Consider the following 53,470-nt stretch of genomic DNA (forward strand, 5'->3'; position numbering starts at 1 on the left):
CGACTGGTTCCCCGCGCTCACCGGCCACGGCTGGCCGGGCGGCACCACGATCGACGAACCGGCGAACGATCCGGCGCCCTTCAAGCTGGCTGCCGAATGAGCGTCGCCTGCGATCAGGCCGCCGCGAGCGTAGGCAACGGCGTCGCCGCCGCGCTGCAGGCGGTCGACTGCGTCGCCGGCGAGACCACCGCCGCGGCGTTCGGACGGCTGTTCGCGCAGGGCGGCGCCTTGCTGACCGTCCTCACCATCCTGTTGACGCTCTACGTCGCGTTCTTCGCGATAAATCTGCTGCTTGGCAGGGCCAGCCTCGGCGTGCGCTCGCTCACTCCGCGGATGATGACCGTCGGGCTGGTGCTGACTTTCGTCACCAGTTGGGTGGCCTACAGCTCGGTAGTGTGGAATCTCGCGGTCGGCGGACCCGACCAGATTGCCACTGTCATCACCGGTAGCGAAGGTTCGGCGACGCAAGTCTTCGCGCAGAAGATCGACGTCGTGTTCCAGGCGCTCCAGCAGGCGAGCCCCGGACAGGCCGAAGGCAAGGACATCTCCGCCTTCTCGCCCGAAGGCATGATGTGGCTCGGTGCGATGCTGTTCCTGCTCGGGACGGTGGGCGTGCTGGTGACGGCGCGGATCGCGCTCGCGGTGTTGGTCGCGGTGGGTCCGGTGTTCGTCGTCATGGCGCTGTTCCAGGGCACGCGCGGGTTGTTCACCGGCTGGCTCAAGGGCCTCGTCATGCTCGCCCTGGTGCCGCTGTTTGCGGTGCTCGGAGGCAGCGTGATGCTGGAGCTCGCGGTTCCGATCCTCGCCGAACTGGTGAAGACGCCCGGCCAGATCGACCCGCAGGCGGCGATGGCCTTCCTGATGGTCGGCGCGGTGCATGTCGCGCTAATGATCATGGTGCTCAAGGTCGCTGGCACGATGGTTTCCGGCTGGCGCGTGTTCGGTATGGTGCCTGAGAAGGGCGAGCGCGGCGAGGGTGGCTTTTCCACTGCCGGTACCACGGTGGTTCCCGCGACCGGCCCGGCCCCGACCGCCCAAGTCGCCGCTTCGAGCGATCGCCGCATACCCGTCACCGCGTTCGCCACCGCACCCGCAGCAAATGACGGGGGCGCAATAGGCGTGGGCGGGCAGCGCGATACGCGCGTCGTGACCAATACCATTGCTTCAGCACCGGGACAGGCGACCGCTGCCATCGCCGGTGCATCGCGCGCGCGCGGGATCGGCAGCCGCTTCCGCTCCCCGCCGCCGCGCCTATCGGAGAAAGTGAAATGATCCGCGCCGCCGCCCTCACGCTCGCGCTGTTCGCCGCCGTCCCTGCGATTGCGCAGGACGGGCGCATCGTCGAGAAGTTCTACGATGCTGGCAAGATCGTCCGCATCGAAGGCAAGACCAAGGTCCAGGCGACGATTCAGTTTGCCGAAGACGAGCATATCGAGAACGTCGCCATCGGCGACAGCGAGGCGTGGCAAGTCACGCCCAACAAGCGGGCCAACTTGCTGTTCGTGAAGCCATTGGCGCCGACGGCCTCGACCAACATGACGGTGGTGACGGATCGGCGGACCTACTTGTTCGACTTGGTGGCTTCGTCGAGCGCTCGGCCGCTCTACGTGCTCAAGTTCACTTATCCAGAGGAGCCCAAGGCGGAAGTGCCGCAGCTGGCTGCGGGCGCGCCCAGCACAGACGAGCTCACCGCCGCGACCGACCCACAGGCTGTCACGGACCCCGCAGCGCTGAACTTCGCGTGGAACGCCACCGGCGATCGCAAGCTCCTCCCGGCGCGGACTTATGACGACGGGACCGCAACGTTCCTCGCCTGGCCGGCGGGCAGCCCGGTCCCGGCGATCCTGATCAAGGACGCGGCGGGCACCGAGGGACCGGTCAACTTCACCGTGCGCGGCGACGTTATCGTGGTCGAAGGGGTTCCGCGCGAAATCGTGTTGCGTTCCGGCAAGCAGGCCGCGACGCTGGTCAACGGGGGGCCGGTCCGGGCTACTCCGGCGGTGCCGCAGGCCGCCCTCGCCCGCTCCGACATGCAGCTTACCGAAGGGAACCGCTGATGCGCCTCGCCATGCGCCTGCCAGCCAAGAAGGCCGGCAACACGGTCGCCAACGACCTCGACCCGAGAGAGGGGGAGAGCGCCGAGATCATTGATCTCGCCAGCCGCAACGCTTTTCCCGCGGTCACCCAGCGCAAGGGCAAGTCCGATGGGCTCGGCCTTGCCGCGGGCGTGGCGATCATCGGCCTGCTAGGCGCGGTGACGCTGTGGAGCATGAACGCCGCGCGGACCAAGCAACCCGAAGGCGTCGGCAACCCGCAGGTCGCCCAGCAGGCACCCGTCGTTCCAGCGCAGGCGGTGACAACGGTCGGCCAGCCGGCGATACCGCCGCAGCCGGTCGGGGCACCGCGCCTCGACCCGGCTCCCCAGCCGGTCCTGTCGCAGATGCCTGGCATGGCGCCGATGGCGCGCGCCAACCCCTACGCTAACCCGACGGTGGTGTTCGACGCCAGCAATCTGGCCGTTCCAGCAGGCGGGGCCGGGGGTCAGCCTGGCGAGGCGGTGGTCGGTGCCGGCAACGCGAGCGATTTCGCCAGCAAGATCGGCGGGGTGGGCGGCGCGCCGGCGCAAGCCCGTGCAATGGTCAACCCGCAGACCACTGTGACGCAAGGGACGCTAATCCCCGCGGTACTCGAAACCGCGATCAACACCGACGTGCCGGGCTTCGTGCGCGCGGTGGTGAGCCAGGACGTGCGCAGCTTCGACGGCACCCGCGTGCTCGTGCCGCGCTCGAGCCGCCTCATCGGCCAATACCAGTCGGGTCTGCAGGGCGGCCAGAAGCGTGCCTACGTTATCTGGACGCGGCTGATCCGGCCGGACGGCGCCTCGGTCAACCTCGCCTCGCCGGCGATCGGTTTCGACGGCACGACCGGCCTTGCCGGACAGGTCAACAGCCACTTCTTCAAGCGCTTCGGCTCTTCGATCCTGCTGTCGGTGATCGGCGGGCTCGCCACGGGCGGTGCCTCGGTGGTCCTCGGCGGCGGGGCCAACGCAGCCTCAACCGCGCTCCAGCAGGACGGCCAGATCGCGCCGACGGTGCGGGTGCGGGCCGGGGAGCCGATCCGCGTGTTCACCGCGCGCGATCTCGATTTTTCCGCGGTCAAGTAGCGCCGGTGGCCGCGGACGTTCACTCTCTGCCGACCGCCAGCGACCGGAGCGTCTATCTCGACGCCTACCTCGCGCCGTTCCAGCACTGGCTGGAGCGGGACACCATCACCGAGATTCTCGTCAACCGCCCGGGCGAGGTGTGGATCGAGGACGCCGGCCAGCCCGGCATGCAGCGGATCGCCGCGCCCGAGATCGACGACCGCCTGGTCCAGCGGCTGGCCGAGCAGGTCGCGCGGGTGAGCCACCAGGGCATCAACCGCGAGCACCCGCTTCTCGGCGCCACTTTGCCCGACGGCGCCCGCGTGCAGTTCTGCGGGCCGCCGGCTGCGCGCCGCCACTGGGCGATGGCGATCCGCCGCCACCGCCGGCTCGACCTCCCGCTCGACGCCTACGACGCCGGGCCGCTGCGCGGGTCGGCGCACCCCCCGCTGCCCGACCCGCAGGCCGAGCCGATAGCCTATCTCCGGGCGGCGATCGGCCAGCGCAAGACGATCCTCATCTCGGGCGGCACCAGCACGGGCAAGACCACTTTCCTCAATGCGATGCTGGGCGAAATACCCACCGGCGAGCGGGTGATCCTGGTCGAAGACACGCCCGAGCTGCGCTTACCGGGCGACAACGGCGTCGGCCTGGTGGCGGTGAAGGGCGAACTGGGCGAGGCGAAAGTCACCGCCAACGAACTGCTTCAGGCCGCGCTGCGGTTGCGGCCCGACCGCATCGTGCTCGGCGAGCTGCGCGGCGCGGAGAGCGTTAGTTTCCTGCGGGCGATCAACACCGGGCATCCGGGCAGCTTTTCGACCATTCACGCCAACTCCCTGCGCGGGGCGCTGGAGCAGCTCGCGCTGATGGTCATGCAAACCGGCATCGGCCTCTCCCGCTCCGATACCATTGCCTATGCGGCAGGCGTGATCGACGTCATCGTCCAGCTTGGGCGAGACGGCGAAGGGCGGCGCGGCATCACCGCGATCGCCGAAAGCGCCGCGCTCCTTTAAAAAAAATGTACCCCGCCCGCTCGGCGATGTTGCACATGGGCAACAGGCAGCAATCGCGGCTTTCCGTAGCGTAATCAGCGCGAGCGGAGCCTGCTGGATGCTGCGCAACAATCTAACTCATTGTGCAACCCGCGCTTGTGTGGACGCGCGCTATTGCCAGCATACCGGAAATTGCATTAGCTTCCTTTCTGAACGAGGCCGCGCCTAGACGGCCCATTCACAAGGAGAGGACCTATGAGGGTAAAGGCCGCCCTGCTTTCGAGCATTTGCGCATCCGTGATCGCGTTCCCCGCGTACGCACAGGACACCTCCCCCGATGACAACGACGGCGCCGTCGAAACCGGTAACGTCATCGTCGTCACCGCCCAGCGCCGCGCGGAGTCGCTGCAAAGCGTGCCGATTGCGGTCAGCGCCTTCACCGAAGAGGCGCTCGAAGCGCAGCAGATCGAAAATGCCAGCGACCTTCAACTGACGCTGCCCAACGTAACTTTCTCAAAGGGCAACTTTACTGGGTCGAGCTTCACCATCCGCGGCATCGGCGACTTGTGTGTCGGCGTCAGCTGCGACAGCGCGACCGCCATTCACACCAACGGTTCGCCGCTGTTCGGCACCCGGCTGTTCGAAACCGAATACTTCGATCTCGAGCGGATCGAGGTGCTTCGCGGGCCCCAGGGCACTCTGTTCGGCCGCAACGCTACCTCCGGCGTGGTCAACATCATCACCGCCAAGCCCGACCTGTCGGGCTTCCATGTCAAGGCTGAGGGTGAATACGGCAACTTTAACAGCATCAAGGGCAAGGCGATGGTCAACCTGCCCATCGGCGAGACCATGGGCGTTCGGGTTGCCGGATTCTATCTCAACCGCGACGGCTACACGAACAATCTATACGACGGTTCGCAGATCGATGGCCGTGACATGTATGCGGTGCGCGGCTCCTTCCGCTGGGAACCGAGCGCCGACACCACCATCGACCTGATGGGCTATTATTTCCGCGAGAACGACAACCGCCTGCGCATCCAGAAGCAGCTCTGCCAGCGCGACCCGACAGGTGTACTCGGGTGCCTCAATGCAACCCGCGGGTTCGAAAAGACCAACACCAACTCGACCTTCACCGGCACTTTGGGCTCACGTGAGTTTCTCACGATCGCCTTGGCAAACCCCGTTTTGGGCACTGCATTTGGTCTCAACAGTCTCTACGGCCCGGATGGTTTTGCCGGGGTGGTGGAACCGAACGATGTTCGCACAGTGAACACTCCGTTCCAGCCCGAATACTTTGCAGACGAACTGCAGGTGCAAGGTAGCATCGATCACAGCTTCGGAGCGATCAACGTCGCACTTACGGGCATCTACCAGAAGACCCGCGTCGATTCGCGGCAGGATTATAATCTCGGCGTGGCAAGCAGAAGTGGCGTCGCCTTCCAGACCGCTCTAGGCACGCTCGCGGCAGCTGCCGCCGGCGGTGTACCGGGGCTGCCTGCGTCGTATTTTCAGCCGATCGCATCCGCCATCATTCCCAACGGCCCGGGGGGCCAGCTATGTACTTCCGACACCCGCCTCGATAACCAAGGGGCGTTCGAAGGTTTCTCAATCTGCTCCGACGTGCCTTTGGCATTTGACCGGTCGAATTCGGACAACGATGGGTGGTCGGCCGAAGCGATAGTCAGCTCGGATTTCGATGGACCGTTCAACTTCCTATTGGGCGGCATCTACGCCAATGCACACCTGACTGAGAACAGCTATTTCGTGAATGCGTTCGCGATCGATTACGTTACGGGCGTCCTCGGCACCTTCACCGCACTTGGCCGGGGGGCTCCACCATCTTACCTGGGCACCTCCTTCTTCCGCAACAACACGGACGACTTCAGGCTCAAGAGCTACGGGTTGTTCGGCGAGGTTTATTTCGACATCAGCGACCGGCTCAAGTTCACCGGCGGCCTGCGCTACAACAACGACAAGAAGTCCGTGCGCGCCCGTTCCACGCTGGCCAGCTTCGGCAACCCGTTCTCCAATAATGACCCGTTCGCATCGCAATTCGCCGCCGGCTTCGATGCTGATCCGGCCACTCCATGCGTGAACAACACCCCGGCGGGCGCGGCCAACACCTTTGCGCCTGGCGGCATTGGCACCGCGGCGGGTTGCGAGGCCTTCCAGGAACGCGACATCGGGTTTAGCGAAGTCACAGGGCGCGCGGTGATCGATTACCAGATCACCCCGCAGAACCTCGTCTATGCTTCATATTCGCGCGGCTATAAGTCGGGCGGCATTAACCCGCCGCTCCAGCCGATCTTCGCAGTTTCCGATAGCTTCGATTCGGAATCGATCGACGCGTTCGAGGTTGGCACCAAGAACACCTTCCTCAACGGCGCGCTGCAGATGAACCTGACCGGGTTCTACTACAAGTACTCGAGCCTCCAACTCAGCCGCATCATCGCCCGGACATCGGTCAATGACACGATCGACGCGAATATCTGGGGTATCGAGTTCGAGACCGTTGTCCGCCCGAGCGACAATTGGCTCGTGAACATGGGGCTCAGCTACCTCAACGCGAAGGTGGCGGGCGACCAGTTCTTCTCGAACCCGCGCGATCCGGGCGGCGGTAACCCCAATGCGGTGATCATCAAGGACATCACCAACGGTGCCCACTGCGCCGTGGTGGCATCGAGCGCGGCAGTGGCAAACGGCTTCGTCACGGCGGTCAACACCAACCTCGGCTTGAGAGCACCCACCGCATTCCCTGCTAACAGCGGCATTGCCTCCACCGGCGCGTTCAGCATTTGCAGCGCCCTGCAAGGGGCTGCTCCGGCCGGCGTTTCGGTCCTGAGTCCCGGCGTGGAGGTGAACCTCAAGGGCAATCGTCTGCCGCAGGCGCCCGAGTTCAAAGCTTCGATGGGTGTGCAATACATCTACGAATTCCCGAGCGGGATGACGCTGGTGCCGCGCGGCGATGTTTCAATGACCGGCACGCAGTACGGCAACATCTTCAATGGGTCAGTGAATCGGATCGAGCCGTTCGTGCAGGCGAACGCCTCGCTCCAGCTCAACGGGCCGGAGGAGCGGTGGTTCGTGCGCGGGTTCGTGCAGAACATCTTCAACAGCGATTCGGTGACTGGCCTTTACGTCACCGACGCCTCGTCGGGTCTGTATTCGAACATCTTTACCCTTGATCCGCGGCGCTACGGCATCGCGGCAGGAATCAGCTTCTAGGCTTTACGGCCTAAAGGGGGAGGAAGGGCCGGGCGGCGACGCCCGGCCCTTTTCCTATGAGGTCGCTTGACCCCGACGCGATCGGCCGAAGGGGGAGAAGTCGGTCCCTCGATCGAAAACTTCGACCCCTTCGCGCCGCTTGAGGCCGCCGACTACCGCATACGTCACCGGCGTCAGCAGGGCCTCCCACGCCGTCTTGATCAGCCACTGCGACACCACGACCTGCATCAGCTGCTCGGGCGGCCAGCCGGCGAGACCGTAGAATGCCAACGGGTAGAATATCAGGCTGTCGAGCCCCTGCCCGACGAAGGTCGAACCGATCGTGCGCACCCACAGGTGCCGCCCTTCGGTCCATACCTTGAGCTTGGCGAGCACGAAGCTGTTTGCGAATTCGCCCACCCAGAACGCCGTCATCGAAGCGAGCACGATGCGCCACGAGTTGCCGAACACGAATTCGTAGGCCTCTTGCCCCGGCCAGCCCTTGGCCGGCGGGAGCTGCACGACGACCCAGGCCATGAAGGCCATGAATGCCAGCGCCGCGAACCCGGTCCAGATCACCCGCCGGGCTCGGGCGTAGCCGTAAACCTCGGTCAGCACGTCGCCGATGACGTAGCTGATGGGGAAGAACAGCACGCCGGCGCCGAACGACCATTCGGTGCCGCCCGGCAACGTGACATAACTCGGCTTCGCGGCACCGATGATGTTCGACAGCAGCAGGATGGCGACGAACGCCGCCATGATGAGGTCGTAATAGCGGAAGTGCCGCGGCGCGGCCGCGTCCCCCTCGATGCGCGCGACTGGCTCGTTCATGCGCAGGGACTATCGCGATTTGTGCGCGGCGCAAAGCGCGCTATGCGCGTGCCCGAGCGCGCCCGTAGTTCAACTGGATAGAGCACGAGCCTTCTAAGCTTGGAGTTGCAGGTTCGAGTCCTGCCGGGCGCGCCAAGTCTTCACGCGCGGTGTGCCGAGGAGAGCGGCTCGCCATGTGTCGGGTAGCCGGCGTCATGGGGTATCATGAGCCAGCGCTCCCCCTCGCGCTCCTCGATCCACGGCGTGATCACCTGCACAGGAATGGCTTCAGCCTGCGCGCGTGCCTCATCGAACGACGCGAACTCCGCGAGCCGCTCGAGGTTGCGGCGGGTGGGGAAAATCAACGACAGGTCCCCCCGCTCGGCCGCACCGAGCGCCTCAGCGGCGCCGGTCCAGAACAGGTGCGTGTTCTCGGTCGCGTCGATCTCGAGATCGACCGCGCCGGTGCCGAGATCGGCGAGATAGAAGCGGGTGTCGAAAATGCGTGGCAGGCGCTCGTTCTTGGGATGCCAGCGGGCGAAAGGCACGATTGCGTCCAAGTCGAGCGTCCAGCCCATCGCCTCGAGCACGGGAGCGAGCTCGCCGCGCTCGGCCAGCAGAGTGCGCGCTTCCTGGGCATCCGCGCCGGTCACCGGCTCGCGCACGCCGATCGCGAGGCCAGTTTCTTCGAGTGTCTCGCGCATGGCCGCGATGCGGTGCGCGGCCTCGTCGGCATCGATGTCGCCGGCGAGCTCGGCCCCCAGCGCGTAGTCCGCCGGATCCACCCGGCCGCCCGGAAATACCGCCATGCCCCCCGCGAACGACATCGCCCGGTGACGGGTGATCATCAGGATCTCGGGCGGTCCGCCGTTCGCCGAGTTGCGGAACACGACGACCGTCGCGGCGGGGATCGATGGCGGCGGTGTGTCGTCGGTCATCCCGGGACAGTGGCGCTGGACAGGTTGCTTGCCAAGGCCGAATTCGGCGCCCCGGCTGTCGGTAAAGCTTACACTCGGACGTTTCGACACCGGCCCGTTAACCATCGTCAGACGCGGAACTGGGCGACCTTGGTAACTTGGCACGGCTCATGCAGATAAACCGATACCCAACGGTCTTCCCAGAGACGGGCCCCTGGTCTCCCGGCCCTGTCTCCCCGACCACCCAGAACCCCAAAAGAAAAACCCGTCCGGCCTACCCAGCCGGACGGGATTTCTTTCCGCCCGAAGGGTCGGATCAGCTTTCGGCGCCGACGCCCTTGTCGGTGAGCATCGCCTGCAGTTCGCCCGCTTCGTACATCTCCATCATGATGTCGCTGCCGCCGACAAACTCGCCCTTCACGTAAAGCTGGGGAATCGTCGGCCAGTCGCTGAAGGACTTGATGCCCTGGCGGATTTCCATGTCCTGCAGCACGTCTACACTTTCGTACTGCGCGCCGCAGTGCTCGAGTATGGTCACGGCTCGGCTGGAAAAGCCGCACTGCGGAAACAGGGGAGTGCCCTTCATGAACAGGACGACGTCATTACTTTGGACGATGTCGGAGAGGCGCTGGTTGACGTCGGACATGGCCGAGCCTTTCGATTGGGAATTGATATGCCGATTCAGTTGGGAAGGGCGGTGGTGAGTTGCAAGGCGTGGAGTTCGCCCCCCATCCGCCCGCCCAGTGCATCGTAGACCAGCTTGTGCTGCTGGACCCGGCTCCTTCCCGCAAAGGCACCGCTTACGACATGCGCTGCGTAGTGATCGCCGTCTCCGGCGAGATCGCGGATTTCGACCGTGGCATCGGGTAGCGCAGCGCGGATCAGCGATTCAATGTCGGCCGCAAGCATGGCCATGGGATCAGCTCTCGCTCATCAGCTGGCGGCGCGCCTCGATCGACTTATCCTCGAGCGCTGCACGGACTTCTGCCTCGTCAACCTCGCAGCCGGCGCCGGTGAGATCGCCGAGTACCTTGCGGATCACGTCTTCATCGCCAGCTTCCTCGAAATCGGCCTGGACCACCGCCTTCGCATAGGAGTCCGTCTCCTCGGGCGTGAGGCCCATCTTTTCCGCGGCCCAGTGGCCGAGCAGGCGGTTGCGGCGGGCGGCGACGCGGAAGGTCGTCTCTTCGTCCATCGCGAACTTGCGTTCCTCGCCGCGCTCGCGATCCCTGAAGTCGGTCATATCGGTCCTCTCAAAGTGTCGGTCGGCCGGGAAATAGGCGCGCGATGCGTCCTAGTCCATGGTCACCACGAGCTTGCCGACCGCCTCGCGGCTTTCGAGCTTGGCGATCGCTTCACCGCCGCGCTCGAGCGGATAAGTCTCGGAGATTAGCGGATCGATCTTGCCCGCCTTAAGCAGGTCGAACAGCTCCTGCGCCTGGGCGCGAAACTTCTCCGGCTCACGCGCCGTAAACGCGCCCCAGAACACGCCCGCGATGTCGCAGCTCTTGAGCAGCGTGAGATTGAGCGGCATCCTGGCGATGCCGGCGGGGAAGCCGACGACGAGGAATTTGCCTTCCCACGCGATCGCTCGCAGCGCCGGCTCGGAATATTGCCCGCCGACGATATCATATACGATGTTCGCGCCCTCCGGCCCGCAGGCCGCTTTGAACTTGCCCGCGAGTTCCTTGCTGGCGTCTTTGTCCATTGCCTCGCGGGGATAGATCACCACGTCGTCCGCTCCGGCGCGGCGGGCGACCTCGCCCTTTTCCGCGCTCGAAACCGCAGCGATAACCTTCGCACCGAACGCCTTGCCGAGTTCGACCGCCGAGAGCCCGACGCCTCCGGCCGCGCCCAGCACAAGCATCACGTCGCCTGCCTTGATATGCCCGCGGTCCTTCAGGCCGTGAATGGTAGTGCCGTAAGTCATCATCAGAGAGGCGGCCTTCTCGAGGCTCACGCCTTCGGGCACCGCGAACAGCCGCTTGGCGTCGACCGCGATCTTCTCGACGAGGCCACCGTTGCCGATGCCGCCGAACACCCGGTCGCCGGGCTTGAACGCGGTCACGCCTTCGCCGACCGCTTCGACCACGCCCGCGATCTCCCCGCCCGGCGCGAAGGGGCGTTCGGGCTTGAACTGGTACATATCGCGGATGATCAGCGCGTCAGGATAGTTGATGGCGCAGGCCTTTACCGCCACGACAACCTGACCAGGTCCCGCGACCGGATCGTCGACTTCATCGAGAGTCAGCGTCTCGGGTCCGCCGGTCGCGTGGGTCCGCAAGGCTCTCATGCAGCTTTCTCCGTGCCGTGGGCCAGCCAGGGCATGTCGCGCGCCTGCCGTGCCTCGTAATCTGAAATTTCCGCATCGCGCGCGAGTGTGAGACCCACCTCGTCGAGCCCGTCCATCAGGCAGGACTTCCGAAACGGGTCGATCTCGAACGCAAAGCGATCCTGGAAGGGGGTGGTGACGACCTGATGCTCGAGATCGATCGCTACCGGGTCAGTCTTGGCGACTTCGAGCAACCGGTCGACCTGCTCCTGCGGCAAGACAACGGCCAGAACGCCGTTCTTGAACGCATTGCCGGCGAAGATGTCGGAAAAGCTCGGCGCGATGACCGCCTTGATGCCGAGGTCCAGCAGCGCCCATGCGGCGTGCTCGCGGCTGGAACCGCAGCCGAAGTTGTCGCCCGCGATCAGGATGGGGGCACCGGCATAGGCCGGGTCGTCGAACACGTTGCCCGGCTGGGCGCGCAAGGTCTCGAATGCCCCCTTGCCCAAGCCTTCGCGGCCGATGGTCTTGAGCCAGTGCGCGGGGATGATGACATCCGTATCGATGTTCTTGAGGCCTAGCGGAATTGCCCGGCCCTCGACCTCGCGCAGCGGCGCCATCAATCCGTTTCCGGCGGCTCGCCGGAGGGAGCCTGCGGTGGCGGCTTGGCCTTCTTATCTTCCTTGCGCTTGTTCGCGTAGAGCAGCGCGGCGGCGATGGCGGCCGAGCCGATCGCGGCGCCCGCGGCGATGGCTTTGCCGGAGATTTTGCTGGTCATGCCTTTTCCATGCGGAAGGCGCGGAGCCCGCGCAAGAGGGTGTTAGAGGAAATCGGCTAGCCGCGCCCAAAGCCGCTCTTTGTCGGCCAGCGGCAACGCGGCGTAGGCGGGCGAAGAGGAAGGCAGGTCGATCAACTCCAGCTTCATGCCTTCTAGTTGCGAGCGACCGATGGCGCTTGCCTTGCGGCCGTTGAACGCCACCGCCCGCAAGGCGGGCAGGGTATCGACCATTCGCCGAAGTCCTGCTGGCTCGGCCACGCGGATGGCGGTGTCGAGGCTGCCCGTGCGCTCAGCGGAAGCGACCGTATCCCACAACGCGATACCGCGCGCCTGCAGCGAGGTGAGCCGTTCCTCGTATTCCAGCGCTACGAGGTCCTCGCCAATGGACCTGCCCACGAGGTGCCAGAACAGGTTTCGCGGGTTGGCGTAATACCTGCCTGCCGCCAGCGACGCCTCGCCGGGCAGGCTGCCCAGGATCAGGACGCGCGCATCGGGGGCGGCCACCGGCGCAAAGGCGGACTTGCGCGCGGTCAGCCGACCAACTCGCGCACGTCGGTAAGCCTCCCGGTCAAGGCAGCAGCCGCGGCCATGGCGGGGCTGACAAGATGCGTCCGCGCGCCGGGTCCCTGCCGGCCGACGAAGTTGCGGTTGCTGGTCGATGCGCAGCGCTCGCCGGCGGGGACCTTGTCGGGGTTCATCGCCAGGCACGCCGAGCATCCCGGCTCGCGCCACTCGAGACCGGCGTCGATGAACACCTTGTCGAGGCCCTCCGCCTCGGCCTGCGCCTTTACGAGGCCCGAACCGGGGACGACGATCGCCCACTTCACGCCAGGCGCCTTGCGCTTGCCGCGAAGTACCTCGGCGGCGGCGCGCAAATCCTCGATACGGCTGTTGGTGCAGCTGCCGATGAAAACGTTCTCGACCGCGACTTCGCTGAGCTTCTGGCCGGCCTCGAGGCCCATGTAGGCCAAGCTCTTGCGCACGGCATCCTGCTTGGCGGGATCCGCGAAACTTTCGGGAGCGGGCACTGTCCCGCCGATCGGCGCCACGTCCTCCGGGCTGGTGCCCCAGGTCACGGTGGGCTCGATCGCAGCGGCGTCGACGACCACGGACTTGTCGAAGCGGGCGCCGGGGTCGGTCCTGAGGGTCCGCCACCAGGAGACCGCGCGGTCCCAGTCCTCGCCGCCAGGTGCGTAGGGGCGGCCTTTCAGATATTCGAAGACCGTGTCGTCGGGCGCGATGAGGCCTGCGCGGGCGCCCGCCTCGATGCTCATGTTGCAAACTGTCAGCCGCCCTTCGACGCTCATGTTTTCGAATACGGCGCCGCGGTACTCGATGACGTGGCCTGTTCCGCCTGCCGTACCGACCACGCCGATAATGTGGAGCACGAGGTCCTTGGCGGTGACGCCGGATCCGAGTTCTCCTTCCACCCGCACTTCCATCGCCTTGGAGCGGCGCAGGAGAAGCGTTTGCGTCGCGAGCACATGTTCGACCTCGCTGGTGCCGATGCCGAATGCCAGCGCGCCCACGCCGCCGTGCGAGGAGGTGTGGCTGTCTCCGCAAACGATCGTCGCACCGGGAAGCGAGAAGCCCTGTTCCGGCCCGATGACGTGGACAATGCCCTGGGCGGCATCGGTCGCGCCGATATACTCAATGCCGAACTCTGGGGCGTTGCGCTCGAGCGCCGCAAGCTGCGCGGCGCTTTCCACGTCTGCGATAGGGAGGCGGTTTCCGGCAGCGTCCCGCCGCGGGGTAGTCGGCAGGTTGTGATCGGGCACGGCGAGTGTGAGATCGGGGCGACGGACCCTTCTGCCGTTCATCCGCAGCGCTTCGAACGCCTGCGGGCTCGTTACCTCGTGGACGAGGTGCCGATCGATGTAGATGAGCGCTGTCCCGTCGTCGCGCGTTTCGACAACGTGCGCATCCCAGATCTTTTCGTACAAGGTGCGGGGGCGGCTGGCCATGCGCTGGGCTTGGCCCGCCGCCCCCGGAGCGACAAGATGGGAAATCTTGGCCCTTCTTAGCGCCGGCGTTTAGCGCCGGTAGCCGCGGTCATAGCGATCGTAGCGGCCTTCGTCGGCGCGGCGATCGAGATCGCGGCGTTCGGCGCGGAGCTGGCTCTTCACCCGGTCGATCCCGTTGTTGAGGCTCGCCAACTCGTAGCGAGTGAAACCGCCGCGGGCATAGCTGCGGAAGGCGTCCTCGAGCCGGTCGACCTGGTTGTCCAGGTGGCGCGCTTCGCGCTGCGAGATTGTCCGGCGCGCCTCGGCGCGGTCGATACGGTGATCGAGCTGGGCGATTTCCTGACGCAGCTGGCCGGGGTTCCACACCGCGGCGGCGGCCGGAGCGGCGATGCCCAACGCCAGCGAAGCGGCGAGGGCCGAGGCGACGATCTTCTTGGGATTGGTCATCTTCGGTTCCTTTTGTTCTGCGGACTTGTTCCGCACGTTCAGAAATAGAGCCCGAAAAATGAACAGCGGGAATACGATCAGTCGCGAATGGCCGCGTCGGTGTAACGAAATGTCGCAATTAAACCGCAGGCTGGTCATGGAAATGCAACCGCTGCATCGCTAACTTACAGATATGTCAGCAGTGCCCTTCGCCTTCCCGATTCGCATCATTCCAAGCGACATCGATTTCATGGGGCACGTGAACAATGCCCGCTACCTCGGCTGGGTGCAGGATGCGGTCTTGGCGCACTGGAACAAGCTTGCTCCGCCCGACGCGGTTGCCGATCGCCTGTGGGTCGCGCTGAAGCACGAGATCACCTACCGCCGACCCGCCTTCCTCGATGACGACGTGATCGCCAACACCGTGCTGGAAAAAATTCATGGCGCTCGGGCGTTTTATCACACGGTTATCGAACGCGGCGGTGAAGTACTGGCGGAAGTTCGCTCGAGCTGGTGCTGCGTCGACGCAGGGACCTTGCGCCCGGCGCGCATCGGCGAAGAAATCTCGCGGTTCTTTTTCCCGGAAGACTGACAAGACGAAGGCGCCCCGTGCTTCCACGGGACGCCTCCGGATGGCCTAGGCCGTCGAGTTACCAGCGGCGGCCGTCGTTATCCCGGCGCTCGTAGCTCAGACGCTGGCGAAGCTGCTGAATGCGGCTCTGCAGGACCTGGGCTTCGCGCTGGGTCAGGCCGTTGTTGCGGAAGGCCCGGTATTGCTGGCGCAAGTTGTAAACCGCGCGGCGAAGCTGGGCTGCCTCCCGCTCCGAAATCCGGTCGCGCCCGTCGTTTCGCTGAATGCGCTGTTCGAGCTGTTCGATCTGTCGACGGATGGCGTGCGCCTGACCCCGGTCGTCATAGCGATGGCGATCCTCCCAGCGCTCCTCGTGCCGATCGTCGCGATCGTCATAACGTTCGTCACGATCTTCGTAGCGATCGTCGCGGTCTTCATAACGATCCCGCGATTGGGGGTAGCTTTGGGCTTGCGCGGGGATCGCAATTGCAAGCGACGCGCCACCGGCCATGGCTGCGATGAAAAGCTTGGTGCTGATTCGCATGGTTCAAATCCTTGGTTCGACCGGAAGTTCGGTCTGCCGTTCAGATTTGGGCCCCTGAATATGAACGGCGTGAGAACCAGAGTTAGGGCTTGGTGAAAGAATGGGTCGCGCAACCGGAGGCGTGGGCCTATATTTCAGATCGATGCAATGGCTTATCCCACCCGCGATTGTTCTTGCCACGGTCCTGTCGATGGAACTCGTTGCCTGGAGCAGCCACAAATACGTGATGCACGGATTCGGCTGGGGCTGGCACCGCGATCATCACGAGCCGCACCACAAAAAGGTCGAGAAGAACGACCTTTACGCTTTGGTCGGCGCTGGGCTCAGTATTGCAATGTTCGCTGTGGGCAGCCCACTGGTCATGGGGGCGGACGCCTGGTGGCCCGGGACCTGGATCGGGCTCGGCGTGCTGGTCTACGGGGTGATCTACACCCTGGTGCACGATGGTCTCGTCCACCAGCGTTGGTTCCGCTGGGTGCCCAAACGTGGATACGCCAAGCGGCTGGTCCAGGCGCACAAACTTCATCACGCGACCATCGGTAAAGAAGGTGGCGTCAGTTTCGGCTTCGTATTCGCGCGCGACCCTGTGAAGCTGAAGGCCGAGCTTCAGCGCCAGCGCGAGGCGGGCGTCGCGGTGGTGCGCGAGAGCCGCCCGGCCTGACGGAACGCCGCGTTGGCGGCGTCCCGTCGCGACTGGTCGTTTACGGGTGGGTGTGGCTGTAGACCCGCATGCTGTTGGCGATGAGCTTGCCGTTTTCCTCGTCGAGGGCGTCGGCTGCAGCTTCGGATCCCAGTTGTGCGACGAGCGCCTTGCGGACCGCTGCGCGCTCGGGCGATACATGAGCATCGATCGTCGCCATGCCGCGGGGCAGCCGAGTGACGAGCATGATGTCCCAAGGCCCGTCCATCATCCAGTGGACCTGGGTCTCTGGCAGGCCGGCGGTCTTGCGGGCGGGCGCATAGTTCTTCTCGGAGATTTCCGTCCAGCGATCATCCGCGCCCGGCGCAAACTTGAGGAAGGTGACCTGATAGGTAGTCCGCGCCTCTTCGGGCTCCGCTTGCGAAAGCGCAGGCCCCGAAAGACCGACCAATAAAACGGCGGCGATGGTGGATTTGAAGGTGCGAGTCATCTGGAGCCCCCTGCTCAAGCAGCGACCCGCGATGGGGGGGTACAGTGCCGGCGGTCCCGGCGATACCCCTTCATCCCCGATTGCGAATTATTGGTCGGGGCACCCGCCCTCGCACTCGCCCGCTGCCTCCGGCACTTCCTGTAGCGGCAGCGGGCGCCGGAGCCCTCCGCTCACCCGGATCGAGGCGCCGTTGGCCAGCTCGTAAGAGGGCGCATCGGTCCGATCGAGCGGATCGACGTCGCCAGGCAAGGCAATCGCGAAGTTGCCTGCCTTCCCCGAACCTCTCGCCCTCGGGCGATAGGTCGGGGCCTGCGATCGCGCGCGATTGGTGGCGGCTACTGCGTTGGCCGCATTCCCCATGCTGGCTGAGATCGACTGCCCGAGCGACCGCTGCGCGCGTCCTTGCGCCTGACCCGTTCCGCTCAGGATGACCGCGGTTTCGGCCGCGTCCTGCGCGGCGACCGCTACCGGCGTCGACCCGGCGATGGCTGCCAGTGTTATCACGAGATGGCTTCGCATGGCGCTGTCTCCCCTCGGGGTCAGTCTACGCCTCGCGCCCCGCAGGTCAATCGGGCGGGCGAGCTGCGATCCGGGCGGCATGCTGCTGCACCAGGGCGATCATGTTCGGGACGCCCTGCGTGCGTTGCGACGTAAACTGGTTCTTGAGGTCGAACGGCGCGAGGGCCTGACGGATATCCATGTTCGCTACTTTTGCCGCAGGCTCGTCTTGAACCGCGGCGATCACAAGAGCGACGATCCCCTTTGTGAAAGCCGAATTGCTGTCCGCAAGAAAATGCAGCCCCCGCTCTTCGGTTGCTGGAAGGGGGTAGACCCAGACGTCGGAAGCGCACCCGGCGACCTTGGTCTGAGCGCTTTTCAAAGCTTCGGGCATGGGCTCAAGGGATTCCCCAAGCTCGATCAGCATCCGCCAGCGATCGTCCCGGTCGAGGAACTCGTACTCTTCCGCGATGTCGGCAACGCTGCGCATGGCGCGCGCCTCTAGCGGCTGCGGAGTTAACCCGCTAGCCCGCCGGGGCGGGTGAACGCGTAGTAGATGACGTAGAACCAGCCGAAGAAGCCTTGGATCGCCGCCCACAGGATCGACTTGTGCAGGCTCCAGCTGATGGCCACCGCGATCGCGCTGCCAAGGCCGATGCCGGCCTGAGCGGCTCCGCTGCGAACAGCGCTCACAGGTCGACGCCGTTCGCGATGGCTTCCAGCTTGCGGATGCGTTCCTTGAGGTCGCTGAGCTCGATCCGCGCCGCACCGATAGCGCTGCCGGTCTCCGGTTCGCGTGCGGGCGATGGGCCCCGCTCGAGCTCGTGCTCCTTCAGCGTCAGCCAGCCCTGCCAGCCGCGCAGCATGGCAAAGGCAACGATCGCAATCGCGGCGAGCGAAGTGGCGCCGAGGATGATGTGGTCGGTCATTACGTAGGTGCTCCTCTCGCTCGGCCGGCTATCAGCGGTCGCGCAGCGCCTCGATCTCGTCGGAAACCCGGCGGGTCTCGAGGGCATGGCTGGTGTTGGCGTCGGTGGTGATCCGCTCGAGCACCTTGATCCGCTCGCGCAGTTCCTGGACCTCGTGGCGCAGCAGGGCCTTCTCGCCATCGTCGGTCGGCTGCGCGAGGTCAGGGCCAATGCCGTTACGCCGGTTTAACGCGGCGATCCTGATCGAGGTGAAGGCAATAATCGCCACGATGACGACGGCGGCGGTCCAAAAGCTCACTGCACTTTCTCCTTGCCGCTGCGCAGCTGTTCGATCTCGTGGGTCAGGCGATAACCGCCGTCGGTGACGATCCGCTCGACCGTCTCCAGCCGCTCTCGTATGGCGCCGACTTCCGCCTTGAGCTGGGCGTTCTCCTGCGTGAGGAGCTGCACTCGCGCGACGGCGTCCTTGTCGGTGTTGGGTTTCAGCGACTGGCCCCACATCCCCTCGAGTGGATAACCGTTCTTGATCTTGAGCCGCGTGGTGTGGACCGAGGCGATGATGCCGCCCGCGCCGAGCACGAATGCCCCGGCAATTATAAAGCCGACATAGGGGATGATTTCGCTGAAAGGCATCACGCACGCTCCTTCCGCAGCGTTGCGATCGACTTCCCGCTATCGGCGTCGTCGACCCGCCGCTGATCGCGCAGCGCCTCGATCTGGGTGGCCACGTCGTAGCCCTTGTCGGTTACAATCCGTTCCAGCACGCGGACCCTGTCTTCGAGTTCGGTCACATGACTGGCGTATTGCGCGGCGCGTTCCGCTGTGTCGCTCGCGGTCGAACGAACCTGCATCTCGGCGATCTTCTGCTGGCTCTTGGTCCAGACGATGAAGCCGACCATCAGGAATGGGGCCAGGGGCACTAGGATCCAGATAATGTCTTCCATCTTATTCGGTCTCCCCCTCGGAAGGCTCAGCGCAGCCGTTCAATCTCCGCGGACAGTCGCGGATTGCTGGTTACGTAGTAGGTTTCGACGTCGGCGAGGCGGCGGTCGATATCCTTCATCTTGCCGCGGATCTCGCGCGCTGTCCGTTTTGGGCTTTGCCGCACTCGCTGCCAGTACTTCGTCTCATCCTGGTCGACATAAAGATGCTGCGGCTTCTTGTTCAGCAGCATGCCCGCGATGAAGTAGCCGGGGAGGAGAATGGGGGTCACCGTGAACAGCAACACGATGAAGGCGAGTCGAACCCACAAAACATTGACCCCGGTATAATCCGCGATGCCAGAGCAGACACCCAGAAGCTTGGAGTTCTGCTTGTCACGATAAAGGGTTGTGCGGGGGGTATTCACGAGCGGGCTCCCTTCTTCTCGGCAATCAAGCGGTCGAGTTCGCGCAGAGGCGCGTTGTCGATCTCGCGGTCATGCATCAGGCGCGCGGGTTTGAACTCGGGGTTGTCGCTGGCGACTAGGCGCTCAACTGTGTCCATCCGTTCGTCGAGCCGCTTGGCGAGACTGTAGAGCTCCTCGAGCAGCGCCTCGTCGTCGGTGGTGATGGTCGCGGCGGTTTTCCACCGGGTGATGTAGTGCAGGATGATCCACGGGAGTCCGATGAACAGGATTCCCATGACGATGACGACGTCCACGTCCATTGTGCGTTACTCCCCTTCGCCGTCGGTCATACCGAGCGCGCGCTTCATTTGTTCGAGTTCGTCGTCGATCTGATCCTTGCCGGCGAGCGCGGCGATCTCGTCCGCCAAGCTCGGCTTTCCGGTGCCGTCGGCGATGGACAGCGCATCGGCGCGGCCTTCTGCATAGTCCACGCGGCGTTCCAGTTGGTCGAAGCGAGCGAGCGCCTCGTCTGTCCGCTCGTTGGTCATCAGCGTGCGCAGCTTGACCCGGTTTTCGGCACTTTCGAGCCGCGCGGCGATTGCGGTCTGGCGGCTACGTGCCTCGCGCAGGCGAACCTGCAGCTTCTCGATGTCCTGCTCGTATGCACGCAAGGCATCGTCGAGCACGGCAATCTCGCTCCTTAGCTGCTCGGCCATGTCGCCCGCCTTCTTCCTTTCGACCAGTGCGGCGCGGGCGAGGTCCTCGCGATCCTTGCTCAGCGCGAGTTGCGCCTTTTCCGCCCAATCTGCCTGTAGGCGTTCCAGCTTCACGGTATGGCGGTGCATCTCCTTCTGGTCGGCGATTGTGCGAGCCGCACTTGCACGGACTTCGACGAGCGTCTCCTCCATTTCGAGGATGATCATGCGGATCATCTTGGTCGGGTCGTCGGCCTTGTCGAGCATGTCGTTGAAGTTGGCCGCGATGATGTCCCGAGTGCGGCTGAAGATACCCATGAAGGCGACTCCGTAGTTGGCTATGTCACGCTGGGCAGCGGACTGGGTGGGGGTAGGGCTCTGACGCAGGCGCTCGACTTCTTCGTCGAGCCGCGACTGATAGGGTCGGGCCGAAGCGTTCGGCGCACGGGGGGACTGTCCGCGCGGGGGGATTTCGTCACGCTCCGGCCCTAGGGGGTCTTGAGAGGTAGGCTTGTTCACGCGATCTCCGTGGTGGTCAGGAGGCCATCGGCGGCATAGGCCGGGCTCGCCTGGATCTGCGCGCTCAACGCCACGAACACGGCCATCGCCGCGACGCTCGCGAGTGCGGCGTGACCGAGGCGGGTTTGGAGAAAGCTGCGGTCGAACATGGTACCTCCCGAGGATTATGTTCATCCTTCAGCAAGCACCATGCCAATTCGAGCTTACGGATGGGCCTGGGATTTCGACGAACGACGTGATGGCGCCTGTTGCTGACAAATGGGAAAATGCGCTATTGATTGGGTGTGGAGCGGGAAAGCCAGTTCATCGGGCAATCGGGGGAGTTCCTCGACGCCGTCGAGCGCGCAAGTCGGGCGGCTTCGATGAACCGGCCGGTTCTGGTCGTTGGCGAGCGAGGAACCGGCAAGGAACTGATCGCCGAGCGCCTTCACCGCTTGTCGTCGCGGTGGGACGAACCGCTCGTCACCATGAACTGTGCTGCACTACCCGAGACGCTCATAGAAGCGGAGCTGTTCGGTCATGAGCAAGGGGCCTTCACCGGCGCCACTCGTGCCCGGGCGGGTCGGTTCGAGGAAGCGGACAAGGGAACGTTGTTCCTCGATGAACTGGCGACCCTTTCGATGCAGGCGCAAGAGCGACTCCTGCGGGCAGTGGAATATGGCGAGGTCTCGCGGATCGGGTCGAACCGCCCGATCCGGGTGGATGTGCGGATTGTCGCGGCGACCAACGAGCACCTGCCTCACCTCGCGGAGGAAGGCCGCTTCCGCGCCGACCTGTTGGATCGGCTCAGCTTCGAAGTCATAACCTTGCCGCCGTTGCGCGTGCGTGAAGGAGATGTGATCGTCCTGGCCGAGTTCTTCGGCCGACGGATGGCAAGCGAGTTGCGCTGGCAAAGCTGGCCCGGGTTCTCCGATCACGTCCGTGCCCAGCTGGAGAATCACCTCTGGCCGGGCAATGTCCGGGAGCTCCGCAACGTGGTCGAGCGCGCGGTCTACCGTTGGGACGACGCGCGCCAACCGATCGGCCATGTGGTGTTCGACCCGTTCGAGAGCCCCTGGCGGCCCGCGGCGACGGCTGCGAAAGCGTCCGGACAAGCAGCCACTTCAACGCTTGCCGACAGCGCGCCTTCGGCCATGGATTACGACTCGGTGGAAGATCTGCGGGCAGCGGTCGACGCCCACGAGCGCAGTATCGTGGAGCACGCCCTCGGCCGTCACCGCTGGAATCAGCGCCAGACTGCCAAGGCGCTGGGCTTGTCCTACGATCAGCTGCGGCATTGCATCAGGAAGCATGGGCTGGCCGAGACGGACTAGCTACTTGCCTTTGACCGGACTCGCGTCTATCTGCGCCATCAATCCCGACATCGCGAGACTGAAGGGGCTGGCGCCGCAAGGGGCCGGCACCCAAGGCTCGTGGCACGCACAGTAGGTTCACCCTGGCAAATATCGCCCGCCTTACGCAATTGATCGAACCCGAAGCGGCTGCGCTAGGGCTGGAGCTCGTGCGTGTGAAGATGATGCAATCGGAGGCCGGCGAGGGTGGCGAGGCGCTGCAGGTCATGGCCGAGGATCCGGCGACCGGACAGCTCATCATCGATCAGTGCGCGGCCCTGTCCCGCCGGATCAGCGATGCGATCGATGCCCGAGAGGAAGCGGGCGAAGTGCTGATCGAAGGTGCCTACCACCTGGAAGTGAGCAGCCCGGGGATCGACCGCCCGCTCACTCGCGCGAACGATTTTGCTAAATGGGCCGGACATGAAGCGCGCATCGTAATGGACAAGGACTGGGTCGACGTCAGCGGGCACCAGCGCGTGATGAAAGGCGTGATCCAGGGGATCGCCGGCGACGCGGTCACCATCTCCGACCGCAAGTCCGGCACCGTCACCGTCCCGCGCGACAAGATACACACGGCACAGCTCGTCCTTACCGACGCGTTGATCGCCGCGACAAAGCCGATCGACACTACCGGTGCCGAAGAAATACTCGAAGCAGAGGAAGAGTAAGACCACCATGGCCACCTCGATTTCCGCCAACAAGGCCGAATTGCTCGCGATCGCGAACTCGGTCGCCACCGAGAAGATGATCGATAAGGCAATCGTCATCGAGGCGATGGAAGAAGCGATCCAGAAAGCCGCCCGGGCGCGCTACGGCAACGAGAACGACATTCGCGCCAAGCTCGACCCAATGACGGGCGACCTGCGCTTGTGGCGCGTTGTCGAGGTCGTCGAGGAAGTCGATGACTACTTCAAGCAGGTGAACCTGGAACAAGCTGCCAAGCTGCAGGCCGATGCCAAAGTGGGCGATTATATCGTCGATCCGCTGCCCCCGGTCGATCTCGGCCGGATCGACGCCCAGAGCGCCAAGCAGGTGATCTTCCAGAAGGTGCGCGACGCGGAGCGCGAGCGCCAGTTTGAAGAGTTCCAGGACCGCGCAGGCGAAATCATCACCGGCGTGATCAAGTCGGTCGAGTTCGGCCACGTAATCGTCAACCTCGGCCGGGCCGAGGGCGTCATCCGTCGCGACCAGCAAATTCCTCGCGAAGCCGCCCGCCCGGGCGACCGCGTGCGCGCGCTGATCACCAAGGTCGAGCGCAACAACCGCGGCCCGCAGATCTTTCTCAGCCGCGCGCACCCTGAGTTCATGAAGAAGCTGTTCGCGCAGGAAGTGCCCGAGATTTACGACGGCATCATCACCATCCAGGCTGCTGCTCGTGATCCGGGTTCGCGCGCAAAAATCGGCGTGATCAGCCGCGACAGCAGCATCGACCCTGTCGGCGCCTGCGTTGGCATGAAGGGCAGCCGGGTGCAGGCGGTCGTGCAAGAGCTGCAGGGCGAGAAGATCGACATCATCCCGTGGAGCGAGGACACCGCGACCTTCGTGGTCAATGCGCTCCAGCCCGCCACCGTCAGCCGCGTGGTGCTCGACGAGGACGACGGGCGGATCGAGGTGGTGGTGCCTGACGATCAGCTGAGCCTCGCGATCGGCCGCCGCGGCCAGAACGTGCGGTTGGCGAGCCAGCTAACCGGCCACCAGATCGACATCATGACCGAGGAAGAAGCGTCGGAGAAGCGCTCGAAAGAGTTCGCTGAGCGTTCCAAGATGTTCGAAGAAGAGCTCGACGTCGACGAAACGCTCAGCCAGCTGCTCGTTGCCGAAGGCTTCGTCGAGCTCGAGGAAGTGGCTTACGTCGAGCTCAGCGAGTTGGCTGGCATCGAGGGCTTCGACGACGACCTCGCGCAGGAACTGCAGAGCCGCGCGCTTGAAGCGCTTGAGCGTCAGGAAGCGGGTCATCGTGCCGAGCGTCAGGCGCTGGGTGTCGAGGATGCGCTGGCGGAAATCCCGCACCTTACCGAGAAAATGCTGGTCACACTTGGCAAGGGGGGCATCAAGACCCTCGATGACCTCGCGGACCTCGCTACAGATGAGTTGATCGCCAAGCGCCGCGAGGCGCCCCGTCGCCGCCAGGTAGCCCCGGCCGAAGGTCCGCGCATGCGCAGCGACCGTCCGGCCAAGGCGGAAGACAAGGGCGGCGTTCTCGGCGAGTTCGGCCTCACCGAAGAACAGGGCAACGAGATCATCATGGCTGCTCGCGCCCATTGGTTCGAGGACGAAGAGGCCCCGGCCTCGACCGAGGAGGCCGTGAATGCGGACTCCGAACAATGAGCGCGTAAGTTCCGACATCGCCGGGGCACCGCGCGCTGCGAAAGTGGCGCCGGAGCGCAAGTGCATCCTCTCCGGGGAGCACGGCGAGCGGGCATCGCTGGTGCGGTTGGCGGTTTCTCCCGAGGGCGACGTTTTGCCCGACATCCACGCAAAAGCGCCGGGGCGCGGTGCCTGGCTGGCCGTCGGCCGTGCAGAGCTGGAAGCCGCTATCGCCAAAGGCAAGCTCAAGGGCGCGCTGGCGAGAGCGTTCAAGGGAGCGGCGCTTCGCGTGCCCGTAGACCTGCCGCAGCGGATCGAGGATGCGCTCACGCGCGCCTTCCTCGATCGGCTCGGCCTCGAATTGCGCGCGGGACACCTTATTTTGGGGTCCGACCGGATTGCCGAGCATTCACGCGGCGGGGTGGTCGAACTGCTGCTCCACGCGGCCGATGCTAGCGCTGACGGCAGCCGCAAGCTCGACCAGGCATGGCGGGTCGGGCGCGAGGCCGAAGGTACCGGCGAAACCGGCACGACCTTGCCACTGGACCGAGCCACGCTGTCTGTGGCAATGGGCCGCGACAACGTCGTCCACATGGCGCTGGCCGATCCGGCCGCTGCCGCGCGGGTGTCTCTCGCGCTCGAGCGCCTGATGCATTTCCTCGGCGGCCAGCAAGCCGCTCCATCGGCCGGCGGGCATGAACCCGCCGCGCCGGACGACTGATCGAAGGACGAAGACGAGTTTTATGAGCGACAACAACGACACCCCGCGCGAACGCAAGCCGCTTGGCCTCAAGCGGTCGGTCGACGCAGGCGAGGTCAAGCAGACCTTCAGCCACGGCCGCACCAATAAAGTGGTGGTCGAAGTCAAGCGTCGCCGCCTCGTGGGCAAGCCTGGCGAGGTTACTCCTCCACCGCCGCCTCCGCCGCCTCCCCCGCCGCCGCCACCCGCCGCGGCTCCGGTCGCCAAGGCCAAGCCTTCTCCTTCGGCCGAGACGCCCCAGGAACGCGTCGCCCGCCTCCAGCGCGAAGCTGAGGAAGCGCGCCTGGCGACGCTGGCTCAACAGACGGAGCGCGAAGCCGAGGAACGGACCCGTGCGCTCGAGGAAGAGCGGCGCCGTGCGGAAGCGAACCGCGAGGCAGAGGCCGATACAGGCCGCGCTCCTTCTTCGGAGCCTGCGGTCGAGTCCGAGGTTTCCACCGAGCCGGCCGAAGCGGCGGAAGCCGAAACGGAAAGCACCGAGGAAAGCGGCGCAACGCCGACTCCTTCGGCGCGCCGATTCACCCCCGTGGCGCGGCCCGAGATCAAGCGTCCCGAAAAGAAGAAGGAAGAAAAGCGCCCCACTGCCGACGCCGATCGCGGCGGGGGCGGCGGCGACCGCCGTTCGGGCAAGCTCACCGTTACCCGTGCGCTGAACGAGGACGAGGGCCGCCGTGCCCGCTCGCTCGCCGCGCTGAAGCGGGCCCGTGAGAAGGAACGCCGCACCCACGGCGGCCCGTCCGCCCCGCGCGAGAAGCAGGTGCGCGACGTTGTCGTGCCGGAAGCGATCACCGTGCAGGAACTTGCCAACCGGATGGCCGAGAAGGGCGCCGACCTGGTGAAGTCACTGTTCAACATGGGGATGATGGTCACGGTCAATCAGACGATCGACCAGGACACCGCCGAACTGCTGGTCGAGGAGTTCGGCCACAACATCACCCGCGTTTCCGAAAGCGATGTCGATATCGCGACCGCGCAGGATGCCGACCCCGAAGATACGCTCAAGCCGCGCCCCCCGGTGGTAACCATCATGGGCCACGTTGATCACGGCAAGACCTCGCTGCTCGACGCGCTGCGCGGGACCGACGTGGTGAAGGGCGAAGCCGGCGGCATCACCCAGCACATCGGCGCCTACCAGATCACCACTAAGGGCGGCGACAAGGTCACCTTCCTCGACACCCCGGGCCACGCCGCGTTCACCGAGATGCGCGCGCGCGGTGCCAACGTCACCGACATCGTGATCCTGGTGGTCGCGGGCGACGACGCGATCATGCCGCAGACGATCGAGGCCATCAATCACACCAAGGCGGCAGGTGTGCCGATGATCGTGGCGATCACCAAGTCCGACCGCGAGGAGTATAATCCGCAGAAGATCCGCGAGCGCCTGTTGGAGCACGAGGTCATTGTAGAGGCGATGAGCGGCGAGGTGCAGGACGTCGAGGTGTCGGCCAAGACCGGCGCCGGGCTTGACGATCTGGTGGAGAAGATCCTGCTCCAGGCCGAGCTGCTCGAGCTGAAGTCCAACCCCGATCGTGACGCCGAGGGCGTGGTGATCGAAGCGCAGCTCGACAAGGGCCGCGGCCCGGTCGCGACGGTGCTGGTCACACGGGGCACCTTGAAGCGCGGCGACATCTTCGTCGTCGGCACCGAGAGCGGCCGCGTGCGTGCGCTGGTCGACGACAAGGGACAGCAGGTCAAGGAAGCCGGACCGGCGTTCCCGGTCGAGATTCTCGGCAGCGGCGGGGTCCCTGATGCGGGCGACCAGTTGCTGGTGGTTGAGAACGAGGCTCGCGCCCGCGAGGTCGCCGCGTTCCGCCATGCGCGCGCGACCGAGAAGCGCACCACGCTGGCCCCGACCAACTTCGATACGATGTTCTCGAATTTGAAGACCAACGTGGTCGAGTGGCCGGTGGTGGTGAAGGCCGACGTGAAGGGCTCGGTGGAGGCGATCGTCACCGCGCTGCACAACATCTCGAACGAGGACATCAAGGTGCGCGTGCTCAACGCGGGCGTAGGTGCGATCACCGAGAGCGATGTGCTGCTCGCCGCCGCAAGCGGCGCGCCGATCATCGGCTTCGGCGTCCGCCCCAATCCCAAGGCGCGCCTGCTGGTCGCCCGCGACCGGGTGCGGATGATGTACTACGACGTCATCTATCACCTCACCGAGGACGTCTCGAAGGAGATGGCTGGCGTGCTCGGTCCGCTCAAGATCGAGAACGTGCTCGGCCGCGCCGAGGTCAAGCAAGTGTTCCCGGCCGGCAAGAAGGACAAGGCGGCGGGTTTGCTGGTGGTCGAAGGAGCGATCCGCAAGGGCCTGTTCGCGCGTCTCACCCGCGAGGACGTCATCGTTTCGGCGACTACCATCCAGTCGCTCCGTCGGTTCAAGGACGACGTCGAGGAGGTCCGCGCGGGCCTCGAGTGCGGCGTCGTGCTGGCCGACACCAACGACATCAAGCCGGGCGACCAGCTCGAGGTGTTCGAGGTCGAGGAGCGGGAGCGCATCCTCTAAGCAATGCCGCGCTATGTCGCTCTCCTCGGCTCGGTCAACGTCGGGGGCAACCGGCTGAAGATGACGGATCTCGTGGCGGCTCTGGAGGGCGAAGGCTTCTCCGATGTCGCCACGGTGGTCGCCAGCGGTAACGTGCTGTTCGAGCATGCACGCGCCAGCGACGCGAAGCTCAGCGAGGAAATCGCCTGCATCGTCAAGGCCAGGTTCGGGTTCGACAGTCTCGTTGCAGTTCGAACGAAGGAAGAGGTGCTATCCGCTGTCGAGGACAACCCGTTTTACGGCGATGGCGAGAACAAGTTCGTGCACACCATCTTCCTTGATGGACAGCCAACCCAAGAGCGCTTCGAGGCGCTGCTCTCGGAGCACCAGGCCAAGGGCGGCGAGCGGCTGGCGCCGGGTCCGCGCGCGCTCTATCTCGACTATGTTCACGGCGTGGGGGTATCGAGCCTCACCGGCGCTTTTCTTCAGCGTCGGCTGGGCGTGAGGGGGACGGCGCGCAACATGACCTCGCTCAAGCGAATTCACGCGAAGATGGGCTGACCAAAATGGTGAAGGCGACTGCGACCCCCGAAAGCCGGTCGGTCCGAGTGCTCAAGGTGGGCGAGCGGGTGCGGCATATCCTGTCGGAGCTGCTCGCGCGCGGCGAGGTGCATGACGACGTGTTGACCGCGCACTCGGTCTCTGTGACCGAGGTGCGGATGACGCCCGACTTGCGCAACGCCAACGCCTACGTGAAGCCGCTGCTCGGCGAGGACGAGGGGCAAGTGCTCAAGGCGCTGCGCACCAACACCGCCTTCTTCCAGCGCGAGGTCGCCAAGCGCCTCGGGCTCAAGTTCGCGCCCAAGCTGCAGTTCAAGCCTGACGAGAGCTTCGACGAGGCGGAGCGGATCGAGCGGCTGCTCAATGACCCCAAGGTCGCGCGCGATCTGGGCGAGGACTGAGTGGCCAAGCTCTATTTCTACTACGCCAGCATGAACGCAGGGAAATCGTCGACCCTGCTGCAGGCTGACTTCAACTACCGCGAGCGCGGGATGCGCACGATGCTGTGGACCGCCGACCTCGACAGCCGCAGCGAAGGCATGGTGCGCAGCCGCATCGGGCTTGAAGCCGACGCCCACCGCTACACGCCCGAGACAGACCTCTGGGCCGCGGTGATGGCCGCGCATCGGGCTGAGCCGCTCGACGCGGTGCTGATCGACGAGGCGCAGTTCCTTACCAGCGAGCAGGTTTGGCAGTGCGCCCGGCTGGCGGACGAGGCGGGCATCCCGCTGGTCTGCTACGGCCTCAGGACCGACTTCCAGGGCGAGCTGTTCCCTGGCTCAGCGGCGCTATTGGGGATCGCCGACAAGCTCGTCGAATTGAAGGGCGTGTGCCACTGCGGGCGCAAGGCGACGATGAACCTGCGGGTCGACGCCAGCGGCGCGGCGGTGCGCGAGGGCGCGCAGACCGAAGTCGGCGGCAACGAGCGCTACGTCGCGCTCTGTCGCAAGCACTTCAGCGCGGCGTTCGGAACCCCCACATGAGCGGGATGTCCGAAACGCTGCAGCTCGCGCTCCTGCTCATCCCCTGCCTGATCGTCGCCATAGTGTTCCACGAGGTCGCGCATGGGTGGACCGCGCTCGCGCTGGGCGATCCCACCGCCAAGGAGCAGCGGCGCCTCAGCCTCAATCCCATTCGCCACGTCGATCCGATCGGCACGCTGCTGGTGCCCGGGGCGATGGCGCTCTTCGGCGGGCCGATCTTCGGCTGGGCCAAGCCGGTGCCGGTCAACTTCGCGCGGCTGAACAATCCACGGCTCGGCATGATGCTGGTGGCCGCCGCCGGGCCCGGAACCAATATCCTGCTTGGCGCGCTCGGCGCAGTGGCGATGGGGCTCTACGCGGGTTCGCTTACCGCGCCGCCCGAGGGAGCGAGCGAGTATGTCCTCGGCGGACTGCTGCTGTTCATTACGATCAACGTGTTCCTTGCGCTGTTCAACCTGCTGCCGATCCCGCCGTTCGACGGTTCGCATATTCTGGAAGGGATTCTGCCGCGCCGCCTCGCGCACCACTACGCCAAGCTACGCAATGTCGGCATGCTGCTGTTCATCGCGCTGATCGCGGCGACGTGGGCCTTTCCGGACGCGGGGATCATCGAGAACACCGTCGGCCCGCCCGTCGAGTGGGTGCGCGGCCAGTTCCTCAGCCTGGCGGCTTGGGTTGCCGGTGCCTGACAAGCCGAATGGCTGGCTGATCCTCGACAAGCCGCGCGGCCTGGGTTCGACTCAGGCGGTCGCGGCGGCCAAGCGCAACTTGCGCGACGCGGGCTTCGGCAAGGTCAAGATCGGTCACGGCGGCACCCTCGATCCGCTCGCCGAAGGCGTGCTGCCGATTGCGCTCGGCGAGGCGACCAAGCTCGCCGGGCGCATGCTCGACGCGAGCAAGATCTACGAGTTCACGATCCAGCTCGGCGAAGAGACCGATACGCTCGACACCGAAGGTTCCGTCGTCGCGCAAAGCGACCGGCGTCCGCCGATAGCAGCGGTCGCCGCCGTCCTCGATCACTTCACCGGGCCGATCGAGCAGATTCCGCCGGCGTATTCGGCGATCAAGCTCGACGGGCGGCGCGCGTATGATCGGGCACGCGGGGGCGAGGATGTGGAGATGCCGGCCCGCCTGGTGACGATCCACGAGCTGGAGCTCGCGCATCCCCGCGCGGACGAAGCGATCGGTTCCTCGTTTGCCACGACCGCCGGCCGACCCGACCCTTATGATCCGGGCACGCCACTGGAGCTGGCCGACAGCATTACCCTGCGCGCCCAGGTCTCCAAGGGCACTTACATCCGCTCGCTGGCACGGGACGTCGCACGCGCCCTGGGCACGGTCGGTCATGTCACCTATTTGCGCCGCACCAAGGCCGGTCCGTTCGGCCAGGAAGCGGCGATTTCGCTGGACATGCTCAATGAAATCGGCAAGGGCGCGCGGCTTCAAGACCACCTCCTGCCGCTGGAGGCGGGGCTGGACGGTATCCCGGCTCTCGACCTCGATTGGACAAGCGCGCAGGCGGCCCGACAGGGCCGGGTTCTGTCCGATCAAGCCTTGCCCGACGGGCTCTTTCTCGCGCGATACGCCGGCGTGCCGGTGGCGTTGATGGAGGCCGAAGGGGGGACGGCAAGCGTCGTCCGCGGCTTCAACCTACCCCTCGATACCGTGAAAGACGAAGTGACATGACCATTACTGCCGAAAAGAAGGCCGAAGTCATCAAGGACAACGCCCGCGAAAAGGGCGACACCGGCTCCCCCGAAGTGCAGGTCGCGATCCTCACCGAGCGCATCCGCAACCTCACCGAGCACTTCAAGGGTCACCACAAGGACAACCATTCGCGCCGCGGCTTGCTGATGATGGTCAACAAGCGCCGCACGCTGCTCGCCTATCTCAAGAAGATCGACGTCGAGCGGTACAACGCGCTGATCGCGAAGCTCGGGCTTCGCAAGTAAGAGTTTCTCGAAAGGGCGGCGAAGGCCGCCCTTTCGTTTATCCGGCCATTCGCATTCGGCGGATTGGCCTCTGGGGCGCGAAAAGCCCCGCACCGGACCGGGACGGCTTCCCCGGATTTGAGGCCCCGCACCGCAATATGGCCGTGCGGGTCACGAAGGAAAAATGATGTTCGACACCAAGACTGTATCGATGGAGTGGGGCGGCAAGACCCTCACCCTGGAAACCGGGCGCATCGCGCGCCAGGCCGATGGCGCCGTGCTGGCGACCTATGGCGAGACCGTGGTGCTTTGCGCCGTGACCGCCGCCAAGAGCGTGAAGGAAGGGCAGGATTTCTTCCCCCTTACCGTCCACTATCAGGAAAAGTTCTTCGCCGCCGGGCGCATCCCGGGCGGCTTCTTCAAGCGTGAACGCGGCGCGACCGAAAAGGAAACGCTGGTCTCCCGCCTGATCGACCGGCCCTGCCGTCCGTTGTTCCCCGAAGGGTTCTACAACGAGATCAACGTCATCGCCCAGGTGCTTAGCTTCGACGGCGAGGTCGAGCCCGACATCGTCGCGATGATCGCCGCTTCGGCTGCGCTGACCATCTCGGGCGTGCCCTTCATGGGCCCGATCGGCGCTGCGCGTGTCGGCTATGTCGACGGCGAGTACACGCTCAACCCCCGCCAGCCCGAAGCCGCTGAAGGCGCGCTCGACCTCGTCGTCGCCGCCACCGGCAACGCGGTGATGATGGTCGAATCCGAAGCCAAGGAGCTTTCGGAAGAGATCATGCTCGGCGCGGTGCTGTTCGCGCACGACGAGATCAAAAAGGTCGTCGGCCTGATCTGCGATCTGGCCGAGCAGGCCGCCAAGGATCCGTGGGACGTCGCCACCAGCGACAACACCGCGATGAAGGCGGACATCAAGAAGCTGATCGGCGCCGACGTTGCCAAGGCCTACGGCACCAACGACAAGTCGGCCCGGCGCGAGGCGCTCGAGCTGACTCGCCAGAAGGTCAAGGACCACTACGCGGACCAGGACGGTCAGACCGTGATGACCGCGATTAAGCTGACCAAGAAGGTCGAGGCGGACGTGGTCCGCGGCGCGATCCTCAAGGATGGCAAGCGCATCGACGGCCGCAAGACCGACCAGGTTCGCCCGATCGAGAGCCAGGTGCACATCCTGCCCCGCGCGCATGGTTCGGCGCTGTTCACTCGCGGCGAGACGCAGGCGATCTGCACCACCACGCTGGGGACCAAGGACAGCGAGCAGATGATCGACGGGCTGGAGGGCCTCTCCTACTCGAACTTCATGCTGCACTATAACTTCCCGCCGTACTCGGTCGGTGAAGTCGGCCGCTTCGGGGCGCCTAGCCGCCGCGACACCGGCCACGGCAAGCTGGCATGGCGCGCGCTGCGTGCGGTGCTGCCGACGAAGGAAGAGTTCCCTTACACCATCCGCGTGGTGTCTGACATTACCGAGTCCAACGGCTCGAGCTCGATGGCCACGGTGTGCGGCGGCAGCCTCGCGCTGATGGACGCCGGCGTGCCGATCAAGCGCCCGGTTTCCGGCATCGCCATGGGCCTCATCCTCGAAGGCGATGAGTTCACCGTCCTCAGTGACATCCTCGGCGACGAGGATCACCTGGGCGATATGGACTTCAAGGTCGCCGGCACGTCCGAAGGCATCACCACGATGCAGATGGACATCAAGGTCGCCGGAATCACCCGCGAGATCTTCGAAGCGGCGCTCAATCAGGCGAAGGCCGGTCGCGCGCACATCCTCGGCGAAATGCAGAAGGCGCTGGGCGAAGCCCGCACCGAACTGTCGGCGCACGCGCCGCGCATCGAGACGATGCAGATCGACAAGTCGAAGATCCGCGACATCATCGGCACTGGCGGCAAGGTGATCCGCGAGATCGTCGCCGAGACCGGCGCCAAGGTGGACATTGACGACGAGGGCCTGATCAAGATCAGCTCGAGCGACCTCAGCCAGATCGAGGCCGCGCGCAAGTGGATCTCCGGCATCGTGGAAGAGGCTGAAGTCGGCAAGATCTACGACGGTAAGGTCGTCAACATCGTCGACTTTGGTGCGTTCGTGAACTTCATGGGTGGCAAGGACGGTCTCGTCCACGTCAGCGAGATGAAGAACGAGCGGGTCGAGAAGCCGACTGACGTTGTCAGCGAAGGCCAGGAAGTGAAGGTCAAGGTTCTCGAGATCGATCCGCGCGGCAAGGTCCGTCTGTCGATGCGGGTGGTCGACCAGGAAACCGGCGCCGAGTTGGAGGACACCCGTCCCCCGCGCGAACCCCGCGAGCCGCGCAGCGGCGGCGGTGACCGTGGCGGCGACCGTCGCGGGCCCCGCTCCGGCGGGGGCGACCGGGGCGGACGTGGCGGCGGCGATCGTGATCGCGGCCCGCGCCGAGACGGCGGCGGTGATCGTGGCCCGCGGCGTGACCGCGAGGATCGTCCCTCGGGTGGCGGCGAAAGCCACATCCCGGACTTCCTCAAGGACTGATCCGGTCTGAAATCGGGCAAGGGCCGTCGGAGCGATCCGGCGGCCCTTTCCTTTTGCGCGCCTGCCTGCGAGGGCATCGAAAATGCTCCCTCGCGAAACCATTGCCACAGCTCAAATCCCGGGCGGCGACACGCTGACGCTGGTTCGCCATGGAAGCGACCACATCGTCATGCTCGGCCGCGAAGAGTTGATGGGCACGCGGATGCGCTTCTCAGAAGAGCAGCTCGCGGTGCTGACGCTCGAGCAGCTCGGCAATTCTGCGCCCCGATTGCTGATCGGCGGCTACGGTATGGGCTTCACCCTCCGCGCGGCGCTCGCCGCTATGGGGCCCGAGGGGCGCGTAGTGGTCGCCGAGATCGTGCCCGAGATCATCGAGTGGGCGCGCGGGCCGCTGGCCGGCCTCACTGGGGACAGCCTCGAAGACCCGCGGCTCGATATCCAACCGTGGGATGTGCGGGCGATCATCGACGATGCCGTCGATGGCACCACCCTGCGCTACGACGCGATCCTGCTCGATGTCGACAATGGGCCCGACGGTATCGTCCGCGAAGGAAACGAGCGGCTCTACACCCGCACCGGCCTCGCCCGCGCCCGCGACGCGCTGGAACCCGGCGGCTTGCTGGCGGTGTGGTCTGCTGCGCCCGATCCGAAATTCACGCGCCGCCTTGGCGATGCGGGCTTCGCCGTCGAAGAGCGCACGGTCCGCGCGCGCCCCAACAACAAGGGCCCGCGTCACACGATCTGGTTTGCAAAAGCGCCCTAATCAGCCGCGTTTGATGCGCAGGCGCCCCATGAAGTCCCGCTTGCCGATCGGCATGCCCTTCATCCGCAGGATGTCGTAGGCCGTGGCGGCATGGAAATAGAGGTTGGGGGTGGAGAAGCTGAGCAGAAAGTCCTGGACGGTGAACTCTATCCGGGTGTCACCCATCACGAATGCCATGTCGCGATCCGCCATCGCCTCCAGCTCGGCAGGATCGATCGACTCGACCTCCGCGATTGCGTTCGCGAGCTTGGCGTCGAGCTCAGCGTAACTAAGTGGGGGTGGGTCCATCGCGGGCGAGAACACGCCCTCGCGGCACTTCGCGAGAGATCCCGATGTATGCTCACGGCAACTTTTGATCTGATAGGCTAGAGGCAGCATGTCCTCAGCCAGGCGGGCTGTCAGCAGCTCGCGCTCTCCGATGCTCTGGCTCTCTGCCCACTCCTGCGCCTTTGACAGCAGTCGCTGCGTGGCCTGGAGCTGTTGCAGCCAGTTGGGAATGATCGCGTCGTGAAGGGAAAGCGGCATCGATGAGTTCCTCGGTCAAGAAAAAGGCCCGGCAGTCTCGCGACGGCCGGGCCTTGTTGTCTCTGTTCTAGCGCACCCGCGGCCCGCCGAATGGGAGCGGCGGAGGGGGCCGGCGCGCACCTCGCGGCAGCTGCGCCTGGTACGCGCGGCCACAGTGCTCGACGCAATACGGGAACCCTGGGTTCACGTTGACGCCGCAGAAATGGAAGTCCGCCTCGCCCGGGTGCCCCATCGGCCAGCGGCAGACCTTGTCGTTGAGGTCGAGCAGGCTGGTCTTATCGGCAATTTCGGGGCTAGGCTTGGCCGGCACCAGGCGGCGTGGCGGCGCGGGCGGAATCGGCGCCTGCTGGTCGCCAGGGCCTTGGCGCAGGAACCCGCCCGGCCCGACCGATACGACCCGCGGCATCTGTGAAGACGGATTGGGCATCGGCTGGCTCTGCGCATCGCTGGCCGGGGCCGGGGTCGGCTGCGCCGCTGGCTGGAGCCGGGTCGGCGGCGGCAAGGGCTGCTTCTTCACCGGCGGGCGGATCGCCTCCGCCGCCGGGGCGGCAGCCTGTTTCTTTGGTTCGGGCTTCTCTTCGTTGGGTTTCACGGGCGAAGGACGCGCCTTGAGACCCAGGCGGTGCGCCTTACCGATCACGGCGTTACGGCTGACACCGCCCAGCTCGTCTGCGATCTGGCTGGCGGTTGCGCCGCCCTCCCACATCTTCTTCAGCGTTGCGATGCGTTCGTCGGTCCAGCTCATCGGAAGGTATGTTGTCCTGTCAATTCGTGCGCGGCGCCGTGACGACCCGCTTGTCTGCGAGGGCGCTTGGCCCTAGTCGCCGCGCCATGGCCGATCAAGCCCAGCCCGTCGAGATCGCCGCGCCCGCCGTCGCGGTATTCCGTCCGCGGGGTGAGCCGGTGATCCAGGGCGTCAACCGGACCGGTTTGTGGAGCCTCTATATTAAGGAGGTTCGGCGATTTCTCAAGGTGCAGACCCAGACGATCTGGGCGCCGGCCGTCACGACGCTGCTGTTCCTCGTGATCTTCAGCGTTGCAATGGGCCGCAGCGGGCGCGAGGTGCTTGGCGTACCTTTCGCGACGTTCGTCGCCCCGGGCCTCATCGTCATGGCCATGATGCAGAACGCCTTCGCCAACTCGAGCTTCAGCTTCCTGTCGGGCAAGATCCAGGGGACGATCATCGATCTGCTGATGCCGCCGCTCTCCACCGGCGAGCTCATGACCGGGATCGTCGGCGCGGCGGTTACCCGCGCAGTCGCGGTCGGGCTGGCCGTGGGGCTGGCGATGCTGCTCTATCCGGGGGTGAGCCTGGCGATGGCGCATCCCTGGGCGGTGGCGTGGTTCGGCCTCATGGGCGCGGCGATGCTCGCGCTGCTCGGCCTGATGACCTCGATCTGGGCGGAGAAGTTCGATCATGCCGCGGCGGTGACCAACTTCGTGGTCGCGCCGCTGAGCCTGCTGTCGGGTACGTTCTACGTGATCGATAACCTGAGCCCGCTGTTTCAGACGATCAGCCGCGCCAATCCGTTCTTCTACGTGATCAGCGGCTTCCGCTTCGGATTCCTGGGCGAAAGCGACATCGGCAGCACCAATCAGGCAGTAGTGTGGAGCGCCCTCGGGCTGGGTCTGTTTAACCTGGTACTGGGCGGGGCCACCTACGCGCTGCTGCGCTCGGGCTGGAAGCTCAAGAGCTAGCCTTTAAGCCTAACTGCGCGTGGAGCACGCGATCGGCCGCCATCACGTCCGCCACGGTACCGATCGAGAACGAGGCCTTGCGCACGTCGCCCTCGCTATCGCGTGTGCTGCCGAGGTCGAGCCGCAGATCGCCCTCCGCATTTCGGCCTTCGCTGCGGCTGAATTCGCGGATTTCCTTGAGTTCGACCGACTTGGTCCAAAGCCGGCTCCCGAACAACGCGATCCGCAGCACCCGCCGGTCGGTGATCGCGAACAGCGTGCGGCTCGCGCCGAACAGCGGGAGGAAGGGGGCAGCCATCATGCCGAGCCCGACGAGCACGAACGGCAGTCCGAACAGCGGGAACGCCCACGAGAGCACGCCGATGGTTCCCGATGCTGCCTGTGCACCCATGCTCGCGCCGGCCATCCAGGACAGCGAAAATGCGGTCCACGGCACGGCGAACAGCCAGATACCCAGGCCGCCCCAGCTGACTCGCGCCAGCCGCCGGCCGCTCCATAGGACGCGTTCGCCGGGTTGCAACTCGCGCTCTAGCGCCAGCGCCATGGGGTCGGTAGCAGATGGTGTGGTCAGGTCCATCCGCGCGCTTTGTAACGGTGTGCGGTTGGCAAATCGTGAAAGCTAGTGGGTCAGCCCGCGGCGCAGGCGGTAGCGCCCTTCGGCGAAGTCGTCGAACAGTTCGGGCACCTGCGGGTGATCGACCGGGCCGTTGTCGGCGTCGGGCAGCAGGTTCTGCTGGCTGACGTAAGCCACATAGGACGAATCGCCGTTCTCGGCCAGCAGGTGGTAGAAGGGCTGGTCCTTGTGCGGGCGCACCGCCGCGGGAATCGCTTCGTACCATTCGTCGCTGTTGGCGAAGACTGGGTCGATATCGAACACCACCCCCCGGAAATCAAACACTCGGTGGCGCACTACGGCGCCGATTCCGAAGCGCGCGCTCGTGTTGAGTGGCGCCTCGATTGTGCGTCCGGCCTGGGGAGAGAAGAACTGTGCGCGGTCCATAGTGCCCGAGAATATAGGTTTTCGTAAGTCTCTAACAAGCCAGCGGCCGAGAGTGTTCCACCGCCATGAACGCGAACGGGTCTTGGCAAGGCGGGATGCCTCGGCTAGGCGGCGCCTCGCTTCGGCCGGGACCGCCGCGTCCCTTGGCATACGACCTCGCGGAGAGGTGGCAGAGTGGTCGAATGCGCCGCACTCGAAATGCGGTGTGCGGGCAACCGTACCGTGGGTTCGAATCCCACCCTCTCCGCCAACTACCAATTCCCTATACTTCCCGGATTGTCTCCAAAAGCGGCAGATTTCCGCCATTTTCTGGCTTGCTGTCTTCTCAGTCGTTCTCTATATGTTTCCCTGCATCTCGCGCATGGTGTGGGGAAGAATGTGGGGAAAGGAGTTCGGCGGACACATGGGCAGCTTAACCGCGGTCAAGCTTAGAAACCTCAAGGATGCCGGGCGCTATTCCGACGGCAACGGGTTGATCCTCGTCCTCAATCAGTCCGGCAAGGCAAGCTGGATCGTGCGCGTGCAGAATGCTGGACGCCGAAGGGATATAGGAATCGGCTCCTATCCTGAAATTTCATTGGGCGAGGCGCGCGAGACCGCTGCGGACGTCCGCCGACAGGCCAAGGCCGGGATCGACGTTATCGCCGAGCGCAAGAAGGAGAAGAAGGTCATCCCCACCTTCCGCAGCGCCGCAGTTAAAGTCCACGAAGAGCACAAGGCTAGTTGGAAGAACGGCAAACATCAGGCCCAATGGCTTGCGACGTTAGAGACGTATGCCTTTCCTCACATTGGCGAGCGGCTCGTCTCTGAGATCGAAGGCCCCGCAATTCGTGATGCTCTAGCACCAATCTGGCTCGCTAAGCCGGAAACCGCCCGCCGGGTTCGGCAGCGAATAGGCACGATCCTCGACTGGTCCTATGCGAAGGGTTATCGGACCACCGAAGCACCAATGCGCTCAATCGCGAAGGGATTGCCAAGGCAGCCCAGGAAGTCGGGCCATTTTGCGGCGATGCCTTTTGAAGAGGTCCCTGCGTTTCTCGCGAAGTTGCGTAGCCGCACCTCAATCGGCCGCTTGGCCTTGGAGTACCTGATCCTCAACGCTTCGCGCTCGGGCGAGGTGCGGGGGGCATGTTGGTCGGAGATCGATCTCAAGGCAGCGGTTTGGACGATTCCTGCCGAGCGCATGAAAATTAACCGCGAGCATCATGTTCCACTTACGCCCCAAGCCCTGGATGTCCTTGAAAGAGCCCAGGTATTCCGCTGTGAGGCGAGCGACCTTGTCTTCCCTGGGCAACGACCGAAGCTTCCGATGTCCGACATGACATTGCTGAAGATCGTGCGTGACATGGATCTCGATTGCACCGTCCACGGCTTTCGCTCCTCGTTTCGCGATTGGGTCGCCGAGGAAACTGATTATCAGGGAGAAGTGGCAGAGGCGGCTCTCGCCCACACAATTTCGAACAAGGTTGAAGCCGCGTATCGGCGAACCGATTTCTTCGCGAAGCGCAAGAACCTGATGCGGGATTGGGCGGATTTCTGTTTAAGCAGGGAGCAAAGGTCAATGGGCCGGAGAACCGATCCAGGCGGCCCGCAGCCGATCGAGTCCTGAAACTACGCCTTCGGCAATGATGTCGTTACCCACAAGAGCGCTATCGGGTGCGCAATCTTCGAGGATCCAACGTTCACCTGCATCGGTAATGACCGCGAATCCGCGGGGAGTGTGTTCAAGGCGTCCGGTGATGCGTTTGCGATTCATGTCGATTAATTTGTGTATGCCATCCAACGACCGAGAACGTTGCGCACATAACCCGGCGTCTCGCGATTCCTTGGAATCCCGCCTGCCTTCCTCACGGCGCCGGGTCCAGCGTTGTATGCGGCAAGGGCGAGATGTACCGATCCGAACCGATCTAGCATCTGCCTGAGGTAGCGCGCACCACCCTCGATATTCTCCCTCGGATCATGCCGGTTTGCGACGCCGAGTTCGCGGGCGGTGGCCGGCATCAGTTGGGCCAGACCTGCCGCCCCTACGGGACTGACCGCAAGCGGGTTGAACCGGGACTCCGCCCAGATCAGAGCCTGAAGAAGCCGCGGCGGTAGCCGATACCTTAACTCGGCGTCGCGGATGAGCGGCAGGTAGATCGCTTCCCGATAGCCGGAAACGACTGCGCGAAACGCAAGTGTACTTTCCGTCGAGCGCGGACTGCTTTCGCTGCCCAAGCTTTCCGCACTGGGCCCAACCGACGCTCCATAGTCGTGATCGAAAATTCGAAATTCCTGAGCGATTGCTCCTTCGGCAGCCGTCAGGCTCGCTGCACAGATCAAGCCTGCAATGAACCGGCTTACCATTTCGCGTTCTCCTCGATTACTCCGAATCACAAGAGAACATAAAAAGAACATCAACCTGTAGGAAAGCGATTAAACACCGCAAAGAGGAGAGGCAGCGCTGGGGACGCGAGCAGACGATACGGAGTCTTCCGATGCAGGTCCGAAGTGAAGGTCAGAACACACAATCCCTCGAAGCAACTGCTCGCCAGCTCTGCAAAAGCCGCGGCGGGCGCTGGTCCGGTTCCAAGGGCATGGCCCGGTGCCCGGCTCACGATGATCGCACTCCCTCGCTCGGCGTCACGCTGGGCCGACGTGCTATCCTGTTCCATTGCTTTGCCGGGTGCGACCAAGCGAGCGTGATTGACGCTTTCAGAAGGGAGGGGCTTTCGCCCGCGCAGCTGTTCGGCGGCCTTCCGCCGAATGCCGGAGAATCGACGGTTGAGCGGTTGCCCTCGCGGGGTGCGCTCCGGACATGGCATGGCGCCTCGCCCCTGAACGACAGCCCGGCCAAAGCTTATCTCGAAGCGCGGGGTATCACGGCTGTCTCGCCCGCGCTGCGCTTCAACTCCCGAACGCCTCTAGGGCCCAAAGGCCGCGCGCAATTCATTCCAGCAATGATTGCAGCCGTCAGCCTCGACGAAGGGCCAATCGCTATTCACCGAACATTTCTCGATGCGGAGGCGCCCAGCCTCGCTGCATTCGACGGCCCGAAGCGTGCACTCGGTGCGCTCCGATCAGCCGCCGTGCGACTGTTCCCTGCGATCGATGGAGTGCTGGGCATCGCCGAAGGTGTTGAAAGCGCGCTCTCAGCTCGCGCACTCACCGGCGTCCCGTGCTGGGCAACGCTTGGTAATGAGCGCTTTGCGCTCGTCTCGATCCCCGAGAGTGTCACCGAGCTCCATCTCTTTGTCGATTACGATGCAGGCGGCCAAGTGGCGGTGGAACGCGCGCTCCAGAGCCATGCGCTCGAAGGCCGGACCATCCATGTCCGGCGTCCTTCAAGGCGCGACACCGACTGGAACGACGAACTGGTGAACTGGCTCGCCCGCAAGCGGGCTTCGTAGAGAAGAGAAAGCTTTGGCCTCGTGATCGGCAGAAGGCTTCGTGCCCGATGCCTCCATCAGGAGGACCAACAATGCTTCAGTTCGAACTTTTAGAACCCGATGCTGAACCTCGTGCCCAGCCCTTGGCGGTGACGATCGGCGAACGGATAGCCTCTCGTCTGGCCGACGGCTGCCATCTTACGCGTAGCTCCATTTCTGCGCTCTTTGCCGAAGAGACCGGGATCCAGACCTGGGGGACGGGTTGGTCCATCGACGACTACAACGATGCGATCGAGATCGGCGCGCTCGTGTGGCTGAAGTCTCACGGCTGGATTACGCTCGGTACCGCGATTCATGAAGCGGACGCGCGCTTTGAATGGCTCGAAACCGCCTTGCCTCCCCGCCATGTGCGTAGCGAAGGTCAGATCGAGCTGCAGCAGTTCTCGACCTCGCCCATGCTGTCCTGGCTCATGGCGCGAGCGGCTCAGCTTCGCTCATCCGATCATGCCCTCGAGCCTTCGGCCGGCAACGGCGCACTTGCCCTATGGCCGGCCATTCAAGGCTCCGACCTCACGCTCAACGAGATCGATCCTGCTCGCCGACAGTCACTTGCCCATCTGTTTTCCGACGCAGCAGTGACCGCTCACGACGGTGAGGTCATCGAACATCTCCTGACCCACAGGCCGCCAACCGTCGTCCTCATGAATCCGCCGTTTGCGCGCAGTCGCGAACGCGGGGCCAGTGCGGCAACGGCGTTGCGCCATCTTCGCAGCGCGCTCCGACTCTCGAAGAGAGGCGCACGGCTCGTCGCGATCATGCCGGAAGGATTCGATGCTTCTCGCTTCGCCAGCTCGTTGAGCGATGCCAGCCTGCGGCTCGATGTGCGCATCACCGGCGCGTTTCGCAGGAACGGCACAGGCATTCCCGTGCGCATGGTGGTGTTCGACAAAACCGTCGTCGACCAGCCGGTGGTCACTGCGGAAGCGGACGATTTGTCCGATCTGGCAACGCTGATCGGCCAACTCCCGCCGCGCACTCGCGATACTCCGGAAATTCCCGTGCTGACCGCGCGGCCCGCGACCGGCACTTTGAGAAAGCCAGCGAACGCCCGGCCCGCGGCTCCGTTTGGAACTCGCCCTGCACCTGGCGAGCCGTTCGAAGAGCTCGGCTATGTGACGCTCGATGAGCCCGCGCCCGTCCCGGAGCAGACAGGGATCTATCTTCCCTATCGCCCGAGCCGGGTTCAGATCGGAGGCGCGCCCGTCCATCCGACGCCGCTTGTGGAATCCATCGCGATGGGGTCGGTCGCGGCTCCGAAACCCACCGTGCGCCCAAAGATGCCCGCCGACTGGCGAACACGCGAACTGCTTTCCGAAGCCCAACTCGAAACGCTCGTCTATGCCTGCGAGGCGTTTTCGCACGATCTGCCAGGGCGCTTCCGAGCCACTCAGGAAGGAACCACGCTCGAGCAGGCGGATGATGGAGCCCGTTATCGCCAGGGCTTTTTTCTCGGCGACGGCACCGGAGCGGGAAAAGGGCGGCAGATTGCGTCGGTGATCATGGATCGCTGGCTTGACGGCGAACGCCGACACATCTGGATTACCAAGAATGAGGCGCTGCTCGAGGATGCCCGCCGCGACTGGGAAGCACTCGGCGGCATGCGCCTCGACATTCAGCCACTCTCCAGTTGGAAGCTGGGAGTACCGGTTTGTTGGTCCCAGGGCATCCTCTTCACTACCTATCCGACGCTTCGCTCGGGTCGCGCAGACGATACGCGGCTTGACCAGATCCTCGCTTGGACTGGCGATGATTTCGACGGCGTGATCGCGTTCGATGAGGCCCACGCGATGGCCAACGCCATAGGCAGCCGTAATGCGCGCGGCGCTTCCAAAGGCTCCGAACAGGGCATGGCTGGACTAAGACTGCAGAACCGGCTTCCTCGCGCCCGGATCCTCTACGCCTCGGCTACCGGCGCTTCGGACATTTCCAACCTCGGATATGCGACCCGCCTCGGCTTGTGGGGGGCCGAAACCGCTTTCCCGACACATGAGGCGTTCACGACCGAAATCCGGGCAGGCGGTGTCGCGGCGATGGAGCTCGTCGCCAGGGATCTAAAGGCTCAGGGCCTCTACCTTTCCCGCGCTTTGTCATTCGCGGGAGTCGAGTACGAAATCCTCGAGCACCGTCTGACCGATGCGCAGATCGCCATCTACGATGCTTATGCCGAAGCCTGGGCAATCATTCATCGCAATCTCGACGAGGCGCTTCAGGCGACGCGGATAGTCGATGAGGACAGCGGCGACACACTTAACCGCAACGCTAAGGCTGCTGCGCTGTCCATTTTCGAAGGCACCAAGCAGCGGTTCTTTGCGCAGCTCCTGCTCTCAATGAAACTCCCGAGCCTAGTTCCCGCGATGGAGGAGTCGCTCGCGACCGGCCACTCGGTCGTCGTGCAGCTGGTCTCGACCGCCGAGGCGATGCTCGACCGCCGCTTGGCCGATCTCACTCCCGAGGAACGCGAAGCGCTCGATATCGACCTCTCGCCGCGCGAGTATGTCATCGACTATCTCGCAAAGAGCTTCCCCACTCGCCTGATGCAGATCTTCACCGACGAAGACGGCAATCTGCGCTCCGAACCGATGAGCAACGACGATGGCAATCCGGTCATGTGTCCACGCGCCGTCGCCGCGCGCGATGCGCTGATCGAACAGCTCTGCGCCCTGCCGCCGATCGCAACCGCGCTCGATGCGATCATCGAACACTTCGGAACCAGCATCGTCGCCGAAGTTACGGGCAGGACGAGACGGCTGGTCCTGGGGCGGGACGGACAGCAGCGGCTCGAACGCCGCGGCGGGTCTGCCAATGTTGCCGAGGCTCAGGCCTTCATGGATGGCGCCAAGCGCATCCTTGTCTTTTCCGACGCCGGCGGGACGGGCCGGTCCTATCACGCCGACCTCAATTGCCAGAACCGGCAGCGGCGCGTGCATTTCCTGCTTGAGCCGGGGTGGCGCGCCGACAATGCGATCCAGGGCCTGGGGCGGACCAACCGCACCAACCAGGCTTCGGCGCCGCTGTTTCGTCCCGTGACCACCGATGTGAAGGGTGAGCGGAGGTTCATCTCGACGATCGCGCGGCGGCTCGACAGCCTCGGCGCGCTCACCCGCGGACAGCGGCAAACGGGTGGACAGAACCTGTTCGATCCGGCCGATAATCTGGAAAGCGATTACGCCAGAGACGCGCTGACCCGCTGGTTCCACCTGCTATACGACGGCAAGCTCGAGGCGACGAGTTTCGCCCATTTCGTGCGCCAGACCGGCCTACGGCTCGAAGGTCCCGAGGGCGGTCTTACAGACGACCTGCCCTCGATCCAACGCTGGCTCAACCGCGTGCTCGCACTGCCGATTGGGATGCAGAATGCGATCTTCGACGAATATCTTGCTCTGATCGAAGCGCGCGTGGAGGCCGCCCGCGAAGCGGGAACACTCGATCTCGGGCTCGAAACGGTCAAGGTCGACAGCTGTCGAGTAATTTCGGATCAGATCCTTCGCAGCGACCCGCTCACCGGTGCTGAAACCCGCCTCCTCTCGCTGGAGATCGAGCGGCACTTGCGGCCGCTGCGCTTCGAGCGGCTCGCGCGACTGCATGACATTGGCTCGCCCAGTGGCATACCCCTGCACAATGCACGCTCCGGCCGCGTGGCGCTCAGCGTTCCTGCGCGCCGTTTGATTGCCGACGACGGCAGTGTGATCGAGCGGCGGCGTCTGCTGCGTCCGCTCAAATCCGCCAACTGGACCCGCGAAGCGCTCGCCGAAAGCGCTTGGGAGGCCATCGATCCGGCTTCGTTCGAACGGCTCTGGCGCGCCGAAGAGATCGAAGCCGCCAAGGAGCCGGTCCGCGAACGGGTGCACCTTGCAACCGGGCTGCTACTCCCGGTCTGGAAGCGCCTGCCCGGCGATCACGTGCGCGTGACCCGTATCGTCTCGGCCGACGGGACCTCCATCATCGGCCGCGAGGTGGTGGCCGCGGATATCGCCAAGGTGTCGCAGACCTTTGGCCTCGGCAACCCGGCCTTGCCCACTCCCGGTGAACTGGCCGCTCTCGTCCTGTCGAGCGGCACCGCACAAAACTTGCAGAGCCATGATCCGCTGATCGTCAAGCGCAGTCTTGTCGGTGGTGAGCAGCGCATCGAGCTGACTGGCTTCGCGCCCGATCGGCTCGACTGGTACAAGGCCAAAGGCTGCTTCACCGAGATCATCCGCTACCGGACGCGCCTGTTCGTGCCGGTGGCCGATGGGCGGGCCATCCTTGAAGCGCTCGCCCCCTGATCAGCGGCAGGACGTCTCACAGCAGAGAGAAGAGAGTGCCTTGGACTGGCGAACCTTGTGGGATGCACCCGCACCGGTTCGTTCAATCCATCAGGAGACGATCGATGATCCAGTCCATTCCCTTGAAGAAGCTCGCCCCGAGCCCGCGCAACGTCCGGAAGGTGAGCGATGCCACCGCCGATGCCCAGCTCAAGGCCGATATCGCGGCCCGCGGCCTTCTCCAGAACCTCGTCGTGCGCAAGGCCGCGCGCGGCAAATTCGAAGTCGAGGCCGGCGGCCGGCGGCTTGCCGCATTGCAGTCGCTCGCCGAGGACGGCGCAATCCCCACAACCCACGAAGTGACCTGCCTCGTCATCGAAGGTGACGAACGCGAAGTGCGCGAAGCGAGCCTGGCCGAGAACTTCCAGCGCCTGGCCATGAATCCCGCTGACGAAGCGCAGGCCTTCGCCGCGATCATCGAAGCGGGCGCCACGACCGAGGACGTCGCTCGGCGCTTCGGCCTGACCGTCCGCTTCGTCGAGGGCCGACTGCGGCTCGCTTCGCTTGCGCCGTGCGTCTTCGAAGCGCTGGCGGAAGGCGCGATCACGCTCGACATGGCCAAGGCCTATGGCGCGGTCTCGGACACCGAGCGGCAAGCGCATGTTTTCGCCGACCTGCAGGAAGCCTGGTACCAGATTACGCCCGATACGATTCGACGGATGGTGCTGGACGCGACCGTGCGCGGCAGCGATCCGCGCGCGATCTTGGTTGGCCGCGAGGCCTATCTCGAAGCGGGCGGGCGGATCGAGCGCGAGCTTTTCGACGACGATGCCAGCGAGAGCTGGGTCGATATCGCGCTTCTCGAAGATCTCGCTCACAAGAAGATGGAGGAGGCAGCAAGTATCAAAGCGGGCGAGCTCGGCCTTGCGTGGGTCCGTCCGACGCTCGGGGCTTATGTCTGCCACGATCTGATCGAGGGGCTCAGTCGCCTTCCCGCCGAGCCCGCCCCGCTGAATGAAGCGGAAGCCGAGGAACTTTCAGTACTCGAGGCAGACTACGACCGTGAAGCGGCAGTCCTCGAGGACGAGGACAGCAGCGAGGAGGAGGTCGCGAGAGCCGAAAAGCAACTGGCCCGCATCGACCGGGCCATGCGAGCGCTCAACGATCGCCCGCCGATGCTTGCCGACGATCTGAAGGAAGAAGCGGGAGCCTTCCTGGTCTTGTCGCGCGGTGGCGAGCCTACTCTTGTTCCGCAGTACTACACGGCAAGCGAGGTGACGCAGCCGGACGAGGGCATCATCGAGCCCGTCGACGAGCGGGAACAGGTGTCGAGCAAGAGTGCAGTTTATTCGCAACGACTGCTCGATGAACTGGCGATGCAGCGCCGCGATGTCCTCGCTGTCCATCTCGCCAACGACCCAGGCCTGGCGCTCGACCTTATGATCTTCACGCTCGCCGATGCCGATGGTCACGACTGGCGCGCAAAAAGAGCGGTCACGGTCTCCGGACCCACTGCGAGCGGCCCGGTCCCCGGGTTCGAAGCCAAGGATGCTCCGGCGAGTGCGGCGCTGGCGGAGTTCACTGGTTCGCTCGACGAAAGCTGGCGCGCCGGCGCTTCGGAGATCGAGCGATTTGCTGCCTTTCGGACACTCCCCGAGGAGGCTCGCAGCCTCTGGCTCGGCTTCGTGGTCGCCCGTACGCTCATTGCCAGCCTCAACAGCGACGGCGATCGCGGACTTCCTCTTCACGATGCGCTGGGCGCCTTGCTCGAGATCGAGATGGCGCACTGGTGGAGGCCGACGGCGGCGAACTTCTTCGATCGGGTGCCGAAAGCGCGCATCCTCGAAGCTTTCGATGCCGTGGGGGGGCCCGAGCTTGTCAGCCGCTATGCCGGTTCCAAGAAGGCCGATCTCGCATCGGCTGCCGAACGCATCTTCTCGGGTGAGTTCATCGGCGAGGCGGACGTCAAGGAGCAGGCGTTGGCCTGGGTTCCGGCCGTCATGCGTTTCGGTACTCCCAAGGAAGTACCCATCGGCAACGATAAAATGTCTGTTCGGTCGGAAGACGCCAACGACGAATTGACCGAGCAAGCTGCCTGAACCTCCTGACAGATCGGCTTGCGCGGTCGGCGGTCCGTCCATTCCGGACGGGCCGCCTTTAGTCGTTTTGGCCAAGTCTGAACCGTCAGTCGTTCTACCTAGTGGATGAGACGTCTTCGCTAGATATTCAGCAGGAACGCCGTTGCGAACGTCTGCCTGGAGCTCCATGATGAGCAGCGAGGGGATGCGAGATCGATCACGCTACAGCCAACCTGCCGTCGAGGGATTTTGAGGTCACCTCAAAATTTTTCGCCAAGTTGGGGTTCGGGCAGGACTGGCGGGATGACGGCTGGATGATCTTGAAGCGTGACAGCATGATACTGGAGTTCTTCCCACATCCAGACCTGAACCCAGCCGAAAGCTGGTTCAGTTGCTGTCTTCGGCTTGATGACGTGGCCGCGTTTTACTCGGTTTGTTTAGACGCTGGAGTGCCAGAGCAATGTTGGGGTCACCCCCGGGCTCAGCCCCCGCAGCAGGAAGATGGCGGTCTCCTGATCGGAGCCCTGATCGATCCGGACGGAACCCTCATTCGCCTTATCCAAAACTGATTGCCGCGCCGGCCTTCAAGGTCACCAGAAATCGACGAGCGCATTGATTGTCAGCGGGGTCACATCCCAGTGGACAGCCTTTGATCCTCTTGGGGAACCCGTACCAACTACAGCATCGTTCTCCTATTGAGGAGCGCGCAAATGCACTACGATTTGATCATCATCGGCACGGGCACGGCGGCAATGGTCGCAGCGATGCGGGTGCGCGATGCAGGCTGGACGGTTGCTGTCGTCGACGAGAAGCCGTTTGGTGGCACCTGCGCCTTGCGCGGTTGCGATCCCAAGAAGATGCTCGTCTCCGGAGCGGAGGTCATCGATGCGGAGCGCCGGATGAGCGGACACGGCATCGACGGTGATTTGCGGATCGACTGGCCGGAATTGATCGGTTTCAAGCGCACCTTTACCGATCCCGTGCCGGAGAAGCACGAGCACCGCTACCGCAATAAGGGCATCGACACTTTGCACGGTGCGGCCCAGTTCACCGGCCCGAACACCCTCAAGGTCGATGCAGCAGAGCTAAGCGGCCGTCATGTACTGATCGCCTCCGGCGCCGCTCCCGTGCCGCTCGGGATCGCAGGTGAGGATCATCTGGTCGACAACGAGTTCTTCCTGGCCATGGAGCAACTGCCACGGCGGATCGTCCTGGTCGGCGGCGGCTACATTGCAGCGGAGTTTTCCAACATTGCGGCACGCGCTGGCGCTAAGGTGACGGTGATCCAGCGCGGTTCGCGCATGCTGACGCATTTCGAGCCGGAGCTCGTCGGCTGGTTGACGGAGTCGTTCGACAGTATCGGGGTGCAAGTCATGACCGATACGACTGTGGTTGCGATCGAGCGCAACGACAGCGGATTTGTCGTGCATGGCGAAAGACGCGACGACAGGATCACGGTGGAGGCCGACCTGGTCGTCCACGCCGCTGGCCGCGCCCCTGCTCTCGACCGACTGAACCTCGAAGCAGCCGATGTTGCTGTCGCTCAAGGTCGGCTCAAACTCAACGAGTACCTGCAGAGCGTCACCAATCCGACAGTTTATGCGGCCGGCGATGCTGCCCAGCAAGGACCGCCGCTGACGCCTGTTTCGAGCCATGATGCGAAGGTGGTCGCGGACAACTTGCTCGGAGGCAACCAGCGAACGCCCGACTATCGTGGCGTGCCGAGTGTCGCCTTTACACTGCCGCCCATTGCCGCTGTGGGAATGGGCGAGGAGGAGGCGCGCAGATCGGGAGCGCAATTCCGGTTGAAATGCGAGCGTGCTTCGCGCTGGTACACTGCGAGGCGGCTTGCCGAGCCGGTTTACGGATACAAGACGCTGGTCGAGGAAGGCACGGGTCGAATTCTGGGTGCGCACCTCGTCGGTCCTCACGCGGACGAGGTCATCAACATCTTCGCCCTGGCTATCCGGCACAATCTCACCGCCGATGATCTGAAGAGCACCATGTTTGCTTATCCTACCGGGGCATCGGACGTAGGCTACATGCTCTAGGGGGCAACGCCGTCCAGCATGTCGATGACCGGACAGTCGGGCACGTGCCCACCCGAACAGCGCTCGACCGTCGAGGCGAGCAGCCGCTCCAGTCGCTCGAGGTCCGCCATTTTGCGCCTGACCTGGTCCAGATGATGAACCGCGATTTCGCGAACTTCATCGCAGCACGCCTCTTCGGGGCCGCCCAGTTCAAGGATGGCGCGCACTTCGCCAGGCGTGAAGCCAAGCTCCCTCGCCCGCTTTATAAAGCTCAGGGCCCTGACATGCTGGTCGGTAAAGACCCTGTGGCCGCCTTCTGTTCGATCGGGCTCGGCGAGCAGGCCAACTTTTTCGAAGTAGCGAATTGTCTCGATATGCACGCCTGTGCGGCGGGCGAGTTCGCCTATCGAAAGACCGCCCACGCATAAACTCCTTGATCCTGTAGCTACTACAGGTGGCACATAGCGCCGAATCGCGCTGGAGACGAGACCTGACTGATCGAAGTGCCCCTCCCGTTATCCGATTGCAGGGACCCGAGCGAGGTGTCGCTGCCGTGGGAACGGCGGCCAGCTTGACCGCCCTGTTCTCTGCTGCTGCGTGCTGCGTGCTGCCTCTCGCGCTCGCCGGACTAGGGCTCGGAGCAGGCGGTCTCGCTGTATTCGTCCCCTACCGATGGCCGATGACAATCATCGCCTCGGTTCTGATCATTGCGGGTTGGATGCTCTACCTGCGCAAGCATCGCGCTTGCTCTGCTGACGCGGACTGCGCGGTGCCGGCGCCAGGTCGAGCCACGCTGGCGATGCTCGTGGGTGCGACGGTGATCGTCGTTATCAGCGCGTTGTGGGGTTTTATCGAGCAGCCGCTGATGCGCGTGCTGGGCGGCGCGTGATGCAGACCACCTCTACCATCACATGTCCCAAGTGCGGCGGCACCTCAGTCGAAACGATGCCGACCGATGCCTGCTGGTTTTTTTACGACTGTCACCATTGCGGCGTGAAGCTTAGACCGCTCTCCGGCGATTGTTGCGTCTTCTGCTCCTTCGCAGATGTTCCGTGCCCGCCGATTCAGGAAGCCCAACAATCCGGTTCGCCGTCCGGATGCTGCGGGGCTGGATAGCAGATATTCCCCGCGCCGCACCGCTCGAGGCGGAAGACGCCGGCCGCACCTATGCGACTCATGGGCGAGATCTACAGGCTCTCCGCAGCAGTCGTCGCAGAGCGCAAAGCTGACACGACGTCCAGATGAGAGGAAAGAAGGCTTCTTCTGATTGCCACGGGACAATCTCGTTCCGGCAATCGGGAGACACCTCATGTCCAAGTTCAAACGCCGCAGCGGCGGGCAATCCCCTGCTGCACAAATCACCTCCGTGATTATCGAGAAACTCGAGCAAGGAACCAGACCATGGGTAAAGCCATGGCGCGGGGTTCCGGTATCACGACCCCTGCGCAGTTGCGGCACGCCCTACCGGGGCATGAACACCTTTTGGCTGTGGATGATCGCCGAGGCTGCAGGTTTTCTGTCGCCCTACTGGATGACGTACCGGCAGTGCCAGAAGCTCGGCGGGCAGGTCCGCAAGAGCGAAAGATCGACGATCGCGATCTTCTACAAGAGCTACGACAAGCAGATCGAAGGCGATGATGGTGAAGAAGGCACCGAGAAGCGACGCGTTCTCAAGGCCTACGCGGTTTTCAACGCCGACCAGTGCGATGGTTTGCCCGAGATGTACCGTGCGAAGCGCGCGCTCGAACCGGTCGAGCCTGCGGGGCGGGAAGAGCGGCTTGATACCTTCTTTTCAGATGTGGGCGCCGACCTTCGGCATCAGGGGGCCGAAGCCTACTACGAGCCTGTCCTGGATCGGATTACGATGCCAACGGCGGCGCTGTTCGACGGCTATGACCACTACTATGCAACGCTGGCGCACGAACTCTCGCACTGGACCGGGCATGGTTCACGTCTGGGTCGGGATCTCAAGAACCGCTTCGGAAGCGAATCCTACGCGGCCGAAGAACTGGTGGCGGAGCTGTCCGCCGCGATCCTTGGCGCAGAGCTCGGTCTTCCCGTCACGCATCTCGACCACCATGCGAGCTACATCGCGCAATGGCTTGAGCTTCTGAAATCCGATGATCGAGCCATGCTCACGGCAGCCGCGAAGGCAGAAGAGGCTGCGAGCCTCATCCTGAGGCTCGGAGGGCGTTCGGGTGCCGGTAGCGAGGCTGCGGCAGCCGATCTCGCCGAAGCGGCTTGAGGGAGGTGCATGATGGGACGTTCCGTTAGCTATCCGTCCGGCGCAATCGTCGCCTTCCGCACTCTGGAGATCGACGACGAGGACGATTGGGAGTGGGAATATGAGTGTCTGGTAGAGGAGGTGACCGAAACTGCACGCATCACCTTTCCCTCACTTGAAGCCTGCAACGGGTGGCGCGGCCGCGAAGATCGAATCCTGCTACGCAACGCCTTTGCCGATTGCGGGATCTCCACCTACTGCGACCTTGTCGCCATCTGGCTCGCCGAGCGCGACGACGGTGGTTACTGGGATGCCGATGCCTATCACCCGCGATCCGGGCGGGCGCAGCGCTGGCTTTCGCAGGTGGCGAGCCGGTTCGAAGCGAAATTCGGCGAGCTCCGCATGATTGGGCGGTTTTCGAATGGCGAGGCCATCTTTGAACGCAGACCTGTTCAAGTGAGTAGCTAGGTGCTATATTGTGCATATGAAAGGATGCGCCGATGGCAACGAGAGCCGCTGAAGTCGAGGAGGGAGATGGCAAGGTTCTGACCAACGCAATCTCCCGAATTGCGGAATTCTGGGGTCTGACCAATGCCAAGCTTGGATCGATTCTTGGGCTGTCTCAGGCCACCGTCTCGCGTTTGCGCGCGGGCAAATCCGAGCTCGATCCGGCCAGCAAGTCGTTCGAAGCCGGCCAGTTTCTGTTGCGCCTGTTCCGCTCGCTCGACGCGCTGCTCGGGAGCGACGATCTGGCTGCGCGAGCCTGGCTCGCCACTCCCAATCTTGACCTCGAGGCGCGGCCGCTTGATCTGATCGACAGCTTCAAGGGTCTCATGACGGTTTGCGACTATGTGGACGCCCACCGCGCTCGCGTCTGAGCTGCGCCGTTACCGCAGGACCGTCTGGCGTGTCGTCGAGGCGCAGCATCGCATCTCGACCAATCGCCTTGCCGCAACTCTCGCCGACCAGAAGCGGCTCGAGGAACTCGCCGATGCGGCCAAACCCGATCTGCCCCAGGCAGCGCGCGGCCTGCACTACCTTCTCGCCTCGCCCTTTCGCTACGGCCACAGCGTGGCCAGCCGCTTTCGGCGCGCGAACGAACGACCCGGCATCTTCTACGCCAGCGAGGCCGAGCAGACCGCGATCACCGAAACCGCCTACTGGCGGCTCCGCTTCATCAGCCGCTCGCCGGGTTTTGTCCCGGGCAACCGCACCAGCGAGCATCTGAGCTTCTCCGTTCCTGTCTCCATCACCCGTCTGCTCGACACCACGCGGCCGCCTCTGTCGCGCGACCGCAAACGCTGGGTCGATCAGGTCGACTACTCCGCGTGCCAGGCTCTCGCCGAGGCTGCTCGTGCCGCCGGCGGGCAGGCGATCCGCTCGCCGTCGGCACGCGATCCGCAGGGGATCAATCTCGCGCTGTTCGATCCCGCGTGCTTTGCCAAGGCCGAGCCCGATCACGGACGCGGCTGGCACCTGCGCCTGGAGGGCCGGCGCCTCACTGCACTGGCTGCGTTTCCTTCGGGCGAGGTGCTGGATTTCACGGCCGAGCAGTTCGGACTGCCTTCGCTCGGCTGAAGCTCGAATCGCGTGGTCCCTCTTTGCGCGGCCTGCCGGAGTCTGATTTCCTGCCTGTCCTGTTCGCTCGTGCGGGCCCTGGACCGGTCCGGGTCCGCCGCAACCCGCGCAAGGCTGCGGCCCGTGTGGCCCGCGCCAGCCTTGCCTTGCGGGGTTTCCCGCTACGCGGTGCGGCGGCCCCGTTGGCCCGGTCCCTTCGGGGCCCGGCGAACAGGCCGCAGGAAACTTCTCTCTTCCCCTGCGGCAGTCGCCTTCGCTCAGGAGGAAATGACCCATGTACGACAGCTTCACCGCCCAGCTTGCCGGTC

General features: G+C 64.5%; 65 protein-coding genes and 2 tRNA genes (1 of these 67 cut by a window edge). 36 read left to right on the forward strand and 31 right to left on the reverse strand.

From position 1 onward, the window contains the following. The first annotated feature begins 96 nt into the window (after window positions 1–96). From ACWPM1_RS14250 to ACWPM1_RS14270, 5 genes are all read left to right on the forward strand, one after another. Complete coding sequence (locus tag ACWPM1_RS14250; protein WP_455695577.1) at window positions 97–1,272, forward strand: type IV secretion system protein; 1,176 nt, start codon at window positions 97–99, stop codon at window positions 1,270–1,272. After that, window positions 1,269–2,057, forward strand: a complete 789-nt coding sequence (locus ACWPM1_RS14255; protein ID WP_455695578.1) for a TrbG/VirB9 family P-type conjugative transfer protein — start codon at window positions 1,269–1,271, stop codon at window positions 2,055–2,057. The genes ACWPM1_RS14250 and ACWPM1_RS14255 overlap by 4 nt, the downstream gene beginning before the upstream one ends. Beyond that, window positions 2,057–3,163, forward strand: a complete 1,107-nt coding sequence (locus ACWPM1_RS14260; protein ID WP_455695579.1) for a TrbI/VirB10 family protein — start codon at window positions 2,057–2,059, stop codon at window positions 3,161–3,163. Before ACWPM1_RS14255 ends, ACWPM1_RS14260 begins: the two co-directional genes overlap by 1 nt. Before the next feature lie 5 nt (window positions 3,164–3,168). Next, window positions 3,169–4,155 (forward strand): P-type DNA transfer ATPase VirB11, encoded by a 987-nt coding sequence (virB11, locus tag ACWPM1_RS14265; RefSeq protein ID WP_455695580.1) that lies wholly within the window; start codon window positions 3,169–3,171, stop codon window positions 4,153–4,155. A 234-nt stretch (window positions 4,156–4,389) separates the two neighbouring features. After that, window positions 4,390–7,359: a TonB-dependent receptor gene (locus ACWPM1_RS14270; protein WP_455695581.1), complete on the forward strand. Its 2,970-nt coding sequence runs from the start codon at window positions 4,390–4,392 to the stop codon at window positions 7,357–7,359. Window positions 7,360–7,413: 54 nt separating this feature from the next. Here the strand turns inward: ACWPM1_RS14270 and ACWPM1_RS14275 are convergent, their stop codons facing one another. Continuing rightward, the gene (locus tag ACWPM1_RS14275; protein WP_455695582.1) at window positions 7,414–8,169 is read right to left on the reverse strand and encodes a queuosine precursor transporter; all 756 of its coding nucleotides are present in this window, start codon (window positions 8,167–8,169) and stop codon (window positions 7,414–7,416) included. Window positions 8,170–8,227: 58 nt separating this feature from the next. On the opposite strand from ACWPM1_RS14275, the gene ACWPM1_RS14280 reads away from it, so the two are divergent. Beyond that, window positions 8,228–8,304 (forward strand) — tRNA-Arg (locus tag ACWPM1_RS14280). A 5-nt stretch (window positions 8,305–8,309) separates the two neighbouring features. Here ACWPM1_RS14280 and ACWPM1_RS14285 read toward each other — a convergent pair. The 10 genes from ACWPM1_RS14285 to ACWPM1_RS14330 all read right to left on the reverse strand — a co-directional run bounded on the left by ACWPM1_RS14285 (window position 8,310) and on the right by ACWPM1_RS14330 (window position 14,526). Continuing rightward, the gene (locus ACWPM1_RS14285) at window positions 8,310–9,086 is read right to left on the reverse strand and encodes an NUDIX domain-containing protein (protein WP_455695583.1); all 777 of its coding nucleotides are present in this window, start codon (window positions 9,084–9,086) and stop codon (window positions 8,310–8,312) included. Between the two features lie 295 nt (window positions 9,087–9,381). Next, a complete protein-coding gene (gene grxD / locus ACWPM1_RS14290) occupies window positions 9,382–9,711 on the reverse strand; it encodes a Grx4 family monothiol glutaredoxin (protein WP_455695584.1) in 330 nt (109 codons plus the stop codon). Between the two features lie 35 nt (window positions 9,712–9,746). Further along, the gene (locus ACWPM1_RS14295; RefSeq protein WP_455695585.1) at window positions 9,747–9,980 is read right to left on the reverse strand and encodes a BolA family protein; all 234 of its coding nucleotides are present in this window, start codon (window positions 9,978–9,980) and stop codon (window positions 9,747–9,749) included. 4 nt (window positions 9,981–9,984) lie between these two features. After that, window positions 9,985–10,308: a DUF1476 domain-containing protein gene (locus tag ACWPM1_RS14300; RefSeq protein WP_455695586.1), complete on the reverse strand. Its 324-nt coding sequence runs from the start codon at window positions 10,306–10,308 to the stop codon at window positions 9,985–9,987. Window positions 10,309–10,359: 51 nt separating this feature from the next. Continuing rightward, entirely contained in the window at window positions 10,360–11,358 is a 999-nt protein-coding gene (locus ACWPM1_RS14305) for an NADPH:quinone oxidoreductase family protein (RefSeq protein ID WP_455695587.1), read from the reverse strand. After that, window positions 11,355–11,957 (reverse strand): 3-isopropylmalate dehydratase small subunit, encoded by a 603-nt coding sequence (leuD, locus tag ACWPM1_RS14310; RefSeq protein ID WP_455695588.1) that lies wholly within the window; start codon window positions 11,955–11,957, stop codon window positions 11,355–11,357. Before leuD ends, ACWPM1_RS14305 begins: the two co-directional genes overlap by 4 nt. After that, entirely contained in the window at window positions 11,957–12,115 is a 159-nt protein-coding gene (locus tag ACWPM1_RS14315; protein ID WP_455695589.1) for an isopropylmalate isomerase, read from the reverse strand. Before ACWPM1_RS14315 ends, leuD begins: the two co-directional genes overlap by 1 nt. 42 nt (window positions 12,116–12,157) lie before the next feature. Further along, entirely contained in the window at window positions 12,158–12,619 is a 462-nt protein-coding gene (locus ACWPM1_RS14320; protein WP_455695590.1) for a DNA-deoxyinosine glycosylase, read from the reverse strand. A 26-nt stretch (window positions 12,620–12,645) separates the two neighbouring features. Further along, window positions 12,646–14,079 carry a 3-isopropylmalate dehydratase large subunit gene (gene leuC / locus ACWPM1_RS14325; RefSeq protein WP_455695591.1) on the reverse strand — a complete coding sequence of 478 codons (1,434 nt, stop codon included), beginning with the start codon at window positions 14,077–14,079 and terminating at the stop codon, window positions 12,646–12,648. A 69-nt stretch (window positions 14,080–14,148) separates the two neighbouring features. Beyond that, the gene (locus ACWPM1_RS14330; protein WP_455695592.1) at window positions 14,149–14,526 is read right to left on the reverse strand and encodes a hypothetical protein; all 378 of its coding nucleotides are present in this window, start codon (window positions 14,524–14,526) and stop codon (window positions 14,149–14,151) included. Window positions 14,527–14,698: 172 nt separating this feature from the next. On the opposite strand from ACWPM1_RS14330, the gene ACWPM1_RS14335 reads away from it, so the two are divergent. Next, the gene (locus ACWPM1_RS14335; protein ID WP_455695593.1) at window positions 14,699–15,097 is read left to right on the forward strand and encodes an acyl-CoA thioesterase; all 399 of its coding nucleotides are present in this window, start codon (window positions 14,699–14,701) and stop codon (window positions 15,095–15,097) included. A gap of 58 nt (window positions 15,098–15,155) precedes the next feature. Here the strand turns inward: ACWPM1_RS14335 and ACWPM1_RS14340 are convergent, their stop codons facing one another. Beyond that, a complete protein-coding gene (locus tag ACWPM1_RS14340) occupies window positions 15,156–15,587 on the reverse strand; it encodes a hypothetical protein (protein WP_455695594.1) in 432 nt (143 codons plus the stop codon). Window positions 15,588–15,762: 175 nt separating this feature from the next. Between ACWPM1_RS14340 and ACWPM1_RS14345 the strand changes: the two genes are divergently transcribed. Continuing rightward, a complete protein-coding gene (locus ACWPM1_RS14345; protein ID WP_455695595.1) occupies window positions 15,763–16,281 on the forward strand; it encodes a sterol desaturase family protein in 519 nt (172 codons plus the stop codon). 40 nt (window positions 16,282–16,321) lie between these two features. On the opposite strand, the gene ACWPM1_RS14350 is transcribed toward ACWPM1_RS14345, so the two are convergent. The 12 genes from ACWPM1_RS14350 to ACWPM1_RS14405 all read right to left on the reverse strand — a co-directional run bounded on the left by ACWPM1_RS14350 (window position 16,322) and on the right by ACWPM1_RS14405 (window position 20,867). Then, window positions 16,322–16,750, reverse strand: coding sequence for a hypothetical protein (locus ACWPM1_RS14350; protein WP_455695596.1), 429 nt, complete (start codon window positions 16,748–16,750; stop codon window positions 16,322–16,324). 87 nt (window positions 16,751–16,837) lie between these two features. Next, the gene (locus ACWPM1_RS14355; RefSeq protein WP_455695597.1) at window positions 16,838–17,269 is read right to left on the reverse strand and encodes a hypothetical protein; all 432 of its coding nucleotides are present in this window, start codon (window positions 17,267–17,269) and stop codon (window positions 16,838–16,840) included. A 46-nt stretch (window positions 17,270–17,315) separates the two neighbouring features. Next, on the reverse strand, window positions 17,316–17,738 hold the full coding sequence (locus ACWPM1_RS14360) for a SufE family protein (protein ID WP_455695598.1): 423 nt from the start codon (window positions 17,736–17,738) through the stop codon (window positions 17,316–17,318). A 26-nt stretch (window positions 17,739–17,764) separates the two neighbouring features. Then, entirely contained in the window at window positions 17,765–17,941 is a 177-nt protein-coding gene (locus ACWPM1_RS14365; RefSeq protein WP_455695599.1) for a hypothetical protein, read from the reverse strand. Continuing rightward, complete coding sequence (locus ACWPM1_RS14370) at window positions 17,938–18,177, reverse strand: hypothetical protein (RefSeq protein WP_455695600.1); 240 nt, start codon at window positions 18,175–18,177, stop codon at window positions 17,938–17,940. Before ACWPM1_RS14370 ends, ACWPM1_RS14365 begins: the two co-directional genes overlap by 4 nt. A gap of 31 nt (window positions 18,178–18,208) precedes the next feature. Further along, a complete protein-coding gene (locus tag ACWPM1_RS14375; RefSeq protein ID WP_455695601.1) occupies window positions 18,209–18,475 on the reverse strand; it encodes a hypothetical protein in 267 nt (88 codons plus the stop codon). Next, window positions 18,472–18,810, reverse strand: a complete 339-nt coding sequence (locus ACWPM1_RS14380) for a hypothetical protein (RefSeq protein WP_455695602.1) — start codon at window positions 18,808–18,810, stop codon at window positions 18,472–18,474. Before ACWPM1_RS14380 ends, ACWPM1_RS14375 begins: the two co-directional genes overlap by 4 nt. Continuing rightward, window positions 18,810–19,121, reverse strand: coding sequence for a hypothetical protein (locus tag ACWPM1_RS14385; RefSeq protein WP_455695603.1), 312 nt, complete (start codon window positions 19,119–19,121; stop codon window positions 18,810–18,812). The genes ACWPM1_RS14380 and ACWPM1_RS14385 overlap by 1 nt, the downstream gene beginning before the upstream one ends. 26 nt (window positions 19,122–19,147) lie before the next feature. Continuing rightward, on the reverse strand, window positions 19,148–19,525 hold the full coding sequence (pspC, locus tag ACWPM1_RS14390) for an envelope stress response membrane protein PspC (protein ID WP_455695604.1): 378 nt from the start codon (window positions 19,523–19,525) through the stop codon (window positions 19,148–19,150). After that, complete coding sequence (gene pspB, locus ACWPM1_RS14395; RefSeq protein WP_455695605.1) at window positions 19,522–19,824, reverse strand: envelope stress response membrane protein PspB; 303 nt, start codon at window positions 19,822–19,824, stop codon at window positions 19,522–19,524. Before pspB ends, pspC begins: the two co-directional genes overlap by 4 nt. A gap of 6 nt (window positions 19,825–19,830) precedes the next feature. Then, window positions 19,831–20,586 carry a phage shock protein PspA gene (pspA, locus tag ACWPM1_RS14400; RefSeq protein WP_455695638.1) on the reverse strand — a complete coding sequence of 252 codons (756 nt, stop codon included), beginning with the start codon at window positions 20,584–20,586 and terminating at the stop codon, window positions 19,831–19,833. A 128-nt stretch (window positions 20,587–20,714) separates the two neighbouring features. Continuing rightward, window positions 20,715–20,867, reverse strand: coding sequence for a hypothetical protein (locus ACWPM1_RS14405; RefSeq protein ID WP_455695606.1), 153 nt, complete (start codon window positions 20,865–20,867; stop codon window positions 20,715–20,717). A gap of 135 nt (window positions 20,868–21,002) precedes the next feature. Here ACWPM1_RS14405 and pspF point away from each other — a divergent pair, with 135 nt between their 5' ends. The 13 genes from pspF (at window position 21,003) to ACWPM1_RS14470 (ending at window position 34,357) form a co-directional block, all read left to right on the forward strand. Next, window positions 21,003–22,031: a phage shock protein operon transcriptional activator gene (gene pspF, locus ACWPM1_RS14410; protein ID WP_455695607.1), complete on the forward strand. Its 1,029-nt coding sequence runs from the start codon at window positions 21,003–21,005 to the stop codon at window positions 22,029–22,031. 122 nt (window positions 22,032–22,153) lie between these two features. Beyond that, window positions 22,154–22,720 carry a ribosome maturation protein RimP gene (gene rimP, locus ACWPM1_RS14415; protein WP_455695639.1) on the forward strand — a complete coding sequence of 189 codons (567 nt, stop codon included), beginning with the start codon at window positions 22,154–22,156 and terminating at the stop codon, window positions 22,718–22,720. 7 nt (window positions 22,721–22,727) lie between these two features. Beyond that, entirely contained in the window at window positions 22,728–24,380 is a 1,653-nt protein-coding gene (nusA, locus tag ACWPM1_RS14420; RefSeq protein ID WP_455695608.1) for a transcription termination factor NusA, read from the forward strand. Then, window positions 24,361–25,080 carry a DUF448 domain-containing protein gene (locus ACWPM1_RS14425; protein WP_455695609.1) on the forward strand — a complete coding sequence of 240 codons (720 nt, stop codon included), beginning with the start codon at window positions 24,361–24,363 and terminating at the stop codon, window positions 25,078–25,080. Before nusA ends, ACWPM1_RS14425 begins: the two co-directional genes overlap by 20 nt. 22 nt (window positions 25,081–25,102) lie before the next feature. Then, window positions 25,103–27,625: a translation initiation factor IF-2 gene (gene infB / locus ACWPM1_RS14430; protein ID WP_455695610.1), complete on the forward strand. Its 2,523-nt coding sequence runs from the start codon at window positions 25,103–25,105 to the stop codon at window positions 27,623–27,625. Between the two features lie 3 nt (window positions 27,626–27,628). Beyond that, a complete protein-coding gene (locus ACWPM1_RS14435; protein WP_455695611.1) occupies window positions 27,629–28,165 on the forward strand; it encodes a DUF1697 domain-containing protein in 537 nt (178 codons plus the stop codon). Window positions 28,166–28,170: 5 nt separating this feature from the next. Then, window positions 28,171–28,566: a 30S ribosome-binding factor RbfA gene (rbfA, locus tag ACWPM1_RS14440; RefSeq protein WP_455695612.1), complete on the forward strand. Its 396-nt coding sequence runs from the start codon at window positions 28,171–28,173 to the stop codon at window positions 28,564–28,566. Then, window positions 28,567–29,148: a thymidine kinase gene (locus tag ACWPM1_RS14445; protein WP_455695613.1), complete on the forward strand. Its 582-nt coding sequence runs from the start codon at window positions 28,567–28,569 to the stop codon at window positions 29,146–29,148. A gap of 5 nt (window positions 29,149–29,153) precedes the next feature. Next, window positions 29,154–29,837: a site-2 protease family protein gene (locus tag ACWPM1_RS14450; RefSeq protein ID WP_455695640.1), complete on the forward strand. Its 684-nt coding sequence runs from the start codon at window positions 29,154–29,156 to the stop codon at window positions 29,835–29,837. After that, on the forward strand, window positions 29,824–30,834 hold the full coding sequence (truB, locus tag ACWPM1_RS14455; protein WP_455695614.1) for a tRNA pseudouridine(55) synthase TruB: 1,011 nt from the start codon (window positions 29,824–29,826) through the stop codon (window positions 30,832–30,834). The genes ACWPM1_RS14450 and truB overlap by 14 nt, the downstream gene beginning before the upstream one ends. Further along, window positions 30,831–31,100, forward strand: coding sequence for a 30S ribosomal protein S15 (gene rpsO / locus ACWPM1_RS14460; protein WP_455695615.1), 270 nt, complete (start codon window positions 30,831–30,833; stop codon window positions 31,098–31,100). The genes truB and rpsO overlap by 4 nt, the downstream gene beginning before the upstream one ends. Before the next feature lie 166 nt (window positions 31,101–31,266). After that, window positions 31,267–33,594, forward strand: coding sequence for a polyribonucleotide nucleotidyltransferase (pnp, locus tag ACWPM1_RS14465; RefSeq protein ID WP_455695616.1), 2,328 nt, complete (start codon window positions 31,267–31,269; stop codon window positions 33,592–33,594). An 82-nt stretch (window positions 33,595–33,676) separates the two neighbouring features. Beyond that, a complete protein-coding gene (locus tag ACWPM1_RS14470) occupies window positions 33,677–34,357 on the forward strand; it encodes a spermidine synthase (RefSeq protein WP_455695617.1) in 681 nt (226 codons plus the stop codon). Here the strand turns inward: ACWPM1_RS14470 and ACWPM1_RS14475 are convergent, their stop codons facing one another. Then, the gene (locus tag ACWPM1_RS14475; protein ID WP_455695618.1) at window positions 34,358–34,882 is read right to left on the reverse strand and encodes a DUF1993 domain-containing protein; all 525 of its coding nucleotides are present in this window, start codon (window positions 34,880–34,882) and stop codon (window positions 34,358–34,360) included. Window positions 34,883–34,949: 67 nt separating this feature from the next. Next, complete coding sequence (locus tag ACWPM1_RS14480) at window positions 34,950–35,627, reverse strand: GcrA family cell cycle regulator (RefSeq protein WP_455695619.1); 678 nt, start codon at window positions 35,625–35,627, stop codon at window positions 34,950–34,952. 86 nt (window positions 35,628–35,713) lie between these two features. On the opposite strand from ACWPM1_RS14480, the gene ACWPM1_RS14485 reads away from it, so the two are divergent. Beyond that, entirely contained in the window at window positions 35,714–36,580 is an 867-nt protein-coding gene (locus ACWPM1_RS14485) for an ABC transporter permease (RefSeq protein ID WP_455695620.1), read from the forward strand. On the opposite strand, the gene ACWPM1_RS14490 is transcribed toward ACWPM1_RS14485, so the two are convergent. Both ACWPM1_RS14490 and hspQ read right to left on the reverse strand, forming a co-directional pair. Then, window positions 36,570–37,157, reverse strand: a complete 588-nt coding sequence (locus ACWPM1_RS14490) for a hypothetical protein (RefSeq protein WP_455695621.1) — start codon at window positions 37,155–37,157, stop codon at window positions 36,570–36,572. The genes ACWPM1_RS14485 and ACWPM1_RS14490 overlap by 11 nt on opposite strands. Before the next feature lie 42 nt (window positions 37,158–37,199). Further along, a complete protein-coding gene (gene hspQ / locus ACWPM1_RS14495; RefSeq protein ID WP_455695622.1) occupies window positions 37,200–37,580 on the reverse strand; it encodes a heat shock protein HspQ in 381 nt (126 codons plus the stop codon). Window positions 37,581–37,740: 160 nt separating this feature from the next. Between hspQ and ACWPM1_RS14500 the strand changes: the two genes are divergently transcribed. Continuing rightward, window positions 37,741–37,830: transfer RNA gene (locus ACWPM1_RS14500), tRNA-Ser, on the forward strand. A gap of 153 nt (window positions 37,831–37,983) precedes the next feature. Beyond that, entirely contained in the window at window positions 37,984–39,189 is a 1,206-nt protein-coding gene (locus ACWPM1_RS14505; protein WP_455695623.1) for a tyrosine-type recombinase/integrase, read from the forward strand. On the opposite strand, the gene ACWPM1_RS14510 is transcribed toward ACWPM1_RS14505, so the two are convergent. Beyond that, window positions 39,139–39,336 carry a DUF5818 domain-containing protein gene (locus ACWPM1_RS14510; protein ID WP_235510491.1) on the reverse strand — a complete coding sequence of 66 codons (198 nt, stop codon included), beginning with the start codon at window positions 39,334–39,336 and terminating at the stop codon, window positions 39,139–39,141. The two genes, ACWPM1_RS14505 and ACWPM1_RS14510, sit on opposite strands and share 51 nt — an antisense overlap. A 5-nt stretch (window positions 39,337–39,341) precedes the next feature. After that, window positions 39,342–39,926, reverse strand: a complete 585-nt coding sequence (locus tag ACWPM1_RS14515; RefSeq protein ID WP_455695624.1) for a lytic transglycosylase domain-containing protein — start codon at window positions 39,924–39,926, stop codon at window positions 39,342–39,344. Window positions 39,927–40,156: 230 nt separating this feature from the next. On the opposite strand from ACWPM1_RS14515, the gene ACWPM1_RS14520 reads away from it, so the two are divergent. From ACWPM1_RS14520 to ACWPM1_RS14540, 5 genes are all read left to right on the forward strand, one after another. Beyond that, window positions 40,157–40,969: a DUF7146 domain-containing protein gene (locus ACWPM1_RS14520; protein ID WP_123321790.1), complete on the forward strand. Its 813-nt coding sequence runs from the start codon at window positions 40,157–40,159 to the stop codon at window positions 40,967–40,969. 71 nt (window positions 40,970–41,040) lie between these two features. Continuing rightward, a complete protein-coding gene (locus tag ACWPM1_RS14525; RefSeq protein ID WP_455695626.1) occupies window positions 41,041–45,273 on the forward strand; it encodes a strawberry notch-like NTP hydrolase domain-containing protein in 4,233 nt (1,410 codons plus the stop codon). A 104-nt stretch (window positions 45,274–45,377) separates the two neighbouring features. Further along, window positions 45,378–47,351 carry a ParB/RepB/Spo0J family partition protein gene (locus ACWPM1_RS14530; protein WP_455695627.1) on the forward strand — a complete coding sequence of 658 codons (1,974 nt, stop codon included), beginning with the start codon at window positions 45,378–45,380 and terminating at the stop codon, window positions 47,349–47,351. A gap of 191 nt (window positions 47,352–47,542) precedes the next feature. Continuing rightward, window positions 47,543–47,899 carry a bleomycin resistance protein gene (locus tag ACWPM1_RS14535; protein WP_057883271.1) on the forward strand — a complete coding sequence of 119 codons (357 nt, stop codon included), beginning with the start codon at window positions 47,543–47,545 and terminating at the stop codon, window positions 47,897–47,899. A 141-nt stretch (window positions 47,900–48,040) separates the two neighbouring features. After that, a complete protein-coding gene (locus ACWPM1_RS14540) occupies window positions 48,041–49,381 on the forward strand; it encodes a dihydrolipoyl dehydrogenase family protein (RefSeq protein ID WP_057883272.1) in 1,341 nt (446 codons plus the stop codon). Here the strand turns inward: ACWPM1_RS14540 and ACWPM1_RS14545 are convergent. After that, on the reverse strand, window positions 49,378–49,782 hold the full coding sequence (locus tag ACWPM1_RS14545; protein WP_057883273.1) for a MerR family transcriptional regulator: 405 nt from the start codon (window positions 49,780–49,782) through the stop codon (window positions 49,378–49,380). The two genes, ACWPM1_RS14540 and ACWPM1_RS14545, sit on opposite strands and share 4 nt — an antisense overlap. Before the next feature lie 149 nt (window positions 49,783–49,931). Between ACWPM1_RS14545 and ACWPM1_RS14550 the strand changes: the two genes are divergently transcribed. The 7 genes from ACWPM1_RS14550 to ACWPM1_RS14580 form a co-directional block, all read left to right on the forward strand. Continuing rightward, a complete protein-coding gene (locus ACWPM1_RS14550; protein WP_455695628.1) occupies window positions 49,932–50,249 on the forward strand; it encodes a hypothetical protein in 318 nt (105 codons plus the stop codon). Further along, entirely contained in the window at window positions 50,249–50,476 is a 228-nt protein-coding gene (locus ACWPM1_RS14555; protein WP_083495284.1) for a GDCCVxC domain-containing (seleno)protein, read from the forward strand. The genes ACWPM1_RS14550 and ACWPM1_RS14555 overlap by 1 nt, the downstream gene beginning before the upstream one ends. Window positions 50,477–50,669: 193 nt before the next feature. After that, on the forward strand, window positions 50,670–51,605 hold the full coding sequence (locus ACWPM1_RS14560) for an ArdC family protein (protein WP_455695629.1): 936 nt from the start codon (window positions 50,670–50,672) through the stop codon (window positions 51,603–51,605). A 12-nt stretch (window positions 51,606–51,617) separates the two neighbouring features. Then, a complete protein-coding gene (locus tag ACWPM1_RS14565) occupies window positions 51,618–52,052 on the forward strand; it encodes a hypothetical protein (protein WP_057883714.1) in 435 nt (144 codons plus the stop codon). A 32-nt stretch (window positions 52,053–52,084) separates the two neighbouring features. Further along, window positions 52,085–52,462, forward strand: a complete 378-nt coding sequence (locus ACWPM1_RS14570) for an antitoxin Xre/MbcA/ParS toxin-binding domain-containing protein (protein ID WP_455695630.1) — start codon at window positions 52,085–52,087, stop codon at window positions 52,460–52,462. Further along, window positions 52,434–53,162 carry an RES family NAD+ phosphorylase gene (locus ACWPM1_RS14575; protein WP_455695631.1) on the forward strand — a complete coding sequence of 243 codons (729 nt, stop codon included), beginning with the start codon at window positions 52,434–52,436 and terminating at the stop codon, window positions 53,160–53,162. The genes ACWPM1_RS14570 and ACWPM1_RS14575 overlap by 29 nt, the downstream gene beginning before the upstream one ends. Window positions 53,163–53,436: 274 nt before the next feature. Then, window positions 53,437–53,470: the beginning of a DUF2493 domain-containing protein gene (locus ACWPM1_RS14580; RefSeq protein WP_455695632.1), read on the forward strand. 905 nt of this gene lie beyond the right edge of the window; only the first 34 of its 939 coding nucleotides appear in the window; its start codon is at window positions 53,437–53,439; its stop codon lies beyond the right edge, outside the window.

It is taken from the genome of Tsuneonella sp. HG249 (assembly GCF_053819205.1).

Bases quoted from the DNA above. Each gene is read 5' to 3' on its own strand.
- ACWPM1_RS14540 (WP_057883272.1), top strand. From the start codon at position 48,041: ATGCACTACGATTTGATCATCATCGGCACGGGCACGGCGGCAATGGTC.
- ACWPM1_RS14295 (WP_455695585.1), bottom strand. From the start codon at position 9,980: ATGGCCATGCTTGCGGCCGACATTGAATCGCTGATCCGCGCTGCGCTA.
- ACWPM1_RS14475 (WP_455695618.1), bottom strand. From the start codon at position 34,882: ATGCCGCTTTCCCTTCACGACGCGATCATTCCCAACTGGCTGCAACAG.
- ACWPM1_RS14570 (WP_455695630.1), top strand. From the start codon at position 52,085: ATGGCAACGAGAGCCGCTGAAGTCGAGGAGGGAGATGGCAAGGTTCTG.
- ACWPM1_RS14330 (WP_455695592.1), bottom strand. From the start codon at position 14,526: ATGACCAATCCCAAGAAGATCGTCGCCTCGGCCCTCGCCGCTTCGCTG.
- ACWPM1_RS14340 (WP_455695594.1), bottom strand. From the start codon at position 15,587: ATGGCCGGTGGCGCGTCGCTTGCAATTGCGATCCCCGCGCAAGCCCAA.
- nusA (WP_455695608.1), top strand. From the start codon at position 22,728: ATGGCCACCTCGATTTCCGCCAACAAGGCCGAATTGCTCGCGATCGCG.
- ACWPM1_RS14510 (WP_235510491.1), bottom strand. From the start codon at position 39,336: ATGAATCGCAAACGCATCACCGGACGCCTTGAACACACTCCCCGCGGA.
- ACWPM1_RS14270 (WP_455695581.1), top strand. From the start codon at position 4,390: ATGAGGGTAAAGGCCGCCCTGCTTTCGAGCATTTGCGCATCCGTGATC.
- ACWPM1_RS14435 (WP_455695611.1), top strand. From the start codon at position 27,629: ATGCCGCGCTATGTCGCTCTCCTCGGCTCGGTCAACGTCGGGGGCAAC.
- ACWPM1_RS14480 (WP_455695619.1), bottom strand. From the start codon at position 35,627: ATGAGCTGGACCGACGAACGCATCGCAACGCTGAAGAAGATGTGGGAG.
- rbfA (WP_455695612.1), top strand. From the start codon at position 28,171: ATGGTGAAGGCGACTGCGACCCCCGAAAGCCGGTCGGTCCGAGTGCTC.
- grxD (WP_455695584.1), bottom strand. From the start codon at position 9,711: ATGTCCGACGTCAACCAGCGCCTCTCCGACATCGTCCAAAGTAATGAC.
- ACWPM1_RS14285 (WP_455695583.1), bottom strand. From the start codon at position 9,086: ATGACCGACGACACACCGCCGCCATCGATCCCCGCCGCGACGGTCGTC.
- ACWPM1_RS14370 (WP_455695600.1), bottom strand. From the start codon at position 18,177: ATGACCGACCACATCATCCTCGGCGCCACTTCGCTCGCCGCGATTGCG.
- ACWPM1_RS14260 (WP_455695579.1), top strand. From the start codon at position 2,057: ATGCGCCTCGCCATGCGCCTGCCAGCCAAGAAGGCCGGCAACACGGTC.
- ACWPM1_RS14250 (WP_455695577.1), top strand. From the start codon at position 97: ATGAGCGTCGCCTGCGATCAGGCCGCCGCGAGCGTAGGCAACGGCGTC.
- ACWPM1_RS14530 (WP_455695627.1), top strand. From the start codon at position 45,378: ATGATCCAGTCCATTCCCTTGAAGAAGCTCGCCCCGAGCCCGCGCAAC.
- ACWPM1_RS14385 (WP_455695603.1), bottom strand. From the start codon at position 19,121: ATGGAAGACATTATCTGGATCCTAGTGCCCCTGGCCCCATTCCTGATG.
- ACWPM1_RS14300 (WP_455695586.1), bottom strand. From the start codon at position 10,308: ATGACCGACTTCAGGGATCGCGAGCGCGGCGAGGAACGCAAGTTCGCG.
- leuC (WP_455695591.1), bottom strand. From the start codon at position 14,079: ATGGCCAGCCGCCCCCGCACCTTGTACGAAAAGATCTGGGATGCGCAC.
- ACWPM1_RS14450 (WP_455695640.1), top strand. From the start codon at position 29,154: ATGTCCGAAACGCTGCAGCTCGCGCTCCTGCTCATCCCCTGCCTGATC.
- ACWPM1_RS14315 (WP_455695589.1), bottom strand. From the start codon at position 12,115: ATGACCAGCAAAATCTCCGGCAAAGCCATCGCCGCGGGCGCCGCGATC.
- pspB (WP_455695605.1), bottom strand. From the start codon at position 19,824: ATGGACGTGGACGTCGTCATCGTCATGGGAATCCTGTTCATCGGACTC.
- ACWPM1_RS14345 (WP_455695595.1), top strand. From the start codon at position 15,763: ATGCAATGGCTTATCCCACCCGCGATTGTTCTTGCCACGGTCCTGTCG.
- ACWPM1_RS14355 (WP_455695597.1), bottom strand. From the start codon at position 17,269: ATGCGAAGCCATCTCGTGATAACACTGGCAGCCATCGCCGGGTCGACG.
- ACWPM1_RS14380 (WP_455695602.1), bottom strand. From the start codon at position 18,810: ATGCCTTTCAGCGAAATCATCCCCTATGTCGGCTTTATAATTGCCGGG.
- ACWPM1_RS14350 (WP_455695596.1), bottom strand. From the start codon at position 16,750: ATGACTCGCACCTTCAAATCCACCATCGCCGCCGTTTTATTGGTCGGT.
- ACWPM1_RS14515 (WP_455695624.1), bottom strand. From the start codon at position 39,926: ATGGTAAGCCGGTTCATTGCAGGCTTGATCTGTGCAGCGAGCCTGACG.
- ACWPM1_RS14505 (WP_455695623.1), top strand. From the start codon at position 37,984: ATGGGCAGCTTAACCGCGGTCAAGCTTAGAAACCTCAAGGATGCCGGG.
- ACWPM1_RS14575 (WP_455695631.1), top strand. From the start codon at position 52,434: ATGTGGACGCCCACCGCGCTCGCGTCTGAGCTGCGCCGTTACCGCAGG.
- ACWPM1_RS14560 (WP_455695629.1), top strand. From the start codon at position 50,670: ATGTCCAAGTTCAAACGCCGCAGCGGCGGGCAATCCCCTGCTGCACAA.
- hspQ (WP_455695622.1), bottom strand. From the start codon at position 37,580: ATGGACCGCGCACAGTTCTTCTCTCCCCAGGCCGGACGCACAATCGAG.
- rpsO (WP_455695615.1), top strand. From the start codon at position 30,831: ATGACCATTACTGCCGAAAAGAAGGCCGAAGTCATCAAGGACAACGCC.
- ACWPM1_RS14305 (WP_455695587.1), bottom strand. From the start codon at position 11,358: ATGAGAGCCTTGCGGACCCACGCGACCGGCGGACCCGAGACGCTGACT.
- ACWPM1_RS14275 (WP_455695582.1), bottom strand. From the start codon at position 8,169: ATGAACGAGCCAGTCGCGCGCATCGAGGGGGACGCGGCCGCGCCGCGG.
- ACWPM1_RS14555 (WP_083495284.1), top strand. From the start codon at position 50,249: ATGCAGACCACCTCTACCATCACATGTCCCAAGTGCGGCGGCACCTCA.
- ACWPM1_RS14485 (WP_455695620.1), top strand. From the start codon at position 35,714: ATGGCCGATCAAGCCCAGCCCGTCGAGATCGCCGCGCCCGCCGTCGCG.
- ACWPM1_RS14565 (WP_057883714.1), top strand. From the start codon at position 51,618: ATGGGACGTTCCGTTAGCTATCCGTCCGGCGCAATCGTCGCCTTCCGC.
- ACWPM1_RS14405 (WP_455695606.1), bottom strand. From the start codon at position 20,867: ATGTTCGACCGCAGCTTTCTCCAAACCCGCCTCGGTCACGCCGCACTC.
- ACWPM1_RS14490 (WP_455695621.1), bottom strand. From the start codon at position 37,157: ATGGACCTGACCACACCATCTGCTACCGACCCCATGGCGCTGGCGCTA.
- ACWPM1_RS14335 (WP_455695593.1), top strand. From the start codon at position 14,699: ATGTCAGCAGTGCCCTTCGCCTTCCCGATTCGCATCATTCCAAGCGAC.
- ACWPM1_RS14470 (WP_455695617.1), top strand. From the start codon at position 33,677: ATGCTCCCTCGCGAAACCATTGCCACAGCTCAAATCCCGGGCGGCGAC.
- ACWPM1_RS14255 (WP_455695578.1), top strand. From the start codon at position 1,269: ATGATCCGCGCCGCCGCCCTCACGCTCGCGCTGTTCGCCGCCGTCCCT.
- ACWPM1_RS14425 (WP_455695609.1), top strand. From the start codon at position 24,361: ATGCGGACTCCGAACAATGAGCGCGTAAGTTCCGACATCGCCGGGGCA.
- ACWPM1_RS14520 (WP_123321790.1), top strand. From the start codon at position 40,157: ATGGCCCGGTGCCCGGCTCACGATGATCGCACTCCCTCGCTCGGCGTC.
- infB (WP_455695610.1), top strand. From the start codon at position 25,103: ATGAGCGACAACAACGACACCCCGCGCGAACGCAAGCCGCTTGGCCTC.
- ACWPM1_RS14360 (WP_455695598.1), bottom strand. From the start codon at position 17,738: ATGCGCAGCGTTGCCGACATCGCGGAAGAGTACGAGTTCCTCGACCGG.
- pnp (WP_455695616.1), top strand. From the start codon at position 31,267: ATGTTCGACACCAAGACTGTATCGATGGAGTGGGGCGGCAAGACCCTC.
- ACWPM1_RS14525 (WP_455695626.1), top strand. From the start codon at position 41,041: ATGCTTCAGTTCGAACTTTTAGAACCCGATGCTGAACCTCGTGCCCAG.
- leuD (WP_455695588.1), bottom strand. From the start codon at position 11,957: ATGGCGCCGCTGCGCGAGGTCGAGGGCCGGGCAATTCCGCTAGGCCTC.